The 57671-nt window shown below is 69.9% G+C and carries 54 protein-coding genes (1 of these 54 running past the window's edge); 30 read left to right on the forward strand and 24 right to left on the reverse strand.

Annotated features, from left to right (window positions below; all coding sequences use genetic code 11):
• Positions 1-601 carry the final stretch of an amidase gene (locus tag AB0H42_RS03790; protein WP_357049305.1) on the forward strand. Its footprint begins 812 nt before the window's first position, so 601 of the gene's 1413 nt are visible here — the last part of the coding sequence; its start codon lies beyond the left edge, outside the window; it ends in the stop codon at positions 599-601.
• An 8-nt stretch (positions 602-609) separates the two neighbouring features.
• Here AB0H42_RS03790 and treY read toward each other — a convergent pair whose 3' ends face one another.
• Both treY and AB0H42_RS03800 read right to left on the reverse strand, forming a co-directional pair.
• Positions 610-3012, reverse strand: coding sequence for a malto-oligosyltrehalose synthase (gene treY / locus AB0H42_RS03795; RefSeq protein WP_357049308.1), 2403 nt, complete (start codon positions 3010-3012; stop codon positions 610-612).
• Between the two features lie 239 nt (positions 3013-3251).
• Entirely contained in the window at positions 3252-3794 is a 543-nt protein-coding gene (locus tag AB0H42_RS03800; protein ID WP_357049311.1) for a cupin domain-containing protein, read from the reverse strand.
• 29 nt (positions 3795-3823) lie between these two features.
• On the opposite strand from AB0H42_RS03800, the gene AB0H42_RS03805 reads away from it, so the two are divergent.
• Positions 3824-4258 (forward strand): MarR family transcriptional regulator, encoded by a 435-nt coding sequence (locus AB0H42_RS03805; protein WP_357049314.1) that lies wholly within the window; start codon positions 3824-3826, stop codon positions 4256-4258.
• 243 nt (positions 4259-4501) lie between these two features.
• The gene (locus AB0H42_RS03810; protein WP_357049317.1) at positions 4502-5791 is read left to right on the forward strand and encodes an adenosylmethionine--8-amino-7-oxononanoate transaminase; all 1290 of its coding nucleotides are present in this window, start codon (positions 4502-4504) and stop codon (positions 5789-5791) included.
• 66 nt (positions 5792-5857) lie between these two features.
• Here AB0H42_RS03810 and AB0H42_RS03815 read toward each other — a convergent pair whose 3' ends face one another.
• The 6 genes from AB0H42_RS03815 to AB0H42_RS03840 form a co-directional block, all read right to left on the reverse strand.
• A complete protein-coding gene (locus tag AB0H42_RS03815) occupies positions 5858-7999 on the reverse strand; it encodes a DUF2339 domain-containing protein (protein ID WP_357049321.1) in 2142 nt (713 codons plus the stop codon).
• A gap of 94 nt (positions 8000-8093) precedes the next feature.
• The gene (locus AB0H42_RS03820; RefSeq protein ID WP_357049586.1) at positions 8094-8729 is read right to left on the reverse strand and encodes a response regulator transcription factor; all 636 of its coding nucleotides are present in this window, start codon (positions 8727-8729) and stop codon (positions 8094-8096) included.
• Positions 8730-8845: 116 nt separating this feature from the next.
• Positions 8846-10018 carry a DUF5931 domain-containing protein gene (locus AB0H42_RS03825; protein WP_357049324.1) on the reverse strand — a complete coding sequence of 391 codons (1173 nt, stop codon included), beginning with the start codon at positions 10016-10018 and terminating at the stop codon, positions 8846-8848.
• 137 nt (positions 10019-10155) lie between these two features.
• A complete protein-coding gene (gene bioD, locus AB0H42_RS03830) occupies positions 10156-10887 on the reverse strand; it encodes a dethiobiotin synthase (protein ID WP_357049327.1) in 732 nt (243 codons plus the stop codon).
• Complete coding sequence (locus AB0H42_RS03835) at positions 10884-12035, reverse strand: 8-amino-7-oxononanoate synthase (protein ID WP_357049330.1); 1152 nt, start codon at positions 12033-12035, stop codon at positions 10884-10886. Before AB0H42_RS03835 ends, bioD begins: the two co-directional genes overlap by 4 nt.
• A gap of 74 nt (positions 12036-12109) precedes the next feature.
• The gene (locus AB0H42_RS03840) at positions 12110-12694 is read right to left on the reverse strand and encodes a TetR/AcrR family transcriptional regulator C-terminal domain-containing protein (protein ID WP_357049333.1); all 585 of its coding nucleotides are present in this window, start codon (positions 12692-12694) and stop codon (positions 12110-12112) included.
• A gap of 155 nt (positions 12695-12849) precedes the next feature.
• Here AB0H42_RS03840 and bioB point away from each other — a divergent pair, with 155 nt between their 5' ends.
• The 4 genes from bioB (at position 12850) to AB0H42_RS03860 (ending at position 15697) form a co-directional block, all read left to right on the forward strand.
• A complete protein-coding gene (gene bioB, locus AB0H42_RS03845; RefSeq protein ID WP_357049336.1) occupies positions 12850-13887 on the forward strand; it encodes a biotin synthase BioB in 1038 nt (345 codons plus the stop codon).
• A 50-nt stretch (positions 13888-13937) separates the two neighbouring features.
• Positions 13938-14147, forward strand: coding sequence for a hypothetical protein (locus AB0H42_RS03850; protein WP_265808188.1), 210 nt, complete (start codon positions 13938-13940; stop codon positions 14145-14147).
• A gap of 2 nt (positions 14148-14149) precedes the next feature.
• A complete protein-coding gene (locus tag AB0H42_RS03855; RefSeq protein ID WP_357049339.1) occupies positions 14150-14851 on the forward strand; it encodes a DUF2567 domain-containing protein in 702 nt (233 codons plus the stop codon).
• 315 nt (positions 14852-15166) lie between these two features.
• Positions 15167-15697, forward strand: a complete 531-nt coding sequence (locus AB0H42_RS03860; RefSeq protein WP_357049342.1) for a DUF1353 domain-containing protein — start codon at positions 15167-15169, stop codon at positions 15695-15697.
• Between the two features lie 76 nt (positions 15698-15773).
• On the opposite strand, the gene AB0H42_RS03865 is transcribed toward AB0H42_RS03860, so the two are convergent.
• Positions 15774-16520: an NUDIX domain-containing protein gene (locus AB0H42_RS03865; protein ID WP_357049345.1), complete on the reverse strand. Its 747-nt coding sequence runs from the start codon at positions 16518-16520 to the stop codon at positions 15774-15776.
• Positions 16521-16605: 85 nt separating this feature from the next.
• On the opposite strand from AB0H42_RS03865, the gene nadA reads away from it, so the two are divergent.
• The 8 genes from nadA (at position 16606) to AB0H42_RS03905 (ending at position 25577) form a co-directional block, all read left to right on the forward strand.
• Positions 16606-17652 carry a quinolinate synthase NadA gene (gene nadA / locus AB0H42_RS03870; RefSeq protein ID WP_245713205.1) on the forward strand — a complete coding sequence of 349 codons (1047 nt, stop codon included), beginning with the start codon at positions 16606-16608 and terminating at the stop codon, positions 17650-17652.
• Positions 17653-17697: 45 nt separating this feature from the next.
• On the forward strand, positions 17698-19317 hold the full coding sequence (locus AB0H42_RS03875) for an L-aspartate oxidase (protein WP_357049348.1): 1620 nt from the start codon (positions 17698-17700) through the stop codon (positions 19315-19317).
• A gap of 118 nt (positions 19318-19435) precedes the next feature.
• Entirely contained in the window at positions 19436-20296 is an 861-nt protein-coding gene (gene nadC, locus AB0H42_RS03880) for a carboxylating nicotinate-nucleotide diphosphorylase (protein ID WP_357049351.1), read from the forward strand.
• A gap of 1248 nt (positions 20297-21544) precedes the next feature.
• Entirely contained in the window at positions 21545-22504 is a 960-nt protein-coding gene (locus AB0H42_RS03885; RefSeq protein WP_357049354.1) for a hypothetical protein, read from the forward strand.
• Positions 22505-22526: 22 nt separating this feature from the next.
• Positions 22527-23444: an inositol monophosphatase family protein gene (locus AB0H42_RS03890; RefSeq protein ID WP_357049356.1), complete on the forward strand. Its 918-nt coding sequence runs from the start codon at positions 22527-22529 to the stop codon at positions 23442-23444.
• A 310-nt stretch (positions 23445-23754) separates the two neighbouring features.
• Entirely contained in the window at positions 23755-24009 is a 255-nt protein-coding gene (locus AB0H42_RS03895) for a hypothetical protein (RefSeq protein WP_357049359.1), read from the forward strand.
• A gap of 151 nt (positions 24010-24160) precedes the next feature.
• Positions 24161-25024 carry an arylamine N-acetyltransferase gene (locus AB0H42_RS03900; protein WP_357049362.1) on the forward strand — a complete coding sequence of 288 codons (864 nt, stop codon included), beginning with the start codon at positions 24161-24163 and terminating at the stop codon, positions 25022-25024.
• An 82-nt stretch (positions 25025-25106) separates the two neighbouring features.
• Entirely contained in the window at positions 25107-25577 is a 471-nt protein-coding gene (locus tag AB0H42_RS03905; protein ID WP_265806946.1) for a MarR family transcriptional regulator, read from the forward strand.
• Positions 25578-25629: 52 nt separating this feature from the next.
• Here the strand turns inward: AB0H42_RS03905 and AB0H42_RS03910 are convergent, their stop codons facing one another.
• Genes AB0H42_RS03910 through AB0H42_RS03920 form a run of 3 tightly spaced genes read right to left on the reverse strand, consistent with a single transcriptional unit; the run spans position 25630 to position 29124 of the window.
• Positions 25630-26877 carry an MFS transporter gene (locus AB0H42_RS03910; RefSeq protein ID WP_357049365.1) on the reverse strand — a complete coding sequence of 416 codons (1248 nt, stop codon included), beginning with the start codon at positions 26875-26877 and terminating at the stop codon, positions 25630-25632.
• Positions 26874-27962 carry an amidohydrolase family protein gene (locus AB0H42_RS03915; RefSeq protein WP_357049368.1) on the reverse strand — a complete coding sequence of 363 codons (1089 nt, stop codon included), beginning with the start codon at positions 27960-27962 and terminating at the stop codon, positions 26874-26876. Before AB0H42_RS03915 ends, AB0H42_RS03910 begins: the two co-directional genes overlap by 4 nt.
• Positions 27963-27996: 34 nt before the next feature.
• The gene (locus AB0H42_RS03920) at positions 27997-29124 is read right to left on the reverse strand and encodes a hypothetical protein (RefSeq protein ID WP_357049371.1); all 1128 of its coding nucleotides are present in this window, start codon (positions 29122-29124) and stop codon (positions 27997-27999) included.
• 281 nt (positions 29125-29405) lie between these two features.
• On the opposite strand from AB0H42_RS03920, the gene AB0H42_RS03925 reads away from it, so the two are divergent.
• A complete protein-coding gene (locus tag AB0H42_RS03925) occupies positions 29406-32354 on the forward strand; it encodes an AAA family ATPase (protein ID WP_357049374.1) in 2949 nt (982 codons plus the stop codon).
• A 33-nt stretch (positions 32355-32387) separates the two neighbouring features.
• On the opposite strand, the gene AB0H42_RS03930 is transcribed toward AB0H42_RS03925, so the two are convergent.
• Complete coding sequence (locus AB0H42_RS03930; protein ID WP_357049377.1) at positions 32388-33566, reverse strand: winged helix DNA-binding domain-containing protein; 1179 nt, start codon at positions 33564-33566, stop codon at positions 32388-32390.
• Positions 33567-33655: 89 nt separating this feature from the next.
• On the opposite strand from AB0H42_RS03930, the gene AB0H42_RS03935 reads away from it, so the two are divergent.
• The gene (locus tag AB0H42_RS03935) at positions 33656-34630 is read left to right on the forward strand and encodes a prolyl oligopeptidase family serine peptidase (RefSeq protein WP_357049379.1); all 975 of its coding nucleotides are present in this window, start codon (positions 33656-33658) and stop codon (positions 34628-34630) included.
• Positions 34631-34817: 187 nt separating this feature from the next.
• Here the strand turns inward: AB0H42_RS03935 and hisH are convergent, their stop codons facing one another.
• The 7 genes from hisH to AB0H42_RS03970 all read right to left on the reverse strand — a co-directional run bounded on the left by hisH (position 34818) and on the right by AB0H42_RS03970 (position 41536).
• Entirely contained in the window at positions 34818-35450 is a 633-nt protein-coding gene (gene hisH / locus AB0H42_RS03940; protein ID WP_063127448.1) for an imidazole glycerol phosphate synthase subunit HisH, read from the reverse strand.
• 67 nt (positions 35451-35517) lie between these two features.
• Positions 35518-36150 carry an imidazoleglycerol-phosphate dehydratase HisB gene (hisB, locus tag AB0H42_RS03945; protein ID WP_357049382.1) on the reverse strand — a complete coding sequence of 211 codons (633 nt, stop codon included), beginning with the start codon at positions 36148-36150 and terminating at the stop codon, positions 35518-35520.
• Between the two features lie 2 nt (positions 36151-36152).
• Positions 36153-37328 carry a histidinol-phosphate transaminase gene (locus AB0H42_RS03950; RefSeq protein WP_357049385.1) on the reverse strand — a complete coding sequence of 392 codons (1176 nt, stop codon included), beginning with the start codon at positions 37326-37328 and terminating at the stop codon, positions 36153-36155.
• Positions 37325-38662: a histidinol dehydrogenase gene (gene hisD, locus AB0H42_RS03955; RefSeq protein ID WP_357049388.1), complete on the reverse strand. Its 1338-nt coding sequence runs from the start codon at positions 38660-38662 to the stop codon at positions 37325-37327. Before hisD ends, AB0H42_RS03950 begins: the two co-directional genes overlap by 4 nt.
• A gap of 97 nt (positions 38663-38759) precedes the next feature.
• Complete coding sequence (locus AB0H42_RS03960; protein WP_357049390.1) at positions 38760-39206, reverse strand: hypothetical protein; 447 nt, start codon at positions 39204-39206, stop codon at positions 38760-38762.
• Positions 39207-39309: 103 nt separating this feature from the next.
• Positions 39310-39909 (reverse strand): maleylpyruvate isomerase family mycothiol-dependent enzyme, encoded by a 600-nt coding sequence (locus AB0H42_RS03965; RefSeq protein ID WP_357049393.1) that lies wholly within the window; start codon positions 39907-39909, stop codon positions 39310-39312.
• A gap of 52 nt (positions 39910-39961) precedes the next feature.
• Positions 39962-41536: a serine/threonine-protein kinase gene (locus AB0H42_RS03970; protein WP_357049396.1), complete on the reverse strand. Its 1575-nt coding sequence runs from the start codon at positions 41534-41536 to the stop codon at positions 39962-39964.
• A 277-nt stretch (positions 41537-41813) separates the two neighbouring features.
• Between AB0H42_RS03970 and priA the strand changes: the two genes are divergently transcribed.
• The 4 genes from priA (at position 41814) to hisI (ending at position 44633) form a co-directional block, all read left to right on the forward strand.
• Positions 41814-42545, forward strand: coding sequence for a bifunctional 1-(5-phosphoribosyl)-5-((5-phosphoribosylamino)methylideneamino)imidazole-4-carboxamide isomerase/phosphoribosylanthranilate isomerase PriA (gene priA, locus AB0H42_RS03975; RefSeq protein WP_063127443.1), 732 nt, complete (start codon positions 41814-41816; stop codon positions 42543-42545).
• 25 nt (positions 42546-42570) lie between these two features.
• A complete protein-coding gene (locus AB0H42_RS03980; RefSeq protein WP_357049399.1) occupies positions 42571-43440 on the forward strand; it encodes an inositol monophosphatase family protein in 870 nt (289 codons plus the stop codon).
• A 72-nt stretch (positions 43441-43512) separates the two neighbouring features.
• Entirely contained in the window at positions 43513-44283 is a 771-nt protein-coding gene (gene hisF, locus AB0H42_RS03985) for an imidazole glycerol phosphate synthase subunit HisF (protein ID WP_030523761.1), read from the forward strand.
• Positions 44283-44633, forward strand: a complete 351-nt coding sequence (gene hisI, locus AB0H42_RS03990; RefSeq protein ID WP_357049402.1) for a phosphoribosyl-AMP cyclohydrolase — start codon at positions 44283-44285, stop codon at positions 44631-44633. The genes hisF and hisI overlap by 1 nt, the downstream gene beginning before the upstream one ends.
• Positions 44634-44642: 9 nt before the next feature.
• On the opposite strand, the gene AB0H42_RS03995 is transcribed toward hisI, so the two are convergent.
• Both AB0H42_RS03995 and AB0H42_RS04000 read right to left on the reverse strand, forming a co-directional pair.
• Entirely contained in the window at positions 44643-45134 is a 492-nt protein-coding gene (locus tag AB0H42_RS03995) for a MarR family transcriptional regulator (protein WP_357049405.1), read from the reverse strand.
• A gap of 144 nt (positions 45135-45278) precedes the next feature.
• Complete coding sequence (locus tag AB0H42_RS04000) at positions 45279-45743, reverse strand: peroxiredoxin (RefSeq protein ID WP_357049408.1); 465 nt, start codon at positions 45741-45743, stop codon at positions 45279-45281.
• 78 nt (positions 45744-45821) lie between these two features.
• On the opposite strand from AB0H42_RS04000, the gene AB0H42_RS04005 reads away from it, so the two are divergent.
• The 9 genes from AB0H42_RS04005 to AB0H42_RS04045 all read left to right on the forward strand — a co-directional run bounded on the left by AB0H42_RS04005 (position 45822) and on the right by AB0H42_RS04045 (position 55980).
• Positions 45822-47420 (forward strand): anthranilate synthase component I, encoded by a 1599-nt coding sequence (locus AB0H42_RS04005; protein ID WP_357049411.1) that lies wholly within the window; start codon positions 45822-45824, stop codon positions 47418-47420.
• A complete protein-coding gene (locus AB0H42_RS04010) occupies positions 47417-48334 on the forward strand; it encodes a TIGR02234 family membrane protein (RefSeq protein ID WP_357049414.1) in 918 nt (305 codons plus the stop codon). The genes AB0H42_RS04005 and AB0H42_RS04010 overlap by 4 nt, the downstream gene beginning before the upstream one ends.
• A gap of 143 nt (positions 48335-48477) precedes the next feature.
• Complete coding sequence (gene trpC, locus AB0H42_RS04015) at positions 48478-49296, forward strand: indole-3-glycerol phosphate synthase TrpC (protein WP_030523755.1); 819 nt, start codon at positions 48478-48480, stop codon at positions 49294-49296.
• The gene (gene trpB, locus AB0H42_RS04020) at positions 49296-50588 is read left to right on the forward strand and encodes a tryptophan synthase subunit beta (protein ID WP_357049417.1); all 1293 of its coding nucleotides are present in this window, start codon (positions 49296-49298) and stop codon (positions 50586-50588) included. Before trpC ends, trpB begins: the two co-directional genes overlap by 1 nt.
• On the forward strand, positions 50585-51385 hold the full coding sequence (gene trpA, locus AB0H42_RS04025) for a tryptophan synthase subunit alpha (protein WP_357049420.1): 801 nt from the start codon (positions 50585-50587) through the stop codon (positions 51383-51385). The genes trpB and trpA overlap by 4 nt, the downstream gene beginning before the upstream one ends.
• 150 nt (positions 51386-51535) lie before the next feature.
• Positions 51536-52747, forward strand: coding sequence for a prolipoprotein diacylglyceryl transferase (gene lgt / locus AB0H42_RS04030; protein ID WP_357049590.1), 1212 nt, complete (start codon positions 51536-51538; stop codon positions 52745-52747).
• A gap of 103 nt (positions 52748-52850) precedes the next feature.
• Positions 52851-53354, forward strand: a complete 504-nt coding sequence (locus AB0H42_RS04035) for a TM2 domain-containing protein (protein WP_030523751.1) — start codon at positions 52851-52853, stop codon at positions 53352-53354.
• Positions 53355-53642: 288 nt separating this feature from the next.
• Entirely contained in the window at positions 53643-55061 is a 1419-nt protein-coding gene (gene pyk / locus AB0H42_RS04040) for a pyruvate kinase (RefSeq protein WP_357049423.1), read from the forward strand.
• A gap of 25 nt (positions 55062-55086) precedes the next feature.
• A complete protein-coding gene (locus AB0H42_RS04045; RefSeq protein ID WP_036515158.1) occupies positions 55087-55980 on the forward strand; it encodes an acyl-CoA thioesterase II in 894 nt (297 codons plus the stop codon).
• 19 nt (positions 55981-55999) lie between these two features.
• On the opposite strand, the gene AB0H42_RS04050 is transcribed toward AB0H42_RS04045, so the two are convergent.
• Positions 56000-56407 carry a hypothetical protein gene (locus AB0H42_RS04050; RefSeq protein WP_357049426.1) on the reverse strand — a complete coding sequence of 136 codons (408 nt, stop codon included), beginning with the start codon at positions 56405-56407 and terminating at the stop codon, positions 56000-56002.
• Between the two features lie 248 nt (positions 56408-56655).
• On the reverse strand, positions 56656-57285 hold the full coding sequence (locus AB0H42_RS04055) for a low molecular weight phosphatase family protein (protein ID WP_357049429.1): 630 nt from the start codon (positions 57283-57285) through the stop codon (positions 56656-56658).
• Positions 57286-57671 lie beyond the last annotated feature (386 nt).

Genomic DNA, 57671 nt, shown 5'->3' on the forward strand with positions numbered 1-57671 from the left:
CCTGGCCGCCGTGACCGCGACCGCCGGGATCCTGGAGAGCGCGGGGCATACGATCGAGCCGATGCCCTCGCCGGTCTCGGCGGAGCTGGTCGCCGATTTCCTGCAGTACTGGGGATTTCTGGCGCAGATGTCGGGCGTCACCGGAAAGCTGAGTCACGGCCGCTCCTTCGACGCCGCCCGGCTGGAGACCTTCACCAAGGGGCTGGCCGCCGCCTTCCGCCGGCGGCTGTTCGCCACCCCGGGTGCGTTGTACCGGCTGAACCGGGCCCGCGCCGACTACGACGCGGTACTCACCCGCTACGACGCCGTCCTCTCGCCGGTACTCACCCACACCACACCCGAGATCGGATACCTGAATCCGGGCGTGCCGTTCGCCGAATCGATCGAGCGGGTCACGAATTTCGTCGGCTATACACCGATCAACAATGTCACCGGGTCGCCGTCCCTCGCGGTTCCGGCCGGTCTCACCGCGGCCGGGCTGCCGGTCGGGGTCATGCTCAGCGGGCCCTACGGTGGCGAACGTACGCTGCTGGAACTGGGTTTCCTGCTGGAAGCGCAGGCGCCGTTCCCACGGATCGCCGCCGCGGACACCGGGTCCTGACGGCGCGGTCAGCGGACCAGCAGCGCGACCGGAAGGCGGGCGAACAGTTTCTCCGTGCGGGCGCGGTTCTGGAACGTATGCCCGGTGAGACGGTCGGTCCAGGATCCGCCCGAGAGTTCGATATAGGTATCGCCCCAGCCGGTTTCCCCGATCGCGACACTGTGCCGGGTGACGGCGACGATGATCTCCGGGTCGGCGCCGACCCGGCCCCGGGCATAGGCGACGAGTTTGTCGGCGTGCTCACCGTGCCCGAACACCGGCGTGTAGGTGCCGCCGACGAAGCATTCCGGGCGTTCCCGCCGCAACCACAGCGCGTAGGCGACCAGCCACATCTTGGCGGCGCCCGTGATATCCAGCGGCGGCGTCGTGGTGAGGGTGTGCAGCATCCCGCCCCGCGACCCGAAGTCGACCGGGCGGCGATTGTCGGGGTCGACCAGCGAGTCATCCCAGACCTCACACCCCTGGTAGATGTCGGGGATGCCCGGCGCGCACAGCTGCAGCAGTTTCTGTGCCAGTGAATCCGACCAGGCGTGCGGGGCCAGATCGTGGGCGAGATCGGTGAGCTGGCGGCCGACCGGCCCGTCGATCACCTGGTCGAGCCAGGCGTGCACCGCGTTCTCGAACTCGGCATCGGGTTCCTCCCAGGAAGTGTGCTCCCCGGACTCGCGCATCGCCTTCTCGGCGAACCGGTGTACCCGGTCGCGCAGACCCGGCACCGAAGGTGCCGGACGCCCGTCGGCGGGCCACATTCCGAACATGTTCTGCAGCAGGAACAGTGCGGTGGCGCCGTCGGGCGGGGGCAGCTTCTCGAGCCATAGGGTGACCGCACGGGCCCACATCCGGGGGACCTGGGAAAGTACCCCGATCCGGGCCCGCACATCTTCGCCGCGTTTGGTGTCGTGGGTGGACAGGGTGGTCATCGACGCGGGCCAGCGGCGCGCGCGCGAGGCGTTGGCGAGATGGAATTCGTTGACGGTGCGGCCGAAACGCGCCGGGTTACCACCGATCTCCTGGAGCGACACCAGGCGCACCGCGCGGTAGAAGAGAATGTCCTCCACGGCTTTCGCGCCGATCGCGGTGCTCACCTGATGGAACCGGGTCCACGCGGTACGGCCGGCGATCAGCGCGCTCACCAGGACCGCCAGCGGTACCCGCAGTTCCGCGTTGCGTTTCTCCACCTCGGCGACCACCGCGCTGATCATCCCGACGAGCGGGGTGTAGTCGGCCCGGGCGACCGGCAGGAACGACAGCACCTCGATGGTGGCATTGGTGAGGGCCATGGTGTCGAAATCGTCGGCGCCCGCGTCGGCTTTGATCGCGGCGACCAGGCGGCGCAGTTCCGGCGCCAGGATGCTCTCCGCGACCGCGCGCTTGATGCGATGTTCCTTCTCGCCGACCCACACCCGATCACTGCCGTGCCCGGTGATGTGGCGGGACAGCTCGGTGAGGATCTGTTCCCCGGCCGGTTCCAGCAGCACCCCGCCGAAATCGGCGATGCCGTCGTAGCCGGTGGTCCCGTCGATCGGCAGGGTGGGGTCGAGGGGCTCCCGGTTGGCGAGGGTCTTCTCCACCAGCAGCAGCCGGGTGGGGCCGATCAGCTGCCGTAGGCGTTGCAGGTATCCGGCCGGGTCGGCGAGGCCGTCGGGATGGTCGACCCGGACACCGTCGATCAGATCGTGTTCGCACCAGGCCGCGAGTTCGCGATGGGTGGCCTCGAACACCACCGGATCCTCCTGGCGCAGCGCCGCCAGCCCGCTGATCGACAGGAACCGGCGATATCCGCAGATCCCGGATTTCCAGCTCACCAGCCGGTAGTGCTGTTTGTCGTGGATGCGCAGTGCATTGTCGCCGTCGGTGCCGGGCGCGATGGGGAAACGGAGTTCGTGCAGGGCGAGCAGCGGTTCGGGGCCGGATCGGTCGACGGTGAGGGCGGCCGGGTCGTTCGCGCCGCGCAGGACCGGTAGGGCCAGCCGGCCGCCCACACCGTTGCCCGGACTCCAGTCGATATCGAAGAACGACGCGAACTGGGATGTGCGACCGTATTGCAGCACATGCCACCACCACAGGTTCTGCTGCGGATCGGCGACCCCCACATGGTTGGGCACCAGGTCCATGATCAGGCCCATCCCGCGGTTGTGCACCTCGTCGGCGAGTGCCTTGAGTCCGAGCGGGCCGCCCAGCGCGGCGGAGACGGTGGTGGGGTCGGTGACGTCGTAGCCGTGGGTGGAGCCGCGCGCGGCCGTCATCACCGGGGAGATGTAGATATGCGAGACACCCAGTTGCTGGAGGTATTCCGCGATGGCCGCGGCCTGGGCGAAGGTGAGTCCGTCCGGGCGCAGCTGAAGCCGGTAGGTGCTGCGGACCGGAGTGGCGCGCGGATTGCGGCGGAAGCTCGGCGGGTCTGCGGGCATACGGTTCTCGGTCGGGGTCCTGAGGAGCGCGGCGGGTGGAAAGGCGCCGGAGCCGGCCGGCGCGGGGGTGCTGGGACTGGCCGGAATCAGCGTGGATGCTCGGCGTCGCCCGATGGCCGGGTGCCACGCGGATACACCACCGGCGGTGTCACTTCCTCGATCAGCGAGTCGGACGCGTCCATGGACATGACACTAGCGCCATTTCGGCGCGCGGATGCCAGGGGTCACTGGCTGATTGCTCAGGGCCGGTCGGCCGGGCCCGTCCAGCGGCGTGCGTAGCCGGTTCGCCGGGCGATTGCGGCGAGACTTCCCAGAATCGCGCGCTGCAGCCAGGGTGGGATTCCGGCGAGGTAGCCATCCTGCAGTTCCCAGAGCAGGGCGAGTGCCAGCGGATTGCGTGGGACACCGGAGCGAGTGGTCGCCCCCGCTCGGTCAAGGGCGCTCCACAGCGCGAACATCTCGATATGCCGCAGGGGCGGGCGGATCTCGTGGTCGAGCACCGTATCGGGCGCGACGCTACGGAATTCGTGGACGGTACGGGCCGCGGCGCGCACCGTATCACCGGGGCCGGCCGTGATGTCGCGGCCGTCGACGCGGAACCGGAGCGCGCCGCGCCGTACCGTCCAGCTCTCGCCGATCACGGGGTGCCAGTGCGGGCCCGCCTGCCGGCCGGGGGTGGGCAGTTCGTGGCGCAACCGCAGATAGGGGCCGTGCGTGTCGGTGCCCTCGTCGACCACGGTGACGCGGTGACCGTTGCGGAAGGAGATGACCTGGTCTGGCATTTCTCCATTAGAAAGGTTACCTTTGTAATATGTCAACGACGCCGTCGCTGCTGAAATTGCTCGCGCTGGCCACCCGGGCCGTCGAGGCGGAACTGAACGACGAACTGCGTACGCGGCTGACCGGGGAGTTGAGTCCCGCGCACTATGTGGTGTTCCGGTATCTGGATCCGGCGGGATCGCGGGTGGGGGAATTGGCGGCGGCCGCCGGGATGACCCAGCAGTCCATGGGCGAACTGGTGGGTCGGCTGGAGCGGGCCGGGCTGGTGCGCCGGCAGGTCGATCCGCGGGACCGGCGGGCCCGGCAGGTGGTGTGTACCGAGACCGGGCTCGCGGCACTCGAACTGGCCGGGGAGCGCATCGGGCGGATCGAGGATCGGATACGGGCGGATGTGGGGGAGGCCGGGACGGTGGAGTTGCGGCGGCTGCTGACCCGGGTGGCAGCCGTGCTGGACGGGGCCGGCTGACGATCGGGGGGGCAGGCGGGTGTGCGTAAGTGTCGAGCAGTCCGCACGCCGGTGCTGTTCGACCGCCTGCACGGCGGCCACGTGGAGTAGGTCGTGGGTGAGGCCGCGCCTCCGGCGGCATCGGGTCGCTGCGCGCCGACGTGTGTCCCTGCTGTGCCGCCCGGCCTGTCCGGGTTGGTAACTTGAACGGCGTTCAAGATTTCGTGCGGCCGGCCGCGGTCGCGCTACGAGTGGAGGATCGCCGTGCTCGCCGCCCCCGCAGAACTCACCGCCGCGCAGATCTCCGACCTCGACGCGCGCTATGTGTGGCACCCCTACGGCGGCTTTCCGCCCAGCACCGAACCGCTGGTCGTCACCGGGGCCGTGGGCACCCGGCTGACGCTGGCCGACGGCCGCGAACTGGTGGACGGGATGAGTTCGTGGTGGGCCGCGGTACACGGCTACCGGCACCCGGTCCTCGACGAAGCGCTGGTGGCGCAGTCGCGCCGGATGAGTCATGTGATGTTCGGCGGGCTCACCCACGAACCGGCGGCCCGGCTGTGCGAACTGCTGGTGCGGCACACCCCTGCCGGCCTGGACCGGGTGTTCCTCTGCGATTCCGGTTCGGTCGCGGTGGAGGTCGCGGTGAAAATGTGCCTGCAGTACTGGCGGTCGATGGGGCGCCCGGAAAAGCGCCGGCTGCTGACCTGGCGCGGCGGATATCACGGCGACACCTTCACGCCGATGAGTGTGTGCGATCCAGAGGGCGGGATGCACGCGCTGTGGACCGATGTCCTGGCCGAACAGCTCTTCGTCTCCGCGCCACCCCGGGACTACCGCGACGATTACGTGCGGGAGCTGGAACACGCCGTCGCCCGGCACGCGTCCGAGCTGGCCGCGATCGTGGTGGAACCGGTGGTCCAGGGGGCGGGCGGGATGCGCTGGCACGATCCCCGCTACCTGGCCGACCTGCGCCGGCTGTGTGACGAGCACGGGGTCTTGCTGGTGTTCGACGAAATCGCCACCGGGTTCGGGCGGACCGGCACGCTCTTCGCCGCCGAGCAGGCGCGGGTCGCACCGGATGTCATGTGCGTGGGCAAAGCACTCACCGGCGGATATCTGACCCTCGCCGCCGCGCTGTGCACGAGCGAGATCGCCGAGTCCGTCAGCGCCGCGCACGGGGGACTCATGCACGGCCCGACGTTCATGGGCAATCCGCTGGCCTGTGCCGTCGCGGTCGCGTCGGTGGAACTGCTGCTCGCGCGCGACTGGCAGGCGGAGGTGGCCCGGCTCGGCGCCGGCCTGCGTGCGGGTCTGGCTCCGGCGCGGGAGCTGCCGGGGGTGACCGAGGTGCGGGTACTGGGCGGTATCGGAGTGATCGAGCTGGATCGGCCGGTGGATATGCGGGCGGCCACCGCGGCCGCCGTCGCCGCGGGCGCCTGGATCAGGCCGTTCCGCAACCTGATCTACGCGATGCCGCCCTATATCAGCGACGGCGCCGATATCGCGACCGTCACCGCCGCCATGGTGGCGGCGGCACGTGCGGGTTCCTGAACCGTCCCCGGCCCCGGTGGCGGGGTGCCACCGGAGCCGGGGCCGGGGCGGCGCCCCGGGGCGGGATCAGTGCGGTGCGGCGGACCCGGAATCGTCCCGGCGGGCACCGCTCTCGGCGAATGCCCGGGCGTAGCGGGTACCGGCGATGAGCAACAGCACCCCGACCACCAGGAACGCGGTCACCCGGATCAGCCCGTCGAGGGTGGCCAGATCGAACAGGAACAACTTCGCCAGCGCCGCGGCCGTGACCAGCAGTCCGGAGCCGAGTGCGACCTTGGCGGCCGTCGGCGCCCCCCCGCTCAGCCGGCGCAGGCCGTACAGCAGGGCGGCCAGCGCACCGGCCATCCAGACGATGGTGGCGATACTGTGGCCGACGACGAATCCGTCGGCGATACCGGAGATCACCCCGAGCGAGACGGCCGTGGCGGTCACCAGGTAGAGGGCCGTAACGCTGCCACCGACCCACAGCAGGGTGGCGCGGGAGTCGGTGGATTCGCCGGGATGCCGCGACGCGGTGAACCGGCCCGCGCCCCACAGCGCCACCGCGACCACCGCGAGCCCGGCGATCGCCGAGGCTGCGATCCCGGCCGAGAGTTCACGCACGGCGATCCATTCGGTGGACAGGGTGCCCGGACCGGCGACCACCAGGAAGGACAGCCCGCCGAGGGCGGCGTACCCGCCGCCCAGCGCCGCCGCGACCCGGTTGCGGGTGCGGCCCGCGATCCCCAGGTAGCAGGCGGCGACGAGGAACAGGCCCAGGGCCGACGTCGCCTCGGTGGTCACGCCCCACAGAGTTTCCAGCAGGGCGAACGAACCGGCGACGGCCGCGACGGTGGCGGTATGGCCCGGTACGCGGGCGAATTCGCGCACCTTCGGCAGTAGCGCGGTCGCGGCGAGCGACAGCAGGACGACGGCGTAGCCCGACGAGATCACGGTGGCGGCCGGCCGGTCGAACAGGGCGGACGCGGCGAGCAACGGGGTGGTGGCCAGCGCACAGGTCAGGGTGGCCACGATATCGCCGGAGCGGTGCCGGACCACGACGACGGTCCCCGCCAGGCCCACCGCGGCGACCGCGACAGCGGCCACGAGCACCAGCACCTTCCGGCCGGGATCGTCGGTGCCGATCGCCGCGGCGACGACGGCGATCTGGGTGGCGAGTACGGCCGGAACCGTGCGCACCAGATGCAGGAACGGCCAGTCGTACCGGTACTGCACCGGCACACAGGCCAGTTGCAACACGATCAGGAAGGCGAGCAACGACAGCTCGGTGCTGACGAACGGGGCCAGCACCACAACACCTGAAACGACGAGAACGGCCAGGGCCTGGGAGCGCCACTGCACCGCCAGGCCCACCCCGGCCGCGGCGACACCGAGTGCGACGGCGAAGCCCGGTACCGGGTGCAGCCAGTCGTAGATCGTGGTCGTCGCGATCACGTCCAGATAGGCGCCGGCGAAACCGGTGGCGGCCAGCGCGACCCCGCCGACCCGGCCGCCGGTGCGCCGGTACACCCGCATACCGGCCCCGACCAGGGCCGCCGAGAACGCCGCCCCGGCGACGACGCGGGGGACCGGACCGAAGATTCCGGCCTGGGCGGCCAGCACCAGCAGCATCACGACACCGATGAGGGTCACCGCCACCCCCGCCACCGCGAGCAGCCGGCTGATCACGCCTTCGCGCTGCCACCACGGTGTGCGCGGCGCGACCGGGCCGGCCGGGCCGCGGCCGGGAGGTACAGGTGGTACCGGTGGCCGGTTCCGGTAGATCGGGTACGCGCCGGCATATCTACTGTGCGGTTGCGGTGGTGGGACCGGCCGGTGCGGCTGCGGCGCGGCGGCCGCGGGGACACCCCAGGGGGCGGGCCCGGGAGGTGCCGGCATCGGGCCGCCGGCCGATGCCGCCGCGCTTCCGCCGGCCCGCGCACCGGGCGTCCCTGCCGCGTCCGGTGTGGTGGCAGGCGAAGGGGACCGCGGCACGGCGGGTTCGGCGGTGTCCGGAGTGGCCGGTCCCTGTTCGGCCGCCGGCGCGGACGCACCGGCGACACCGGGCTCCGACCGCCGCGGTGTCGCAGCACGCACCTGCCGGTGCAGCGCCTCCAGATCGCGACCCAGTGTGCCCAGCTGACCGCCGAGCGTGGTGAAATCATCGGCGATCGAGGTGAACTCGCCGGACAGGCGGGCGACCAGCGCCGGATCGATCGAAGTCGTCATACCTCGATGGTCGGCGGCCTCCCTGCCGCGCGGATGAGTAGGACTACTCGGGCCGGCGCCGGGATCTACCCGATGTGCCTGAAACTACTGCGGCTCAGTCGTCGAGCCCCTGCTCGATCACGTAGCGGGTGAGTTCGACCCGGTTGGCGAGTTGTAGTTTGCGCAGGGTGGCCTGCACATGGTTCTCGACCGTGCGATGGCTCAGATCCAACCGGGTCGCGATCTGTCTGGCGGACAGGCCCTTGGCGACCAGTCGCAGTACTTCGGTCTCCCGGTCGGTCAGCGCGGGCCGGTGCGGGGCGCCGGGATCCGCCGGGGCGGTGGCCATCCGGCGGTACTCCCCGAGGACCAGGCCGGCCAGCCCGGGGGTGAACACCGCCTGCCCGGCGGCCGTCGCGCGGACCGCGGCGACCAGTTCGGCGGCCGACGCGCTCTTCACCAGATAGCCGGAGGCCCCGGCCTTCACCGCGTCCAGCACATCGTCGCGTTCGCCCGACGCCGAGAGCACCAGGACCCGGCTCTCCGGGGACACCCGCAGCACCTCGGCGGTGGCCAGCGCCCCGTTGCCGTCGGGCAGCTGCATATCCATCAGCACCACCTGGGGCCGGGTCGCGGCGGCCCGGCGGGTGGCGGCCGCGGCGTCCTCGGCGGTGGCGGCCACCCGGAAACCGGCCTCGGTGAGATCGCGGGACACCCCCTCGCGCCAGATCGGATGGTCGTCGACCACCATCACCGAAATCGTCTCCGCCGCCTGTCCGCTCACGCCGCCGCTCCTTCCGCGTTCGCGCCGTCCTCATCCTGCCAGAGCCACGGGGCTCGCCGGGGTGCCGAACACGCGGGACAGGTTCACCCGCGGGGAATACGGAACTCCCATTCGGTGCCCTCGCCGACGGTGGCCGCGGTGAGCAGTTCGGCGGTGCCGCCCAGCGCCGCGATCCGGCCGGTGATCGATCGCGACACCCCCATCCGGCCCTCGTGCTCGGCCTCGGTGAGCCGGCCGGGAGCGATACCGACACCGTCGTCGCGCACACTCACGATCAACTCCGTGCCGGTGTCCTCCAGCAGCACGAACGCCCGGGCCGCGGGGCCCGCGTGCAACTCCACATTGGCGAGGGCGGCCGCGACGGCGGCGGCGATCTCGTCGGCGGTCCAGCGGCCGAGCCGCACCGGATCGCCGGGGGTCGAGACCACCACGTCCGGCGCGGCGTGCGCGGTGAGCAGGGGACGCAGGTCGACGGTCGCCGCGTCACCGCCGGACGCGGTGCCCTGTTCGGAGATGAGCCGCCGCAGCGCGATCTCCTGTTCCCCGGCGCGCTGGGCCAGCTCGGTGGCCGGGCCGCCGATCGCGGTGCCGCGCCGGGTGATGTAGGAGAGGATCTGCAGGACACCGTCGTGCACCTGCCGCGCCAGCCGTTCCCGCTCCTCGGCGGCCGCGGTGAGTCGCACCGCCCGCTGCAGCTGCTCCTGGGCGCGCCGCGCCGTATTCGCGGCCAGACCCAGCGCCAGCCCCACCGAAACCAGCACCGGGGCGGTGGCATCGGCCCAGACGTCCTGGCCCCATTGCTGTCGCATGGTGATGATGGTGGCCGCGACGACCAGGCCCGAGACGACTCCCGCGACGGGGCCGCGCAGGATGGCGACCGAGATCACCGCGTTCGCCGACCACATGGTGGTAGGGAGGGGCTGATGTCCGTGGTACCAGTCGTAGTCGGCGACCAGCGGTGTCGCCGCGATCAGGCCGAGGACCACGAGATGGTCGCCGACCACCACCAGCGTGCGGGTGCGTGCGGTTTCGGGGGTGTGCCACTGGGCGAGCAGCAGGGCCGAAACTCCCGACCAGAGCACCATGAGCGCGATGAGAACCCAGCTCAGCCGCTGGTTCTCGTAGTACCGCACGGAGGCGATCTGCTGGCCCACCGCATACAGCAGCGTGACCAGCCGGAATGCCTGCACCGCCCGCCACAGCGGCGCGGTCGCGGCATCGGCGGGATCGGGTTCGCCGGTCCGGTGCGGGCGCATACGGTGCCTTCCTCGTACGACTTCCGACAGGGAAGTGGCCGGCCGTTGCCTCTGGGCCGGGGCTTGCCCGGCCCCGCGTGGACCGCGGCACGCGCCGCCGTCTCTCAGCGGATTGGGTTGGTGGCCGCACCCGGACCTTAAGGAGCCGAGGCGGCGATCGGTGGACGAACCCCCGGTTCGGTGGCGGCCGGTCCGAGATACCGCTCGGCCCATTGCCGGTCGAACCACCCCGGGGCCGCCGCCCGGAAACGCTCCGGGGGCCACGACCCCGCGCCCGCCGGTACGGCACCGACGAGTTCGACGCCGGTGACCCGCGGCAGGTCCGCGCGGTTGGTCCGGGTCGCGAGATCGGGTCGCGTGGGCCACGAACCCACCACCAGGCCCGCGCATTCCACCCCGGCCTGCCGCAGCGCCCAGGTGGTGAGTTCGCTGTGATTGAGGGTGCCGAGACCGGCGGCGGCGACCACCAGCACTGGGGCCGCCAGTTCCCGGGCGAGATCGAGCAGGGTGAATTCACCCAGCCGGACCAGCAGGCCGCCCGCGCCTTCCACCAGCACCAGGTCGGCGGATCCGAGATCGGCGATGGCGGCGGCGGTTTCGGTCAGGGTGAGCAGCGGAGCGCCGCAGCGGCGGGCGGCCGTGGCGGGGGCCAGCGGTTCGGGGTAGCGGGCCGGTTCGACGGTCCGGGTCACTCCGGCGAGGGCGGTGACGACGGCGAGATCACCGGGTTCGCCGGGGGCGATACCGGTCTGGGCGGGTTTGCAGACGGCGACCTCGCGACCGGCCGCGACCGCGGCCGCGGCCAGCGCGGCGGTGGTCACGGTTTTGCCGACCTCGGTCGAGGTGCCGGTGACGAAGAGCAGGGTCATATCGCCACCACCCCGCCGCGGGCCCGGACGAGGATCGGGGTCAGCACGGCGCCGATGGTGGCGACATCGGCGGCCGACAGGTCGGCGCGGGCGGTGATCCGCAGCCGGGAGGTGCCCTCCGGAACCGACGGGGGCCGGAAACAGCCCACCTCCAGGCCCTGTTCGCGACAGGCCACCGCCGCCTCGTAGGCGACCCGGGGATCGCCCAGCACCACCGGGACGACCGCCGAGTCAGGGGTGGGTACACCGGCGACCCGGGCTATCTCGGCCGCCCGGTCCAGCACGCGGTGGGGTAGTCCCGGGTCCCGGCGCAGGATCCGCAGTGCCGCGCGGGCGGCACCGACGGCCGCCGGCGCCAGGCCGGTGTCGAAGATCATGGTGCGGGCCGTATCTATCAGGTGCGCCCGGACCCGCCCGGCGCCGAGAACCACCCCGCCCTGGGCGGCGAGGGCCTTCGACAGGGTCGCGGTCACCACCACGTCGGGTTCGCCGGCCAGACCGGTCTCGTGGACGAGTCCGCGTCCGCCGGCACCGCGCACACCCAGCCCGTGCGCCTCGTCGACCAGCAGTACCGCGCCGTGCGCGCGGGTCACCCGGTGGAGTTCGGCCAGCGGTGCGAGGTCGCCGTCGGCACTGAACACCGAATCGGTGAGTACGAGGGCGCGTTCCTCGCTGCGAGTGGCCAGCAGCCGGCGTACCGCGCCGATATCGCGATGCGGGGCGATCTCCACCCGGGCGCGGGACAGGCGGCAGGCATCCACGAGGGAGGCGTGGCAGCCGGCATCGGAGACGATCAGCGAACCCCGCCCGGCCAGGGCGGTGACGGCACCCAGGTTGGCGGCGTAGCCGGAGGCGAACACCAGCCCCGCCGCGAATCCGGTGAACTCCGCCAGTTCGGTTTCGAGAAGTTCGTGGTCGGTGGTCGTACCGGTGACCAGCCGTGAACCGGTGGATCCCGCGCCCCACCGGTGCACGGCCGCGACGGCTCCCGCGATCACCTCGGGATGCCGGGCGAGCCCGAGGTAATCGTTGGAAGCCAGATCCAGGCCGGGCGCGCCGGCCGGGCGTGGCCGGAGGCGCCGTCGTAGTCCGGCGGTGGTGCGCGCGGCGGCGTTGTCGTCGAGCCAGGCCAGTGGATCGGAGGTCACGGGGGAACCATACTTGAACGGTGTTCAAGGTTGCGCCGAGTGTCCCTCGGTCGAGAATCGCGCGCCCCGCTGTGTCAGCGGATCTCGGCGCCCAGGCGGTGCCGGATACCGGCGGTGAACAGTTGCAGGCCGAAATCGAAGCGGGCCGTCGGATCCTCGGACGCGGCGAGGGTGCCGGTCTCCGCGGTCAGGGCGCCGGCGGAGTCCATCTGCAGCCGGGATTGTTCGTCGACGGTGTGCCCGAGCACGTAGTACAGCAGCGTGTACGCGGCGAGTTCGGCTTCCGCGCGCGGGATTCCGGCGCGGATGACCGCGGCGGCGAGTCGTTCCCGGCCCTTGCTGGTGGTCAGGCGGGAGGCGTAGGTGGCCGAGACCAGTTCCGCGCCGTCCCGGTAGGTGAGCAGGCAGTCGCGCAGGCGATGGGCCAGTTCGGCGAGTGCCTCCGACCAGTCGCCGGCGCGCACCGGCTGCTCCATCGGGGCGAGGATCCGGTCGGCCACGGCGCCGAGCAGTGCCTGTTTGTTCGGGAAGTGCCAGTACAGCGCGCCGGGCTGCACCCGCAGCGCGCCGGCGAGCCGGCGCATGGTGAGGTCGGCCAGACCGTACTGGTCGAGGATGGCGACGGCGCCGTCCACGACGTCGTCCCGGTGTAACTGCACGGTGCGGACCTCCCGATATCGCTGACTTCTCCTGACGCTACCCCAGCCTGAACGCTGTTCAATCTTTGGCGCTACCCTGTCCTGAACACTGTTCAAGTTCTGGGTTCCGCACCGACCGGAACCAGGAAAAACCTTTCTGACGAAGGGATCCGCCCGTGACACAGGCACCCACCGGGACACCTGATACCGCCGCGACCACCGAGGACGTGCTGACCCTGGCGCGGGACCAGGTCCTGGAACGCGGAATGGGGCTGACCCGGGAGCAGACCCTCGCCGTCCTGCGCCTCGGCGACGACCGCCTCGAGTCCCTGCTCGAACTCGCCCATGAGGTACGGATGAAGTGGTGCGGTCCCGAGGTGGAGGTCGAGGGCATCATCAGTCTCAAGACCGGCGGCTGCCCGGAGGATTGCCATTTCTGCTCCCAGTCGGGCCTGTTCCAATCACCCGTGCGCGCGGCCTGGCTGGATATTCCGAGTCTGGTGGAGGCGGCAAAACAGACCGCCAAGACCGGCGCCACCGAATTCTGCATCGTCGCCGCGGTGCGCGGACCCGACGAGCGGCTGATGGCCCAGGTGGCCGCCGGTGTGGAGGCCATCCGCAACGAGGTCGACATCCAGGTCGCCTGTTCGCTCGGCATGCTCACCCAGGACCAGGTCGACCGGCTGGCCGCGATGGGTGTGCACCGCTACAACCACAACCTGGAGACCGCGCGGTCCTACTTCCCGAACGTGGTCACCACGCACAGCTGGGAAGAACGCTGGAACACACTGCGGATGGTGCGCGCGGCCGGGATGGAGGTCTGCTGCGGCGGCATCCTCGGGATGGGCGAAAGCCTGGAGCAGCGCGCCGAATTCGCCGCCGACCTGGCCGCACTCGAACCCGACGAGGTCCCGCTGAACTTCCTCAACCCGCGGCCGGGCACGCCCTTCGGTGACCGCGAGGTCCTCCCGGCCGCCGACGCGTTGCGTGCCGTCGCGGCGTTCCGGCTCGCCCTGCCCCGGACACTGCTGCGGTTCGCCGGTGGTCGTGAGATCACCCTCGGCGATCTCGGCGCCCGCCAGGGCATCCTCGGCGGTATCAACGCGGTGATCGTGGGCAACTACCTCACCACCCTCGGCCGTCCCGCCGAACAGGACCTGGACCTGCTCGGTGAACTCGAGATGCCGATCAAAGCACTCAACGAAACCTTCTGATCGGCGATGTCGTCCGGGGAAGAACCGAGGCCGTGAGTACTGTCGGCGATATGGACGCGCGCTACAACCCGTTCACGGGCCGGCCGATCGTGCCCGGACTCGACGAACCGATCGCCCGGGCGGTGGAGCTGGGGCTGGAACCGCCGCGGTTCTGTGCGCACTGCGGCCGCCGCATGGTGGTGCAGATCGACCCCGACGGCTGGTGGGCGACCTGCTCCCGGCACGGGCGGATCGATTCCGCCCGCCTGGAAAGGCGGTAGCGATGGCCGGGTGGAACCGGGCCGGAACGCGTCGTGAAATGCGCGCCGCCCTCGTCCTGCTGCTCGCGGTGATACTGGTGAGCGTGCTGGTGGGGGCCCTGTGGGGGCTGCTGGCGCCGACCGAGCGGGTACTGGTGGTCGAGCCGGGCCGCGGCGCCGCGCTGGTCGGGGAGAGCTTGCACCAGTTCGACGCGACGGCGTTGTTCGCCGGTGCCGGGGCGGTCACCGGTTTCCTGTCGGCGGTGGCGGCATGGCGGTGGCGCCGGATGCGCGGTCCCCTCCAGTGCGCCGGGCTGCTGCTGGGCTCGGTGGCCGGCGCCTGGGTCATGGCGTGGTTCGGGAACATGGTTGTCACCTGGGATAATTCGCGGCCCGAAGATCCACCGGTCGGTCAGATCGTCGCCTTGCCCGTGGAGTTGGGCACTCAGCTCGCGCTGGTGCTGCAGCCACTGCTGGCCGGACTGGTGATCCTGCTGCTGGCCGGGTTGAGCCCGGCCGAGGATCTCGGGACCGGTTTCGCCAGTGCCTTCGGCGACTCCCGGCCCCAGCCCTACGCCGATCCGGAGTTCGACGGCGTGGCGTATCGACCCGGCCCGCCCGGCACCGCGCCCTCCGCCGATCCGGCCCGAGCCGGTGCGCGGGCCGGTTTCGGCGGTGCGGCCGGCGACGATCCACCCGCTGCCCCGCCGGGCCCGCAGCGCTGAGCTGCCGGGCGCGGAGTCGAGGCCGCCACGGTCATGCCCAGCAATAAGACCGCTGTGGCGCGCGGCGACACACGCGCGTTCCAGGTCGTCGCCGCGGGAGGTGCTGCACGGTGTGATCCACCGACAGCCCTCCGGAATGGCCCGGCCGGCATACGAGGGATGCGCATTGTGGACCCGGCCGATGGATCGCGACCGCGGCCGGTACGAGTTGTCACTGTGTCCCTGTGGGCGGGACGGCCGTGCGGCCGGTTACCGGGGTTGTCACCGACGGTCGTAGGCTGAGCGAATCCGATGGGACGGCAAGGAGATTGCTTCGTGGGGTTCACCAGCGCGCTCGTGGTCGAGGAGATCGATGGGACGTTCTGGAAGGTCCGGGAACCGCTGGGTTACGCGGGCGCGGACGAACATTTCGAAGTACCCGTCGGATTCCGGACCGATTTCGCTTCGGTGCCGCGGCCGGTGGTGTGGCTGATACCGCGCTACGGCGTGTACACGCGGGCGGCCATCCTGCACGACTATCTGCTCCGCTCGGAGTCGGTGACCAAGGTCGACGCCGACGGGCTGTTCCGGCGGGCGCTGCGCGAATGCGCGGTATCGCTGCCGCGCCGCTGGATGATGTGGGCGGCGGTGCGGTTGGGCAGCCGGTTGCAGGGCGTCTCCCCGGCGGCCCTGGCGGTGTTCACCGTGATCGCGGTGCTCTCGGTCCTGTTCCTGTTGATCCCGACAGTGGCGGTCACGCTGTTCCTGCTGTTGTTCTGGATGGTCGAGGTGATCGTCTGGCCGCTGGACCGCGGGGCCCGGCGCCCGGCGAAGCAGCCCGTACCCCGGCCGGAGCTGCGGACCTGATCCCGGCCGCTCCGCACGAGCGGATCTCCGGTGCGCGCGGTCGGGTCCACTGCCCTCGGTCGCGTCCTGGTCGGTGTCAGGCGCGCGGCCGGAGGGCGGCGAATTCGTCGGTGACGCGCAGTCCGGAATCGGTGAACCGGTAGACCGAGGCAGGGCGTCCGCCGGCCCGTCCCGGGGCGGCGGTGTCCCCGGTGGGGGTGATCACCTTGCGCCGCGTCAGGACCCGCTGCAGGTTCGTCGTATCGACCTCGTAACCCAGTGCGGCGCAATAGATCTCCCGCAGTGTGGACATGGTGAACCGATCCGGCGCCAGGGCGAAGGAGATATTGGTGTAGGACAGTTTCGCGGCCAGCCGCGCGCGGGCGTGTTCGACCACGGTGCCGTGATCGAACGACATCTCCGGTAGCGCGGCCACCCGGTGCCAGGAGGTGTCGTCCGGTAGGCGCGGGTCGGCGGTGAGGGGGACCAGGCCCAGGTAGGCCGAGGCGATCCGGCGCGGGCCGGGGACGCGGTCGGGGGCGCTGAACACCGACAGTTGCTCGAGGTGGTCCACCTCGCGCACGTCCACCTTCTCGGCCAGCTGCCGGCGCGCCGAGGTGTCCAGATCCTCGTCGCGGCGCAGCCGGCCGCCGGGGAGCGACCAGGTGCCGCGCTGCGGGTCCAGTGCGCGCTGCCACAGCAGGACCGCGAGTTCCCGCTGCTGGCGAGGCGCACGGCGGTCCCCGGCGGCTGCGCCGCCGTGACCTGCGGCGTTGTCGGCGGGGAAGCGGCGAACCTGGAACACCGCGGTGAGCGATTCATGGATGGTGCTAAACTGGTCCACGTTTTCGATCATAAGTCGAAAACCTGGTTGAGTGCGAATCGGCAGAGGGGCCGATCGCGCGAAGGAAGGAGCGACCATGGCGACGATGGGAGCAGAATTGGCCCCGGCGCCGGGTACCGCACTGCGGGAGCGGATCAGCGACGGGCCCTCGGGCTACACCGGGGTCGAGGGGACGCCGGAATGGGCGGCCGAGGTGAAACGCCTGGCCCGGCAGCGCAACGCCACCATTCTCGCGCACAACTATCAGCTGCCCGAGATCCAGGACGTGGCCGATCACGTGGGTGACTCGCTGGCGCTGTCCCGGATCGCGGCCGAAGCGCCCGAGGAGACGATCGTCTTCTGCGGTGTGCACTTCATGGCCGAGACCGCGAAGATCCTGAGCCCGGAGAAGACCGTGCTGATCCCCGACGAGCGCGCCGGATGCTCGCTCGCGGATTCGATCACCGCCGACGAACTGCGCGACTGGAAAGCCGAGCACCCGGGCGCGGTGGTGGTGTCGTACGTGAACACCACCGCGGCGGTGAAAGGGCTCACCGATATCTGCTGCACCTCCTCCAACGCGGTCGACGTGGTCGCCTCGATCGATCCCGGCCGCGAGGTGCTCTTCCTGCCCGATCAGTTCCTGGGCGCGCACGTCAAGCGCGAAACCGGTCGCGAGAACATGCACATCTGGATGGGCGAATGCCATGTGCACGCCGGGATCAACGGCGACGAACTCAACGACCAGGCCCGGGCGCATCCCGACGCCGAACTCTTCGTGCATCCCGAATGCGGCTGCGCGACCTCGGCGCTGTACCTGGCCGGTGAGGGCGAATTTCCCGCCGACCGGGTGCATATCCTGTCGACCGGCGGCATGATCGACGCCGCTCGCGCCGCGAAATCGAACCAGGTGCTGGTCGCGACCGAGGTGGGCATGCTGCATCAGCTGCGCAAGGCCGCCCCGGGTATCGATTTCCGGGCCGTGAACGACCGCGCCGCCTGCAAGTACATGAAGATGATCACCCCGGCCGCGCTGCTGCGCTGCCTGGAGGAGAACCGCGACGAGGTGCACGTCGATCCGGAGACCGCGGCGCTGGCCCGGAACTCGGTACAGCGGATGATCGAGATCGGCACCCCGGGCGGCGGGGAATGACGCCGGGCCGGGCGTGACACCGTTCCCACGGACGTGGAGTACGTGATGACCGATCAACTCGATCGCGCGTGGGAGGCCCGCGCCGACCTCGTCGTGATCGGCGGCGGGGTCGCCGGGCTCACCGCCGCCCGCGCGGCCGCCCGGGCCGGGGCTCGGGTGCTGATCCTCAGCAAGGGCGGCCCGGCCGATACCGCCACGCAGTACGCGCAGGGCGGTATCGCCGTCGTCGCGCCGTACGGGGATTCGGTGGACTCCCATGTCGCTGACACCCTCGCCGCCGGCGGCGGGCTTTGCGATCCCGACGCGGTGCGCTCCATCGTCGCCGGCGGCCCGGACGCGGTGGCGGCCCTCACCGACCTCGGCGCGGTCTTCGACCTCGGCCGGGACGGGCAGGTGTCGCGGACCCGGGAGGGCGGGCACAGTACCCGCCGCATCATCCACGCCGGCGGCGACGCCACCGGCGCGGAAGTGCAGCGGGCACTGTCGGCGGCCGGATTGCCGGTGCTGTTCGGGACCACGGTGCTCGAGGTCGTCACCGGCGCGACCGGCGTCCAGGGGGTCCTCGCCGTCTCCGAACGCGGCCGCGGCCGCGTGCACGCGCCCGCGGTGCTGCTCGCGACCGGCGGTCTCGGGCAGCTGTACGCATTGAGCACCAACCCGGCCGGCGCGACGGCCGACGGTGTCGCCCTGGCCCTCTGGGCGGGCGCGGCGGTGGCGGATCTGGAATTCGTGCAGTTCCATCCCACCGTCCTGTACACGCCCGACGGTCTCGGACGGCAGCCGCTGATCAGCGAGGCGGTGCGCGGTGAGGGCGCGCGCCTGGTGGACGCGCGGGGCGATTCGGTGACCGCCGGTGTCCATCCGCGCGGTGATCTGGCGCCCCGGGATGTGGTGTCGCGGGCCATCGCGGCGCGGATGCGGTCGCTCGGCGCCGACCATGTGTACCTCGACGCCCGGGAGATCCCCGAGTTCACCCGGCGTTTTCCGACGATCACCATGTCCTGTCGCGCCGCGGGTATCGATCCCCGCCGCGATCTGATCCCGGTGGCGCCCGCGGCGCACTATCAGTGCGGCGGTGTGGTCACCGATCTGCACGGGCGTACCGGCGTGCCCGGGCTCTACGCGGCCGGAGAGGTCGCGCGCACCGGGTTGCACGGTGCCAACCGACTGGCCTCCAACAGCCTGCTCGAGGGGCTGGTGATGGGCGAGCGGGCCGGGCTCGCGGCGCTGGAGCGGCTGGGCGAACCGGCCGGCGCCACGGCGGGATCTGGGAAGGTCCGGCCGGTGCTGCCGCGGCCGGTACTCCAGCAGACGATGACCGAGCATGCCTCGGTCGTGCGCGACGGTGCCGGGCTGGCCCGGGCGGCCCGGCTGGTCGACATAGCGCGCGGCGACGAGCCGGCCGCGTCGGCGACCGCTGTACCGGCGCCTCGCCCCGAGACGCCCGCGGACGCCGTGGCCCGGGTCGAGGATGCCGCGCTCACCGTGACAGCGCGGGCGCTGTTGCTGGCGGCGCGGGTGCGTTCCGAGAGCCGCGGCTGCCATACCCGCGCGGACCATCCGCGGACGGCACCGGGCCCGGCGCAGCCGATCATGGTGCGCCTCGACGAGGGCGGGGCGCCGCGAGTGGTCACCGAGCCGACGCCGCTGGCGGCGCCGTCGTGAGCGGTCGAGTGGACTCGTCGTTCGCGACCTGTCCGCTACCGGAGCCGGCCGGTCCGGTGTCCGCCGACGAAGCGATCCCGTGCGTCCGCTCGCCCGGATCGAGAACGAGGAGAAGACGATGACATTGGATCCCGGTCTGGATCCCGCGGAAGTCCGCGCTCTCATCCGTACCGCGCTGGACGAGGATCTGCGCTACGGGCCCGATATCACCACCACGGCCACCGTCCCCGCGGACGCGGCGGTGAAGGCCGCGGTGGTGGCCCGGCAGCCGGGCACCGTCGCCGGAATCGATATCGGGCTGCTGGTACTCGACGAGGTGATCGGCGCCGACGGCTACGAAGTCACCGAGCGGGTGCCCGACGGTACCCGGATCGCGCCCGGGCAGACGGTACTGGCGCTGGTGGCCCCGACCTGCGGCCTGCTCACCGCCGAACGCACCATGCTCAACCTGATGTGTCATCTCTCGGGTATCGCCAGCGCCACCGCCGACTGGGTGGACGCGGTCGAGGGCACCGGGTGCCGGATCCGGGACAGCCGTAAGACGCTGCCCGGTCTGCGCGCCCTGCAGAAGTACGCGGTGCGCGCCGGCGGCGGCGTGAACCATCGCATGGGTCTGGGCGACGCCGCGCTGATCAAGGACAATCACGTCGTCGCCGCGGGTTCGGTGGTCGAGGCACTGCGGGCGGTCCGTGCCGCCGCGCCGGAGATCGACTGCGAGGTCGAGGTCGACGATCTCGACCAGCTCGACGCCGTACTCGGCGAGCAGGTGCAACTGGTCCTGCTCGACAATTTCCCGCTCTGGCAGACCCAGGCCGCGGTCCAGCGCCGTAATGCCGTCGCACCGGAGACGAAGCTGGAATCCTCCGGCGGCCTCACCCTCGATATGGCCGCGGATTACGCGCGGACCGGCGTCGATTTCCTGGCGGTCGGCGCCCTGACCCATTCGGTCCGGGTGCTGGACCTGGGCCTCGATATGTAGCGGTATCGATACGATGCGACCTGCTTTCGGAGGGGGCGTCGCCGAGTTACTCAGGTGTCAGTATCGGCGGGTACCACCCTCGGTCCACGATCCGTACGCCCGACCACGGACAGTCGCCGCCTCGGTGCGAAGTGACCCGGTTTTCGGCTACCGAGACCAAACTTCGGCATCCACCAGGGCACTTGATCGCTCGGATCGGACCAGCTGGGTGGCCACCGGCCCGCAACACGATGCGTAACTGCCGCGTAGTGATATACGGTTCGCACCCGCAACGGGGCGCCGCTGCGGCTACCTGAATATCCACCCATGGGCAGGAACCGGGCACGTTCCGAAAATGAAATGCGATTCGTCCAGCGACAACAGGCGCGCCGCGCAGGCAGAAGTCGGTCTCGGGGCATCGCGCGAGTGTCATACCTTCCGAGTACCAGATCGGACCGAGCATCTTTGCGATCACCCACGGGTCGCTGTGGTGTTCACACGCGATGTCACCGGTCATGGTGTGCCCTGTTCGAATGGGTTTCGCGCCAGCGGTCGATCACACGATCAATTTCCGACTGCAGTCGCATAGGTGCGTGGTGGTCTGTTGTCCGACCCTGGTGGCCGGGTTCGAGCGACAGGCAACGGATGGCCGCTGCCACCCGCTCCAGCGTTGCGATCTCCACGAGGCGGTCGTTGCGTGCGTGCGTGCGGGCTTGCGCCGGTGATCCGTTGCCTACGGCCGGCCTTCGAGGGAGGGGCGGCAGTTCACGGCGGTCGGGTGGCACAGTGGAACGATCGCTGTTCGATCGGACCGAATTCGGAGGATGGAACGTGTTGTGCTGATGAGCGGAATCTTTCATCAGTTCTCGCCTCTGTCGTCGCCTATCGATGTCCCGACAACGCTCGCATCCGTGCCCGTTCTCGACACCTGCGTCGCGGTGGGTCGTCCGCCGGATTACTGGGTTGCTCTGATCAGCGGGTTCATCGAAAAACGAAGACCTTGCCCATCACGATGGGTAAGGTCGTTCCATCAAAACCGTTCTCGTTCTCCGGCTCTGGAGGGTGCGCGCTGTGGGAGTTTCCTCGATGCCGACACATCGGGTTGCCGGACCGGGTCCAGTACTCAGTCCGCAGGCACGTGGGCGGGTAATGGCGGCTCTTGGTAGAAAACTGTGGTCGGACCTGAGGTCGGTGGCCGGCGCGGCGACTGAGCTGATGTCCAGGTACCCGGATGTGCCCAGCCTGCAGGCATATCGTTACGCTGCGGGTTTGTCCCAGGACCAGGCCGCCGAACGGTACAACGCGGTGACCGGCAATCAGACAAGTCTGGGCGGCACGTCCATCAACGCGTGGGAGACGTGGGCTCGTGGGCGGGGCCGTGGTTCGCCGCCCTCCATGTCGAGCCTGCTCATTCTGTGTACCGCGTACGGTCGCGGCCCTCTCGGTGCGGCCGGGGAACGTATCACGCCGACAGAGTTGGTCGCCGAAGCCTATGAACGTCTGCCGATCGAAGATCAGTTGTCTCTCAGAGAATTCACTGCCATCGCTGGGCCCTTGCCCGCGCTCGAACCACGACGAGCTGTCACGGTATCTCCGGCGATCGCCACGACCAGCGGAGCGCGATCGCAGGTCGGTGCAGAGTTCACCCTGTCGGTGCCCACGATCCAATACGGAAATCCCGAGATAATGGCATTCACTCTGCCGAACCCTCGGACTGGTCGACTGCTCGATCTGACCTGGGAGACCTTCGGCTACGGGATAGAACGGCTTGCGTCTCAGATAAAGAATGCCGGACGGCGATTGGATGCCGACCTCTGTTTCGGCGTGAACGAAGCGGGCCTCGTCATGGCATCTTTTCTGGCCTCGAGCAGTTTCTCGCGGTGCAAGATCGGATATCTGCGCTGCACTAAGGTCCGGGATGGAGTCGATCTGGACGATGCTTCCTTCTTTCCGTCCGCCGACGGCGCCACCAGCATCGTGATCTGCGATTTCGAGGTCAAACATGCCGACGTGATTGGATACCTTACCCGTCGGGTACGTGCCCGCTACCCGAAGGCCGATCTATATTTCGCCGTCTTCGGTGCCATGACCAAGAGCCGTGACCTGCGGGTCGAGAGTTTCGACGAATTAACCGGTAGCGCAATCATGCACGCCGCCGACCTGGCAGCAGTATTCATCGCTGCAACAATGAGTCCGCCCGGAATAGAGCCACCATTGGAGTTGCGATGACCAGTCCAGAAGGTGCCAGTACATGAGGGGACGCAGCGCAATCCCGGAGCTGGGAGCGCAATTGCTCGGTCTCGTGCGTCGGATGATGGACGAGATCCGGCCGCAGCTGATCGACGCCGCATTGTCCGGTCATCGGGCGGAGAACGAGAATGTGCGCCACCGTGACAATTTCTTGTCCGATTATGACCTCTGGATGCACCGACGGTACAAAGAACTTCTGGTCGATCATATTTCGTCGTTCGTCTACGCATCCGAAGAAGCCGACCCCGAAATCATCGGCGGCGGGGATCCTGATCTCTGTGTACTCGTCGATCCCCTGGACACCAGCGAACTAGCGGTGCGGGCCTTGCACGGATATACGCATATCCTCGTTTACTCTCGGTCCCTTGCCCGGCCGATCGTTGCAGTAGTCGGGGACATCTTCCATCACGTGCAGGCGTACGTGGCGGCCAGAGATCATGTCGGCGCCGATGTCGCCTTCTTGGTTACTGCCGATGGTGCCGAACACCGCCTGGATCAGCCGTCGCAGGCAAGTCTGCCCGACGCACTGGTCACCAATTATCTGATGCGACCCGTACAGCGGTTCGAGCCGCTCGCTCGGCAGCGCGGCTTCATCGACGCCTTGGGCGGCGACGGGAGAGCGAAAGGCCGCATCGGCGTCGACTTCGGATCGATCGGTCTGTGCCATGTGGCGGCCGGTTTCTCAGACGCCATGATCGAGTTCGCCAAAGGGTTCGCTGTCTGGGACCTTTCTCCGGGCCACTACATATTGCACGCGGCAGGCGGAACCGTGATAGATCTGGCGGGCACGGTGCTCCCACTGGATTACGATCTGGGATCGATAGAGACCATCGATCGGGCTATGGGTCGGCGCCAGAAGTTCATCGCTGCCGGTACCCCGGCTCTAGCTGGTGAGATACGCAGAACCTTGCATTTTTGACGCAGGCCGCGCCGCGCCACCATCGCGTCGGAGACGATGCCGCGATCTCCGGTGGTCTCACCCCTGAACATGGCCGCGAACTACACGTGAACCGGCGTCGCTTGCCCGGCGGTAGGCTCAGCTGGCCCATTCGGTCCCGGTCGACAATCCGATGGCAGCATCCAGGGCCTTGCGCCTACCATCGCGCGATGCGAAAGAACGGGCGCCACCGCGTGCTCATGGTGGGGGAGCAGCAATATTTCTGGAGGACCGCGCACCGGCATGTGCCCGGGTGCGAGAGGAAATCCTCCGGCTCCGGCGGCGCGGGTCGGTGGCAGGCCTGACACTGGTCTTCCGCCCCGGCGGTGAGCGCCATGTGCCCGATGGAGGCGGGTCCGCAGCCGGTGTCATCGTGACCGGTGACCGGTTACTGAACCTGAACAAGCCCGGCGTAGTCCGGGCATTCGTCGACGGAGCCGTGCGGCGCGGCTGGATGACGGACGCGCGCGCAGTCGGCCACCGAGACGGCTGGGATCTCTTCGATGAGGTGTACGCCCGGAATGCCGAGAGCTCGACGATGCCGTGAACACCGCGACCGGGGCCGCGCGAGCGCGCGGAGGTGCCGCGAGCACGTCCGGCCCCGGCGATCCGGCCCGGAGTGCGGGCCTCCGCCGGGATGCGGAACATCCGGCGAGTGCGCGCGGTTGCTCGTTCCGTACCCGGGCGAAAGGGATGACATGGCGAAACCGGCTGACGCCGCCTATCACTGGAACGGCGCAGCACTGGATCTGGACGCGTATCTGGCGCGGATCGGATACACCGGGCCGCGCACTCCGACACTGGCCGTGCTGCGGGAGCTGGTGGCCGCGCACACCACGACGGTGCCGTTCGAGAACCTGGAGGCGGTGCTGGGGCGGCCGGTGCCGCTGGATCTGGACACCTTGCAGGACAAACTGATCCGGCGGCGGCGCGGTGGCTACTGCTACGAGAACGTCACCGTGTTCGCGGCGGCGCTGGAGCGTTTCGGGTTCGGGGTCACCGGCCTGTCCGGCCGCGTCACCATGGGATCGGGTGGGCTGCGCCCGGCCACCCACGCGTTGTTGCGGATCACCGTCTCCGACGACGACCGGGTGTGGCTGGCCGATGTGGGGTTCGGGGCCGGGCCGTCCGAACCCTATCCGCTGGTCGATCATCCGGACGAGTTCACCCTCGGCGGCCGGCGGTTCCGGCTCGAACGCACCCGGGGTGAGCTGGGTGCCGACGAGTGGGTGCTGCATCAGTTCGCGTCGGCCGGCTGGGTGGACCGCTACACCTTCACGCTGGACCCGCAGTACCGGATCGACTACGAGGTCGGCAACCATTTCGTCTCCACGTCGCCGCGCTCGCCGTTCACCCAGCGGCCGTTCGTGCAGCGGTTCCTTCCGGGCGTCCATCACACGCTCGACGGCCGCACGCTGACCACCGAATATCCGGACGGGACAAGTGATTCCAGGGAGCTGGAACTCGCGGAGCTGGCGAAGGTGCTCGGCGAGATGTTCGATATCGATATCTCGGACGGGGATGCCGAGGCGCTGATCGCCGCGTCGTGGGCGACACGCTGACCGGCCCGGGCGGGGCGGCGCGTGGTCCGCGTCGGTGGCCGGTTTGTGGGAGTTGCCAACAATTTCTTGCTAGATTCCGGTGATGAAGATCGCGCACGAGGACGTCCCCGGCAGGCTGCGTTCCCTGCCGACCCGACTGATCAACCAGACCGCGCTGCTCGCCGCTCGCGCCACCGAACAGGCGATGGCCGATACCGGGTCGCGGCGATACCACTACGCCGTGCTCACCACCCTGCGGGAGTCCGGCGCCGCCAGTCAGGCCGAACTCGGGCGTCGCACCGGTATCGACCGCAGCGATATGGTGGCGGTCCTCAACGACCTGGTCGGCCGCGGTTTCGCGGAACGGGACGCCGATCCGGAGGACCGCCGCCGCAATATCGTCACCCTCACCGAGGCGGGCAGCACACACCTGGACGACCTGGACCGCCGGCTGGACCGGGCGCAGGACGAACTGCTCGCCGCCCTCTCGGCGGCCGAGCGACGCACACTCGTCGGTCTGCTCACCCGGATCCTCGACGCGCATACGGAGTCCGCGGCCCGCGACCGGGCGTGACCGGAGCCGGCTCCGATACGGTTCCGGTCACGCCCGGTTCGCCGGTCGCGCGTCAGGGTCCGCTGACAGCCGCGTGCACACCGGGATCCGGCCGGCGGGGCGGCTGCGGTACGGCCGTACCCGCCAGGAGCTGAACCAGGCACAGACCGGCCAGCAGCCAGAGGACCGGCCCCCAGGAACCGCTCCACATGTGCAGGGCGCTCTGCGTCGCGACCCCTGCACCCGCCAGCGCGTAGCCGATTCCGTGGGTCGTCGCCGACAACACCGTCACCGAGCCCTGGTCGGGCGCGCGCAGCGAGATCAGGCTCAGGATGAGCGACAGGGTGCCCAGTCCGATCCCGATCATCGCGGCCCACATCCATGGCGCCGCCTGCGGATACCGATACAGACCGAGTAGGCCCACCGCGGGGGTCACGGTGGCCACGACGAGCGGCAGGGCGCGGCGGGGGCCGGCCGGTGCGCGGCGTACCCACCCGGGGAACAGCGCCGCGGCCGGAAGTCCGGCGGCGGCCGCGATACCGAGCAGCAGTCCCGCGGTGGTGGGGTCGGTGCCCGCCTCGCGGTAGAACGACGGCAGCAGATTCATGACGCCGAACGCGGTGGTCGCCCACGCGGCGAACAACACGATCAGCGACCAGGACAGCCGATCCCGGGGTAGGGGTATCCGCCGGAGCGACGGCGCGGGCGCCGCGGTCGCGGCGGGCGCCGGGGCCCGCCGCAGCGCGCCCAGCCACAGGACCAGGGCGATCGCGCATACCGGCGCCCACAGGGCGAGACCCCACCGCCACGAACCGGCCGCGCTCACCGGGGTGGTCAGGAACGCCCCGGCGGCACTGCCGATACCGATCGCGGGCGCGTACAGAGCCGTCATCCGGGTCGCGCCGGGACCGGAGCGCCCGGCCAGGACCGGCAGCAGAGTCGCGACCACCGCGGTGGCCAGCGCCGTCACCGTCGTCCCGGCGATCAGCAGTCCGGGACCGCCGGCGACGCGCACGACCTGACCGGCCGCCATGATCGCCAGCGCGGCCGCGAAGGCGTGCGCCGGATTCCATGCCGCCGCCAGTCGAGGGGTCAGCAGGCCGCCCACCGCATAGCACCACAGTGGCATGGTGACGATCCAGCCGAGGACCGCCGGGTCGATGCCGGTCGCGGCCGGGACGAATTCGAGTGCCGCGCCGAAAGCGGTGATCGGCGGGCGCAGCGCGAATCCGGCGAGGACCAGCGCGGCGGCGCCGAGCAACCAGGCCCGGCCGGGTGAACCGGAAACGGTATCTTTCCCCAGCGCCGGCGCACCGGTCATCTCGGCACCGGGGCGCCGTTGGGCGCGGCCGGGACCGCCGTGGCCGGAGCCGGCCGAGGCGAGGCCGGCGTCAGCCCGAGCAGTTCGCTGATATTGCGCCAGGCGACCCGTTCCAGCAGGTCGTCGTCGGCAGCGACGCCCAGCTCGTCCACCCGCCACCGTGCCCGCAGCGCGGCCAGCTGCGGACCCATCTCTTCCATCGGGTAGTCCAGCGCCACGGCCACCCGGTCGGCTCCCGCCCCGGATACCGCCGCCCAGAACGCCAACGGGTCGGTCACCCCCGAGGTGGTGACGAACAAGTTGGTGCGCAGGTAGTGCGACGGTGGATGGTCGAGCCGGCGGCCGTGCCGCTGCGCGTTGGCCACCTGCCAGCGGGAGTCCAGCCGAGACGGGGCGGCGAGCAGGCCCTCACCGGCGTGGCCGAGGATCACGGTGAGTTCACGGGTCGCCGGGCGGTCGAAGACGCCGGCGCACAGCAGCCGCAGGAAATGGGCGGCGGTCTCGACACCCCAGCCGAACAGCGGCCCGCGCAACTGTGGATGTCCGGCCGTCCAGGCCGCGGCGTCCGGCGCGTTCGCCGGATGCAGATACAGCGGAACACCGAGCTCGGCGACTGTCTCCAGGAAATCCCGGTACTGCGGTTCGTCCAGGTAGGAGCCGCAGGTGTGGCCGTTGATCAGCACCCCGACCAGGCCCATCTCGCCGATCGCCCGCCGCAATTCGCGCACCGCGGCGGCGGGGTCCTGCAGCGCGACCGTAGCGAAGCCGGCGAACCGGTCCGGTGCCGAGGCCACCACCTCGGCCAGCCAATCGTTGGTGCGGGCCGCGAGGCGGGTGGCCTTCGCCGGGTCCGGCTCGATCTGGATACCGGGCGCGGTCGGCGACAGTACCTGCACGGTCACGCCGTGGGCGTCCATCGCGGCGAGTCGTTCGTGGCCGACGTCGCGCAGCCGGTGTTCGGCCTCGGTCCAGTATGCGGCGTCCAGGTTGTTCCGGGCGCCGTCCAGATATTCGCTCAGGAAACCCGGGAGCACATGCTCCTCGACGGTGACGATCCGCTCGGGACGCCCGATGGGCTGTGGCATGACTTTCCTCTCTCTCGATCCGCGGTCCGCGCGGTCAGCCGACCGCGACATCACCGCGCACCACTGTGGTGCGGTCCACCGCTGCGGCCCTGGCCGCGGACAACAGGGCCCGGCCGAGGAACGCGTCGGTGCCGAAACCGGGTCCGAATCCGGCGCCCAGGAGCGGAGCGCCCCACGCCGGACACAGCGCAGGATCCGCGGCGATCAGCGCGATCGCGTCCAGCACGGCCGACGACATGAGGTTTCCGCGGGTCAGCGACTGCCACGCCGGTGCGACCTGGTGCGCGTCGAGGCCCAGGGCTTGCTGGACATCCCGGATGATGTTGTTGCCGCCCGCGTGCAGGGCACAGACGGCCAGATCCGCACCGGTCCACCCCTGCCGGCTCAGCAGCGCCCGCAGTGCGGGCGCCACGGCCGGGATGGAACGCACCGCGTCGGTGGTGAGCCGGAACCGCGGCCCCTCGTCGGTGACGACCCAGGTGATGGCGTCCGACGTGCCGGGCACCTCGGAGCGGGTGATATCGAGCAGCTCTACGCCCTCCTCGAGCGAGGTGGACACGACAGCGGCCGCCGCGGCATCGGAGAACAGCGCGCTGGAGACGATGCTGCCGACCAGCCCGGCTTCGTCCAGCTCTGTTTCGACATGGAAATGCGGCGACGCGGTATCGGCGGTGACGATCAGGACCGTATCGCCCGGGTGGGCCCGCAGCCAGCTGTGCGCCATCGTGATCGCGTGCGCCCCGCCCCGGCAACCCATCCCCGATACAGGTAGCGCGGCGCAGTCCCGGCGCAGTCCCAAGGCCTGCGTCAGCGCGCTGATCGGAGAGGGCATCGACATGAGCGTGGACGATTCGAAAACGACCAGGTCGATATCGGTGCCGCCGCGGCCCACCGAATCCAGCGCTGCCCGCGCGGCGGGTACCGCGTAGGCGTGGAATGCGTCCCAGGCCGCGGCGTTGCGGGCCGCGAACCCCCGCATCGCCATGATCTCCTCGATGCGCAGGTGCATGGGGTGCACATCGATGGCGAGCCGTCCGGCCATCGTGAGGGCGCGCTCGACCGCGCGGGCCCGCGGGCTGCCGGGCGAGAACACCCGCTCGTTCCGGTCGCGTACCGCGTCGACGAGTTCGGTGTGCGGTATCGCGTGTGGCGGAACGGTCACTACCGGGACCGATACTCGGGGATGCCTGGCGGGCAGGTTCACTGCGTGCGTCCAATCTCTGCTCCGGCGCGTCGCCCCCTGCCACGGATTTCGTGCCGGCGACGCTGCCGGTCCCCAGGATCACCGATAGCGCGAGCCCGCGGACAGTAGGGAGATCCCTACATTCGGGCACCACGATCGAGAATCTCAGCGCGACAGAAGGACTCGGGCTGGCTACCATCCTCGGCCAAGGCCCGGAGAGATCGGCGAACCGGGCCGCTGGGCCCGGAGGTAGTGGATCGGTGATTTCACCGGGACGAGACGGTCTGTCCCTGGTGGGCAGAACCGCGGAACTGCAGGCGATTCAGGCGGCGTTGCTCGCCACCCGGCAGGGCGCCGACGGTGCGATCCTGGTCACCGGTGAACCGGGTATCGGTAAGACCCGGCTGTTACGGGAAGCCGCCGACCGGGCCGCGGCGCTGGGTTTCCAGATAATGCACGGGGGCGGCACCGAACTCGAGCATGCGATCCCCTACGCCGCCGTGATCGACGCCCTCGACGAGCCGCTGAGCGCACTGCGCCGCGCCGATCTCACCGCGCTCGGCCGTGACAGCCTGGCCGAACTCGGCCGGCTGCTGCCCTCGCTGGCCGCATGGGCGACCCCCTTGGCGACCACCCTGCAGGTCGAGCGCCACCGCTGCCATCACGCCATCCGATCGGTACTGCATCGGCTCGCGGTACGGCGGCCGGTGCTGCTGGTGCTCGACGACGTGCAGTGGGCGGACCACGCCTCCGTCGAAGTGGTCGTGCACCTGTTGCGGCACCGGTCGCCCCGGCTGATGCTGCTACTGGCCCATCGCCGCCCGTCGCTTCCCGATATCGCGTCCGCGGCCCTGTACCGCGCCGCCTACAACCGCACCCTCACGGTGCTGGAACTCGAGGCATTGTCGCTGAGTGAGACCGCCGAACTGGTCCACGACGAAGATCTCGACGCCGGCGAACTGACGCAATTGCACGACCAGTGCGGCGGTAATCCCTTCTACCTCCAGGAGCTCGCCCGGGTCTGGCGGCGAACGGCGACCGCGGTGGCCGGCGAGACCGGCGCCGGCCCGGCCGAGATACCCGCCGCCATCCGGGCGGCACTGGCGCAGGAGGTCCGCGCCTTGTCCCCCGACGCCCGTCGGCTGTTACACGCCGCGGCCGTCGCCGGTAGCTCCGTCGAATGGGATCTCGCTATCGACATCAGTGAGCTCACCACAGTGCAGGCTCGTCGCGCGACCAACGACGTGCTGGAAACCGGCATCGTGCACGAGTCGGTGACACCGGGCCGGCTGGTGTTCCGGCATCCGATCGTCCGCCTCGCCGTCTACGAGGCCGCGGGCTACGGATGGCGAACCCGAGCGCATCGCCGCGCGGCGACCGCGCTGGCGCGGCGCGGTGCGAGTCTCTCGATCCGCGCTCACCACTGGGAGCTCTGTGGCACGGTCGGCGATGAACAGGTGATCGGCCTGCTCACCGAGGCGGGCGTGGCGGCGGCTCCCCGGGCACCGGTTGCCGCGGCGCGCTGGTTCCGTGCGGCCCTGCGGCTGCTGAGCGACGACGCACCGGCCGGACATCGGCTCTCGCTGTCCCTGTCACTCGCCGACGCGTTGAACGCGACCGGTCGCCTCGGCGAATGCAGCGAGGTGTTGCGGCACGCGCTGGACCTCATTCCCGCCGAGGCCGTCACCGACCGCGCCGGTGTGCTGACCCGGATCGCGCTGACCGAGCAGGGGCTCGGCAACGCCGCCGAAGGCGGGCGGCTGCTGACCGCGGCATTGGCACTGACCCCACCGGGCGGTCTGGCGGCGGGCGCGCTCCGGCTCGAGTTGGCGAAGAACCATCTGATGATGCGTCACTGGGACGAAGCGGCCCGCGTGGCCCGGGAGGTGCGCCACAGCGCGCAGCACAGCGAGGACCGGCGGTTGTATCTGGCCGCGACCGCTGCCAATGCCTATATGGGCACTCTGCAGTACGGGGACTCGCTCGTGCACGCGTCGGCGCACCTCGACGAGGCCGCCTCGGCACTGGATGCGCTCACCGACACCGAGGTCGCACCCGGCCTGCTGGACGGGCTCACCAATGTGGTGTACGCCGAGGTATCGCTGGAGCGGTTCGCGTCCGCGGCCGCGCACGCGGCGCGCGGTATCCGGCTCTCGCGGGATACCGGGCACGGTAGGCATCTGGTGGAACTGCAGCATCTGCACGCGCTCGCCTTTCTCATGCAGGGCCGGTTGGCGGCCGGGCTCGCGACCGCCGCGAGCGCCGTGGAAAGCGCGCTGCTGCTCGGTAACTCGCCGATGGTGGCATGGACCGAGGCGACACGCTGCTGGCTGCTGATGCTGTTGGGCCGGGCCACCGATTCCCTCGCCTCCGGGGCGCTGGCCACTCGGGTGAACGCGCAGGCGCCGAACGCGCTGTTCGCCTGGCATACTCCGCTGGTGTATGGCGCCGCGCTCATCGAAGCGGGCCGCTACCGCCATGGCCGTCGTGAACTGCTCGCCGTCGCCGGGGGGCACGAGCAGCGGCCGATGTTTCCGACCACGATGCCCTACTTCTACCGTTACCTCGTCGACGGCGAACTCGCACTCGGGCGTGTCGACGCCGCCGAACAGACCACCCGCCAGGTCGAGCGCATCGCCGGTGCGATGCCGATGTTGTCCATGCGCGCCGGTGACGCCAAATACTGCCGGGCCAGGATCCAGCTGACCTGTGGCGACAGCGCTACTGCCCGCGTCACCGCCGAGCAGTCCGTCGCCGCCTACGAGGCCGCCGGGACCCCGGTGGAGGCGGCCCGGGCGAGACTGCTGCTCGGGCACGCCCTGTCCGACTACGATGCCGTCGCCGCCGAGCGGGAGTTCGACAACGCGTTGAGCACCGCCGAGCTCTGCGGGGCCGTCCGGCTGGCCGAACAGGCTCGCCTCGGTTTGCACCGGGTGGGCGGACGCCGGTCGTCGAGGCGCAGCGACCGGCCCCGGGCGACCGCGGACCGGCTCGGCGACCTGACCGAACGACAGACCGAGATCGTGGCCCGCGTGATACTCGGGCGAACCAACCGGCAGATTTCAGAAGAACTCCATGTCAGCGAAAAGACTGTGGAGGCTCATCTCACCCGGCTGTACACCAGGCTCGGAGTCTCTTCCCGGACCGAACTCGCCGCCGTGGCCAGCGATAGCTGGTCTTCCGTCGCCGGCGGCCCACCACCTGTGTGAAGCGTTCGATGCAGCTCGTTTCCTCGGTGGTGTTCAGGCCGTCAGTTCCCGCTCCAAGGGTGTGCGGAAGCGCGGGATCGGGCGCAACTCACCGAACCAGCCGGCGGCACGCTCGGCCTCGGCCGCCACCAGGGCCGTGCCGTCGGCGCCGATATCCTCCAGGAGCCGCGTCACGATCTCGCCGTCCTTGCGCTGAGCCCAGCCACCCACGATCCGGCCGTCATACCAGATGGTCGGCCCGATATTGCCGTTGCGGTCGAACAGCCGGGGCTGATGTTCACCCAGATACCAGGCGCGCGACTGCCAGCCCATCGGAGTGGGATCCAGCGCGGGCAGCAGCGCGGCCCACGGCGGCGGATCGGCCACCGGTTCGAGGTCGTCGGCCAGGAGTACGCCGGTGCCGCCGTCCAAGTCGACTTCCACGGTATCCAGCCCCGCCAACGCCTCGCGTACCTGACCCAGCGTCCACCCGGTCCACCATTTGATATCGCCGATCGGCGCCGGGCCGAACGCGCGCAACCAGGCCCGGATCAAATCGGTACGGGCTTCGTCGATTCCGGGTGCGGCGAGCGGTCCGGACAGCCAGGACTCCGCCGGTGCCCAGGAATACCGGCTGCTCGACCAGGTGCCGTTCGGCCGGGTCCGCACTATCCGGCCCTCGGTGCCGAGCAGCACCAGCACCCAGCTGGTGATACTCGTCGGCCGTGAATACGCCTTCTCCGGTGCCGTATTGATCTGCGTACGCAGATCGGGGACGTCCTTGCTCAGCTGGGCCCCGGTCGCGGTGCCCCGGGCCAGCAGTGCCCGATGTGTGCGATCGGCGACATCGTCGAGCCAGCCCGCCGCGTCGCCCTCGCCGATGCCTGCCTGTTCCAGGTACCGGGCATAGGTCCGGCGCTGTTTGACCGCCAGATCGGTACCGCAGGAGGCATGCAGCACGGGCACCAGGTCGACCGGCGCGACGAACATGGTGCGCCGCATGGCCAGCATGCGCACCAGCGAGCGGTCCTCGTACAGTGCCTGCTCCACCTGCGCGGGGCCGAGGTCGTGACCGCGTGCCGCCACGGACAGGTGCACGGTGGCCGGATCGGTGGCGTGCAGCACCACCAGCGACCGGACGATCTCGGCCGGGCCGGCGCCGCGGTGCGCGCCGGCGAGCCGGTGCCGGACACCGATCCGGGCCCGGCGCTGCGCGGTACTGATCGAATACATGCCCCGGATGCTAGCGGCGAGCTCCGACATCCCGGCAGGTCCCGGCGCGGTTCCTGCGAATGTGTGCCGCGCCGTGGAATATTCGAAGGATGAGCAGACGCGTGATGAGCTTCCTGGCCGGGGTGCTGTTGGCGACGTCGGCCGCGACGCTGCCGGCCGCCGCGCCCGCCGGCGCGACCCAGGCGTGCTCGGTCCAGACCCGGCCGGTCTCGGTACCGGTCGACGGTGAGCAGGCCACCGGCCTGGTCTACCGACCGCACGGCTGTGCGGTCGGGAATGCGCTGATCGTCGCGGCGCACGGGCACAAGGGGTCGTCCGCCCAGTACGCCGAGTACGTCACCGCGATCGCCGCGCGGACCGGGACCCCGGTCCTGTCCATGGATATGAGGGGTAGTGCCCAGTGGCGTACGGGGGAGTGGAACCTGTGGGCCGGATGGCGGGACCTGGTCGCCGCGACCCAGTGGTACAAGGGCGCACATCCCGGCGTCGCACGGACCATCCTGTGGGGCTGGAGCCAGGGTGCGATGACCTCCGGTCTGGCCGCCGCCTACGGCCCGGCCGGGTTGTTCGACTACTGGGTCGATACGTTCGGCCCGTCCGACCTGGCCACGCACTGGGCGGGGCCCGCGTCGGATTACCCCGCGCTGCAGGCGCAGATCCAGCGGGACGCGGGTGGCTGTGTCCCCATAACCTGCCCGCTCGCCTATGCGGAACGGTCGCCGGCGCTACAGGCCGGCCGGATGGGTATCCGGCATGCCTTCCTCATCCACGGCACCGCCGACGAGGTGGTGCCGTTCGCGGCCAGTACCCAGATGCGGGCCGCTCTGATGCTCGCCGGGAAACCCAGCACGCTGTACTCGATCGTGAGCGGGCGCACCCTGAACGGAACGGTCGAACCGGGCCGCCACAATGTCGGCCCGGCCCTGTTCGAGGCGGGTTGTGTGGTGGAGCGGCTCGCGCTGGGGACCGAACCACTCGACGGTAACCGCGACTACGTGGTCGATGTCGCCCGCGGCGTCGTGGCCGCGCCGCCGCCACCACCGAACGCCAAATGCGCTGCGTAGCCCGAGGGCGGAATCACACGATGGAATACCCTCCGTCGATGCTCGCGGCGACCATCGCCGCGCCGGCGGTTCTCGACGACCGGCTCGGCCGTCTGCGCGACAGCCGCGACACCCTGCGGGAGTCGCTGGAGAGGATCGAGACCGGCCGGCCCGGCCGAGCCCGGACCCGGCCGGGCTCAGCCCCGGGTCACAGCGATTTCACCCAGTTGGACAGTAGCTGCGCCCCGGCGTCACCCGACTTCTCCGGGTGGAACTGCGTCGCCGAGAGCGCGCCGTTCTCCACCGCGGCCAGGAACCGGCCGGTGCCGTACTCGCACCAGGTCAGCCCGGGCGCGGCGAGGTGGTCACTGGGCGGCAGCTCCCAGCTGCGGGCGGCGTAGGTGTGCACGAAATAGAAGCGGGTGGTGGGGTCCATACCCGCGAAAAGCACGCTGTCGGCCGGCGCGGTGACGGTGTTCCAGCCCATATGCGGCAGCACCGGTGCGTCCAATTTGTCGACGGTGCCAGGCCATTCCCCGCATCCCTCGGTCTCCACGCCGAACTCGACACCGCGGTCGAACAGGATCTGCATCCCCACACAGATACCCAGTACCGGCCGCCCACCGGCCAGGCGCTGCCCGATGATCCGTTCCCCGCGCACCTCGCGCAGACCGGCCATACAGGCCGCGAAGGCACCGACACCGGGGACCACCAGACCGTCGGCGGCGAGCGCGGCCTCGGGGTCGGCGGTCACCTCCACCCGCGCGCCGGCCCGCACCAGCGCCCGCTCGGCCGAATGCAGATTCCCGGACCCATAATCCAACAAAACCACCGACGTCATAGCACTTCCTTCAGGGGGGGTGCATACGGCCCGCGGAGCCCGGAGCGAAGGCGGAGGGATCGCATCATCAGAGCGCCCCCTTCGTCGAGGGCACACCTCGGACGCGGGGATCGGGTTCCACGGCGGCGCGCAGCGCCCGGGCCACCGCCTTGTACTCGGCCTCGGTCACATGGTGCTGGTCGCGGCCGTAGAGCACCCGGACGTGCAACGCGATCCGGGCATTGAGGGCGATCGATTCGAACACGTGCCGGTTGAGCACCGTGGAATACGGAGCCCCGGGGTCGTTGCGGCCGCGGACCGGTGCGCCGGGGATGACCGCGTGCAGCAGGTGGTCGGGTTCGCCGGTGTGCACACAGTAGGGCCGGCCCGAGACGTCCACGGCGGCGTGCGCCAGGGTCTCGTCCATCGGGATGTAGGCGTCGCCGAACCGGCGGATGCCCTTCTTGTCGCCGAGCGCCTGTCCGAGGGCCTGCCCGAAAACGATCGCGGTGTCCTCGACGGTGTGGTGCGCCTCGATCTCGATATCACCGTCGGCGCGCACGGTCAGATCGAAACTGGCGTGGGTGCCGAGCGCGGTGAGCATATGGTCGTAGAACGGGACCCCGGTGGTGATATCGGTTTTACCGGTGCCGTCCAGGTTCAGTTCCACCACGATGGCGGATTCCTTGGTGGTGCGCTCCACCCGCGCGGTTCGGTTCATACTCACTTCCGTCTCGGTGCTCGGTTGTGCGCTATCGGTTCGGTGGCGGTCAGTTTCGCGCTGACCCGCAAGAATTCGTCGTTCTCCGCGGCCAGCCCGATGGTGGCGCGCAGATAACCGCCGATCCCGACATCGCGGATGAGCACGCCTTCGTCCAGGTAGTGCTGCCAGGCGCGCGCGGCATCCGCGAACTTCCCGAACAGCAGGAAGTTGGCGTCACTGGGGACCACCTCGTACCCCATATCGGTCAGTGCCCGGGCGACCCGGTCACGCTGCGCGGCCAGTTCGGCGACGCTCGCCAGTGTTTCGTCGGCATGGCGCAGCGCGGCCCGCGCCGCGGCCTGGGTGACCACGGACAGGTGATAGGGCAACCGCACCAGCAGCAGCGCGTCGATGACCGCGGGAGCGGCGACCAGATAGCCGAGGCGGCCGCCGGCGAACGCGAACGCCTTGCTCATCGTACGGCTGACCACCAGTTTGGCGGGGTATCGGTCGATCAGGCCGACGGCGCTGGGCGCGGCGGAGAATTCCGCGTAGGCCTCGTCCACGATCACGATTCCGGGAGCGGTGTCGAGGATCCGGGCCAGCTCCGCGGGCGCGATACTGTGCCCGGTGGGATTGTTCGGGCTGGTCACGAAGACCACATCGGGTCGCCGTTCGGCGATGGCGGCGAGGGCGGCGTCGATATCGATCGCGAAATCGGCGCCCCGCTTCGCCTCGACCCATTCGGTATCGATGCCCTCGGAGATGATCGGATGCATGGAATAGGAGGGCACGAAACCCAGGGCCCGCCGGCCGGGTCCGCCGAACGCCTGCAGCAGCTGCTGCAGGATCTCGTTGGACCCGTTGGCCGCCCACACATTGGCCGCGTCCACCGCGACCCCGGTCTGCCGGGTGAGGTAGGCGGCGAGATCGGCGCGCAGGGCCACCGCGTCGCGATCCGGGTAGCGGTGCAGATCGGCGGCCGCGGCCCGGACCGCCTCGGCCACATCGTCGATCAGCGCGCGGCTCGGCGGATGCGGATTCTCGTTGGTGTTGAGCTGCACCGGCACGCTGAGTTGTGGTGCGCCGTAGGGGGATTTGCCGCGCAGGTTCTCCCGCAGCGGGAGCGCGTCGAGACCGATGGCGGATCCGGGAATCGCGGTCGCGGTGGTCGCCGCGGCGTCGGGTGCGGTCACGACAGCGCCTCGAAACGCGCGCGGACGGCCTGCCCGTGGGCGGGCAGGTCCTCGGCATCGGCCAGCGCGACCACATGTCCGGCCACATCTTTCAGGGCCGTCTCGCTGTACTCCACCACGTGGATTCCGCGCAGGAAGGTCTGCACGCTGAGCCCCGACGAATGCCGGGCGCAACCGGCCGTGGGCAGCACGTGATTGGATCCGGCGCAGTAGTCGCCCAGGCTGACCGGGGCGTAGGGGCCGACGAAGATCGCGCCCGCGCTGCGTACCCGGGCGGCCACGGCCGCGGGGTCGGCGGTCTGGATCTCGAGGTGTTCGGCGGCGTAGGCGTTGACCACCCGCAGACCCTGCTCGATATCGTCGACCAGCACGGTGCCCGATTGCGTCCCGGTCAGCGCGGTGGTGACCCGCTCGGCGTGTTTCACCACGGTCAGCTGCGCGGTCAGCGCCGCGTCCACCGCATCGGCCAGTTCGGGGCTGTCGGTGACCAGCACACTGGCGGCGAGCACATCGTGTTCGGCTTGGCTGATCAGGTCGGCGGCCACATGGACCGGATCGGCGGTGGCGTCGGCCAGCACGGCGATCTCGGTGGGACCGGCCTCGGCGTCGATCCCGACCAGGCCCCGGCAGAGCCGTTTGGCGGCGGTCACGTAGATATTGCCGGGACCGGTGATCAGGTCGACCGGCAGCAGCTCGGCGCCGTCGGTATCGGTGCCGCCGTAGGACAGCAGCGCCACCGCCTGCGCCCCGCCGACCGCCCATACTTCCTCGACTCCCAGCAGCCGGGCGGCGGCCAGGATGGTGGGGTGCGGGAGCCCGCCGAACTGCTGTTGCGGCGGCGAGGCCACCACCAGGGACTCCACCCCGGCGGCCTGGGCCGGGACCACGTTCATCACGACGCTGGACGGGTAGACCGCGTTACCGCCGGGTACGTACAGCCCGACCCGCTCCACCGGAACCCAGCGCTCGGTCACCGTCCCGCCCGGCACCACCGCGGTGGTGGTGTCGGTGCGCCGCTGGTCGGCGTGCACCGCGCGGGTGCGGTCGATCGCGACCTCGAGCGCGGCGCGTACCGCAGGATCGAGCTCGTCCAGGGCCGCGGCGAGCCGCTGCGCCGGGACACGGACGGAGTCCGGGGTGACACCGTCGAATTTCGCGCCGAATTCCAGCGCCGCGGCCGCGCCGCGGTCGCGGACGGCCTCCACCACGGGCCGCACCTGATGCAGTACCGAGTCCACATCGACACCACCGCGCGGCAGCGCGGTGCGCAGTTGCGCGGTCGTGGGAGTGCGCCCGCGCAGATCCACGCGGGCGAGCTCGATACGGGATGTCATGGTGGTTTCGGTCCTCGTCTTCGGCCTGGTTACATCAGCACAGGGTGCCGTTCCAGCCTAACGGGCCGCTACCACTGAATATCCGCGTGGTCGGTGATCAAGAGATCCGTGTGTAGATGAAATCGAGCTGGTGCTCCCAGTTACGCGGGTCCAGTTCGGAGTCCGAGCGCTCCCAGGTGGCGCGGAATGTGGTTTCCGTCTCGTCCAGGTTCCCGGTGAACCGCTGGGAATGGCCGGGTGCGTCACGCCACACCCGCCACAGCGGTCCGTCGAAAGAACCCTGGTAGACGCGGTGCTCGCCGAACTGATCGTACTGCAGGATGACGAGGCGCTCCTGGTACAGATCGTCGGCGCCGACGAGCCAGGTCCAGCTGACCCCGGGATCCGGGACCGTGTAGCGGACCGTCAGGAACCGTGCGTCGGGCACCCACGCGATCGATGTATGTCCGATGATATCGGGGTGCAGACTCGTGGTCGTCTTCCACTCACCGACCATCCTGGCCATCGCGGCCAGCGCCGACTCGGTCATCTGCGCGTCTCCCATCGGTGGAGCGAACTCGGATGTTCAGCTGCAGCGGCGACGCAGTTCCGGGACCCCTTCGCCCTCGAGTTCGTCGAGGACCACCGGACGCCCACCATTGCCAACGCTAGCGCCTCGGCCCGCCCCCGTACCGGAGGACCGGACCCCTTGACCCAGTCGAAATCTGTCGCGGCGAACTGCAACCCCTCCGTATACCGCCACGGGCGGGCGAACGGGTCGGGGCGGGCGTACCTCCGCCTTCGCTCCGGCCGTGCGCGTCCACATACCGACCCCTCCGTCCAGACCGCCACCCCTCGCTCACCTCGTCGAGCACGGCGCGCAACCGGTCGGCGGGGATCTCGCGGGCCCGGCCCAGCGGGCGGCGGATGTCCTGCTGGTGGACGAACAGGTCGGCGAGACCGAGCCGGAGCCACCAGCGCGATACCGATCCCGGGGCCGCGGCGAACTCCGCCGGCAGTTGCGCCGGTGTGCGCTGCGCTCCGACCGCGGCCATCGCGTTGTTGACGCCGTCGATGGAGAAGCGATGGCGCACCGTGATCCCGGCGTACTCGGCGAGAGAGATGCTGTCGTAGCGCAGATGGGCCACCAGCTCCCGCACCCGCCGGCCGGTGCACAGGGTCGGCGCATCCCACTCCGCCTCGGACAGGTCCCGCAGCAGGGCGGTCATCTCGGCGCGTTCGTCGGCGAGCATCCCCCGGATATCCATGGCGCAGACCATAGCCCGGCCGGCCTCCGGTGCCCCCGGAGCCGACCGGCGGTCAGCGGGTATCGCTGTCGATCAGCAAACTGCCGCCGGAGCTGATGATCCGCAGGGTCGGCGTACGGGTCTGACCGCCGTAACTGAGGTTGTTCACCCGCATATCCACCGAACCGTCGGGGTTGTTGCCCTTGTACGCCTCGATCCGGCTGAAATTCTGCACGGTCCGGGTCGACCAGTACTGCTGGAACTCCTGCTGGCTGCCGTACACCTGCTGGGCGGCGGGGGTCAGCAGCGACCAGGACCCGGCGGGATCCAGATAGAACTGCTCGATCAACTGTCCGGCCTGCACCCATTCGACCGAACCGGTGCTGGCCGTGGAACCGACCGTGGGACTGCTGGCGGCCGGGGTATCGGGCGAGTTCGAGACGGTGGCGCTGGTCGTGGTGTCCGCCTGTGCCGAACCGCTGTCACCCGAATCGGAGGAGTTGAAGAACAGCACCCCGCCGACGACCGCGGCCCCGGCGATACCGCCGATGACCACCGCGCGTTTGACCCCGCCGTTACCGCCCGATTTCCGCGCGACCGGCTGGGTGCTCGTGGGGGGATGGTTCGCCGGCCGGCGCGGCGGCCGCGCCTCCTCCCCGTTGCGTCCCGCCGACCGCGATTCCGGCCGGCGCCGCGGCCGGGGCTCCTCGGCCGGGGCGCCGTAGCGGCCGGGCGCCGGCGATTCCATCGTGCTGACGGCGGCGCCGCCGTGGCCGTTGCCGCCGTGGCCGTTGCGGTCGAAGGCTTCGCGCGCCGGTACGAAACCGCCGTGCTCGGCCGCCGCGTTCTCGAATCCGGCGAACCGGGACAGTGCTTCCCGGGCCTCGCGCATGGTCGGCCGGTCCTGTGGATCCGAACTGAGCAGATCCAGCACGAAATCGGTGGCGGGACCCGCGTTCTGCGGTTCGCTCACCTGGCCGTTGGCCGCCGCGTAGAGCACTTTGAGCGGATTACCGGACCCGAACGGCGGTTCACCCTCCAGCGCGTGGAAGAGCGTGGCGCCGAGTGCGAAGACGTCCGCGGCCGGGGTCGGATCGGCGCCGCGCGCCACCTCCGGCGCGAGATACGCGGCGGTTCCGCAGATCAGGCCGGTTTCGGTGAGCGTGACATCGCCGGTGGCCCGGGAGATACCGAAATCGGTGATCTTCACGGTGCCGTGATCGTCGAGCAGCACATTGCCCGGTTTCACATCACGGTGCACGAGGCCGGCCTGGTGCGCCGCGATGAGCGCCGAGGCCACCTGTTCGCCGATCCGGGCGACCTGCGGTAGCGGTAGCGGTCCCTGTGCCGACAGCACCTGTGCCAGGCTGCGGGATTTCATGTACTCCATCACCAGGCACGGATCGCCGCCGTGCTCGGTGATGTCGAAGACCACGATGGCATTCGGATGCTGGAACCGGGCCGCGTTGCGGGCCTCCCGGGTCGCTCGCTGCCGGAGCACATCGCGCTCCGCGGGCGGCAGACTGGGTTTGATGTGGATCTGCTTGATCGCCACCGACCGTTGCAGACGCTCGTCGACGGCACGCCAGACCACGCCTGTGCCGCCGCTACCAATCTGCTCGACCAGGCGGTAGTGATCCGCGATCAACTGACCGGTATCGATGGCGCCTACTCCGAACCTTCTCGAAATCGTGACATGCCGCGTCCTTGACCACTCACGCGTTCGGGACGAGTGTAGCGGGCACCTCGACCGCCCCAGTGGGTGATGTCACCTTAGCGGGCGGCCGCCGGGTGCTGCGCGCGGGCCGGAGGGTGTGCCGGGGCGACCGGCGAACACCGCGCTAACCGGACGCCGACAGTTCCGGCCCGGCTGTGCGCGGACTGCGGATGGGTCGTGCCGGGCGCCACCTACTAGGCTGTTCCGAGTGAGTCTTGTGCTGCTGCCCGCTGTCGATGTCGCCAATGGAGAGGCCGTCCGCCTGGTACAGGGCGCGGCGGGCAGCGAAACCAGTTACGGTTCGCCCCGCGACGCGGCTCTGGCGTGGCAGGAGGACGGCGCCGAATGGGTCCATCTGGTCGATCTGGACGCCGCGTTCGGTCGTGGCTCCAATCGTGAACTGCTCGCCCGGGTGGTCGGCGAACTCGATGTCGCCGTCGAACTGTCCGGCGGGATCCGGGACGACGAATCGCTGAAGGCCGCGATGGCCACCGGTTGCGCCCGGGTCAACCTCGGCACCGCCGCCCTCGAGGACCCGCAGTGGTGTGCACGGGCGATCGCGGAGTACGGCGAGCGGGTCGCGGTCGGACTGGATGTGCAGAAGGTCGACGGGGAGTACCGGTTGCGCGGGCGCGGCTGGGTCAGCGACGGCGGCGACCTGTGGGAGGTACTCGAACGTCTGGAACGCGACGGCTGCTCCCGGTACGTCGTCACCGATGTCACCAAGGACGGCACCCTCACCGGACCGAACCTGGACCTGCTGCGCGAGGTGTGCATGGCCACCGACGCGCCGGTGATCGCCTCCGGCGGGGTGTCCGCCCTGGCCGACCTCACCGCGATTGCCGACCTGGTGCCCGACGGTGTGGAGGGAGCGATCGTGGGCAAGGCCTTGTACGCTGGCCGGTTCACCCTCCCCGAGGCGCTGGCCGCCGTCCGTTGAACCGCGACGACCGGGGGCCGAGACGATGACCGGAACAGACAGCGAACTGGCCACTCTGCTGGCCACCGCCGCCGAAATTCTCGACGGGGTGAGCGGCCGTTTCCTCGAGGGCCGGGGCGCGCCCAGTGCGGTGGCCAAGGGGTCGCGGGATTTCGCGACCGAACTGGATCTGGAACTCGAACGCACCATTTCCGCCCGGCTCGTCGACCGGACCGGGATCGAGGTGCACGGCGAGGAGTTCGGTGGGCCCGCGCTCACCAGCGGTACCGCGTGGGTGCTGGATCCCATCGACGGCACCTTCAACTATTCGAACGGCCACCCACTCACCGGCACCCTGCTGGCGCTGGTCCGCGACGGGGAGCCGGTACTGGGCCTGGCGTGGTTCCCGCCGCTGGGCCGCCGGTACGCGGCGGTCGCGGGCGGCCCGCTGCTGCTCGACGGTAAGCCGCAGCCGCCGCTGGCCCCCGCCGTGCTCGACGAGGCGATGATCGGGTTCGGGGCCTTCAATATCGAATCCTCCGGGCGGGTACCGGGGCTGTTCCGGCATCGGGTCCTCGGCACGTTGAGTGCGCTGTCCTCGCGGGTGCGGATGCACGGATCCACCGGTATCGACCTGGCCTTCACGGCCGAGGGCACGCTGGGCGGGGCGATCGTCTTCGGGCACCACCCGTGGGACAACGCGGCCGGTGCGCTCATGGTGCGGTGCGCGGGTGGCGTGGTCACCGACCTCGAGGGCGTGGACTGGACCATCGAATCCGGTTCGGTGCTGGCGGCCGCGCCGGGCGTGCACGCCGAACTGCTGGATATGATCGCCGCGACCCGGGGCAGCGGGTACACCCCCGTCTCCGACCGGGTGGATACGGCCGATCCGCGCGGCGAGGAGGAGAATCCATGATGCGATACTGCGATACCTTCGCCTTCGCTGCGGCCCCCGCGGATCGCATGTACCGACTTCGATGAGGAACCCATGCTTGCTACTCGGGTGATTCCTTGCCTGGACGTCGATTCCGGGCGGGTGGTCAAGGGTGTGAACTTCCAGAACCTGCGGGATGCCGGTGACCCGGTGGAACTGGCGGCGGCCTACGACGCCCAGGGCGCCGACGAACTCACCTTCCTCGACGTCACCGCCTCCAGTGGCGACCGCGGCACCATGCTCGACGTGGTGACCCGCACCGCCGAGCAGATCTTCATCCCGCTCACCGTCGGCGGCGGGGTCCGCACCGTCGAGGATGTGGACCGGCTGCTGCGCGCGGGAGCCGACAAGGTCTCGGTGAACACCGCCGCCATCGCGCGACCCGAGGTGCTGCACGAGATGTCGCAGCGATTCGGGTCGCAGTGCATCGTGCTGTCGGTGGACGCCCGGACCGTGCCCGACGGGGAGCCGGCCACCCCATCGGGATGGGAGGTCACCACGCACGGCGGGCGGCGCGGCACCGGAATCGACGCGGTCGAATGGGCGATCCGCGGCGCCGAACTCGGGGTGGGGGAGATCCTGCTCAATTCGATGGACGCCGACGGCACCAAGGCCGGTTTCGATCTGCGGATGATCGGCGCGGTGCGGGCGGCGGTCTCGATCCCGGTCATCGCCTCGGGTGGCGCGGGTGCGGTGGAGCATTTCGCCCCGGCCGTGCAGGCCGGCGCGGACGCCGTGCTCGCCGCGAGCGTGTTCCATTTCGGCGATCTGACCATCCCGCAGGTGAAGGACGCCATGCGTGCGGCGGACCTGGTGGTGCGGTGATGGATCGGATCCTCGATCCGGCGATCGCCGCCCGGCTCAAGCGCAACGAGGCCGGGCTGGTGGCCGCCGTCGCGCAGGAACGCGGTACCGGCGACGTGCTGATGATGGCCTGGATGGACGACCAGGCGCTGGCGCGCACCCTGGCCACCCGCCGTGCCACCTACTATTCACGGTCCCGGCAGCAGTACTGGGTGAAGGGCGAGACCTCCGGGCACACCCAGTACGTGCACGAGGTGCGGCTGGACTGTGACGGTGACACCGTGCTGCTGATCGTCGACCAGGAGGGCGCGGCCTGCCATACCGGTACCCATACGTGCTTCGACACCGATGTACTGCTGGCCGAAGAGTAGGCCGCCGGGTCAGCGCCGCGAATCCGAGGCGGTGGACTGACCGGACCGCCCCAGTACCGCCCCCAGATGGGTGGTGAGGGTTTCGCCCACATCGGCCAGGGCCGCGGTCTGGTCGGCGTCCAGGCCCTCGAACACCAACCGGCGCACGACGTCCATATAACCGGGCGCTGCCTCCACGACCTTCTGCTGGCCCTCGTCGGTGAGCAGGGCCAGCACACCGCGCCGCCCGGTGGCCGCCGTGCGGGTCGCCCACCCCATGCGCTCGAGCTTGGACACCACATGCGACAACCTGGATAGCGATGAGTTAGCTCTTTGCGCGAGTTCGCTCATCTGCAGCCGCCGGTCCGGCGCCTCCGAGAGCAGGGTGAGCACCCAGAACTCGAAATGAGTGACACCGGATTCTCGCTGCAGATCGGTGTCCAGAGCCCCCGGCAAACGGTTCAACAGTGCGACCACCGCGCGCCAGGCGCGTCCTTCGACCGGGTTCAGCCAATCCGTCACTTGTCCGCCTTCTTTCCACCCCGGCGACGATTGCGGCAGTGGTCGCTCGGCTATGGAGAGTTTGCCACGACTTCGCTCGGTCGTGTGGCATCTCGGAAACGAAGGTGAGTTCATTCACAGGGCCCGGGTGGGCCCCGCGGCGGATCAGGCGACGGTGCGGCCGCGGAGGAACTCCAGCGCCTTGTCGGCGTGCACATTCGCGCGCAGTTCACTGCTGATCACGGTCAGGATCCGGCGGTCGGTACCGATCACGAAGGTATTGCGCTTCACCGGCATCAGCTTGCCCAGCAGGCCGCGTTTCACTCCGTATTCCGCGGCGACCATGCCGTCGGCGTCGGAGAGCAGTGGATATTCCAGCCGCTGCGATCCCGCGAAACCGGCCTGCACGTCCACCGCGTCGGCACTGATCCCGGCGCAACCGGCGCCGAGCGCGGCGAATTCGGCGGTGAGATCGCGGAAGTGGCAGGCCTCGGCGGTGCACACCGGGGTGTTCGCGGCCGGGTAGAAGAACAGGACGAGTGGCCCGTCGGCCAGCAGGGAGTCCAGGGAGCGGGGCGTGCCGCTCTGATCCGGGAGTTCGAACGAGGGCGCGAGCGAGCCGATCTTCATACCGGGACAGTACCTGTGACGGCGGGTCGCACGGGGTGCGTCGTGACGGCTCGGAACAGAACTGGAATGATAGGGCAAATGCACGGCGTGCCCACTCCCGCGACTACTTCCCGCGAACGATTCCTCGAACTCGCCGCCGAACACCGGGTCGTTCCCGTGACCCGGAAGGTGCTTGCGGATTCGGAGACTCCGCTGTCGGCCTACCGCAAACTGGCCGGTGACCGCGCGGGCACTTTCCTGTTCGAATCCGCGGAGAACGGCCGATCGTGGTCGCGCTGGTCGTTCATCGGCGCGGGCAGCCCGTCCGCGCTCACCGTCGTGGACGGCGCCGCCACCTGGCTCGGCGCCACTCCGGCGGGGGCGCCCTCGGGCGGCGATCCGCTCGCGGCGCTGCACGAGACCCTGGAACTCCTGCGCACCGAACGGCTGCCCGGTTTGCCGCCGCTCACCGGCGGCATGGTCGGTTACCTCGGCTACGACGCGGTGCGCCGGATGGAACGGCTGCCCGAGCACGCGCTCGACGATCTGCGGCTGCCGGAGATGGTGCTGTTGCTGGCCACGGACCTGGCCGCGTTCGATCATCACGAGGGCGCGATCACCCTGATCGCCAATGCGGTGAACTGGAACGGCACCTCCGAGAACGTCGACGCGGCCTACGACGACGCGGTCGCCCGGCTGGACCGGATGACCGCCGCCCTCGGCGCGCCCGCACCTTCCACGGTCTCGGTGTTCGATCAGCCCGAACCGCAGTTCCGGCGGGCCCGTACCCCGAACGAGTTCGGTGCCGGCGTGCGCCGCCTGGTCTCCGAGATCGAAGCCGGTGAGGCGTTCCAGGTGGTGCTGTCGCAGCGCTTCGAGATGGACTACGGCGGCGCGCCGATCGATCTGTACCGGATGCTGCGCGCGGCCAACCCGAGCCCCTACATGTTCCTGCTGCATATTCCGGACGGGGACGGCAACACCGCGTTCTCCATCGTCGGGTCCAGCCCGGAGGCGCTGGTGGCGGTGCAGGACGGGGTCGCGACCACGCATCCGATCGCGGGGACCCGGTGGCGCGGCGCCACGGAAGAGGACGATCTGCTGCTCGAGAAGGGCCTGCTGGCCGACGAGAAGGAGAACGCCGAACATCTCATGCTGGTCGACCTCGGCCGTAACGATCTCGGCCGGGTGTGCGTCCCCGGGACGGTGCGCGTCACCGAATACCGGCACGTCGAGCGGTACAGCCATGTGATGCACCTGGTCTCCACGGTCACCGGACGGCTCGCCCCGGGCAAGATCGCCCTGGACGCGGTGCGCGCGTGTTTCCCGGCGGGCACGCTCTCCGGGGCACCCAAGGTCCGCGCCATGCAGTTGATCGAAGAGCTCGAGCCCACCCGGCGCGGCGTGTACGGCGGGGTGGTCGGCTACCTCGATTTCGCCGGCGACGCCGATACCGCGATCGCCATCCGTACCGCGCTGCTCAAGGACGGTATCGCCTACGTGCAGGCCGGCGCCGGTGTGGTGGCCGACTCCGAGGCCGAATACGAGGACACCGAATCCCGTAACAAGGCGATGGCCGTACTGCGCGCGGTGGCCGCTGCCGAAACGGTGCGTGCCTTCGATGAGGGCACCGACGCCGACCCGCGCCGGGACGGGGATCGCGCATCCGCCGCCGCGGTGCCCGGCGGCGGCGTATGACGGCGCCCGGCGATCCGGCCGCCGACTCCGGGTCCGGGTCCGACGACACCCGTGGTGCGGCCCCGGGCGGTGCCGATTCCGGCGCGACCCGGCCGGGGCCCCTCGACTGGGGCGACGAGGAACTGCCCGCCGCCGAGCCGGCCGGACCCGCCCCGGGCAGCCGGTACCCGGTGCCTGCGATCGGATTGCTCGCCGTGGCCGCGGCCGCGCTGTGGGGGTCCTCGCGGTTGACCTGGGTCACCGTCACCTCGGCGGACGGGCTCACCGAGCCGCGTACCGACGAACTGAACGGTGGCGTCTGGTTCGGCGCGCTGACACCGCTGGCGCTGGTGCTGCTGGCCGCGATCGCGGCGGTCCTGGCGACCCGCGGGTGGGTGCGCCGGCTGGTGGGGGTCCTGGTGGCGTTGATCGCCGCAGTGACCGCCGTTCCGGCGCTGGCGCTGCTCACCGGGTCCGGGGCCACCGAGCAGCGGGCGGCGGCGCTGGCCGAACTGCCCGGCCGGGCGCAGGTACAGGAGCTGGTGACAGCACCGGGCGCCGCCGTGCTCGCGCTGGCCGGGGCGGTGGCGGCGTTGGGCGCCGGACTGCTGCTGGCCCGGATGCCGGCCGGTGCGAAACAGCTCTCCGGCAAATACGACGCCCCCGCCACCCGCAAGGCCGCGGCGACGCGCGCGGTCCAGGAAAGTACGGCGGGCGGCCCGCTGCCGGAACGGGTGCTGTGGGATGCCCTCGACGCCGGTGCCGACCCGACCGATCCCGCGGCCACGGAGGCGGCGGCGCCGGGCGACACACCGGACACGCGCGATACCCATTCCGAGGAACCGGAAAACAATCCCGGCGCACCCGGAGACGGCAAGAACCGGCCGGGTACGGCCGGAAAAGCGGATTCGAAGGAATCCGGCGACGCCCCTTAGCAGGTCGGCCGGGGCGGTGTGATCCGCCCCCGGCGTCACGGTGCCGCGCGCTTCCATTTACTCTTGTTCAGCATCGGTGAGACATCGCCTGGGGGAATCCCGCAGGCAATAACTCGCGTCTCCCCAGAAAGGATTCGAGCCAGATGACGGTACTCGACTCGATTCTCGACGGGGTCCGCTCGGATGTAGCCGCTCGGGAAGCGGTGCTGGACTTCCCGGCAGTGAAGGCAGCGGCCGCCGCCGCGGCCCCGCCGCTCGATGCGAAGGCCGCGCTTCTCGAAGACGGTATCGGCGTGATCGCCGAAGTGAAGCGGGCCAGTCCCTCCAAGGGGGCACTCGCCGAGATCATCGATCCGGCCAGTCTCGCCAAGGCCTACGAGGACGGTGGGGCGCGCGTGATCAGCGTGCTCACCGAGGGCCGCCGGTTCCACGGATCGCTCGACGATCTGGACGCGGTCCGGGCCAGCGTGAACATTCCGGTGCTGCGCAAGGATTTCGTTGTCGGTCCCTACCAGATCCACGAGGCCCGGGCGCACGGCGCCGATGTGATCCTGCTGATCGTCGCGGCGCTGGAGCAGGACACCCTGGCCTCGCTCATCGACCGCACCGAATCGCTGGGGATGACCGCGCTGGTCGAGGTGCACACCGAGGAGGAGGCCGATCGGGCGCTCACCGCGGGCGCCACGGTCATCGGTGTCAACGCCCGGAACCTCAAAACTCTCGAGGTCGATCGGGACTGCTTCTCCCGGATCGCCCCGGGCCTGCCCACCGAGGTCATCCGGATCGCCGAATCCGGGGTCCGCGGCACCGCCGATCTGCTCGCCTACGCCGGTGCCGGCGCGGACGCGGTACTGGTCGGTGAGGGGCTGGTCACCAGTGGCGACCCGCGCGCGGCGGTATCCGAACTGGTTACCGCGGGCACGCATCCGTCCTGCCCCAAACCGGCCCGGCGGGGGCGATGATGTCCGCGGGCGGCCCTTCGTCCACCAGTGTTCCGCTGCCGGCCGCCAGCCGGGGAGTGGCCCAGCGCAGCGAGCACGAACCCGATGAGGGCGGCCACTTCGGCGTCTACGGCGGCCGGCATGTGCCCGAGGCGCTGATGGCGGTGATCGAGGAGGTCACCGCCGAATACGACAAGTCGCGGCTGGACCCGGACTTCCTCGCCGAACTGGACCGGCTGCAGCGCGACTACACCGGCCGTCCGTCGCCGGTCTTCGAATGTGTGAACCTGGCCGAGCACGCCGGGGGCGCGCGGATCCTGCTCAAACGGGAGGACCTGAACCACACCGGGTCGCACAAGATCAACAATGTGCTGGGCCAGGCGCTGCTCGCGAAGCGGATGGGTAAGACCCGGATCATCGCCGAAACGGGCGCCGGACAGCACGGTGTCGCCACCGCCACCGCGTGCGCGCTGCTGGGCATGAAATGCATCGTCTACATGGGGGCCGTGGATACCGCGCGGCAGGCGCTCAACGTGGCCCGGATGCGGTTGCTCGGCGCCGAGGTCGTCTCGGTGACCCTGGGCTCGCAGACGCTCAAGGACGCCATCAACGAGGCGCTGCGCGACTGGGTCACCAATGCCGACGACACCTACTACTGCTTCGGCACCGCCGCCGGACCCCACCCCTTCCCGGTGATGGTCCGCGATTTCCAGCGGGTCGTCGGACTGGAGGCCCGCGCCCAGGTGCAGTCCCTGACCGGGCGCCTGCCCGACGCGGTGGCCGCCTGCGTGGGCGGCGGCTCCAACGCCATCGGGATCTTCCACGCCTTCATCGACGACCCGGGCGTCCGGCTGATCGGGTACGAGGCGGCCGGTGACGGTGTGGAGACCGGACGGCACGCCGCCACGTTCGCCGGCGGTTCGCCGGGTGCCTTCCAGGGCGCCTACTCGTACCTGCTGCAGGACGAGGACGGCCAGACCATCGACTCGCATTCCATCTCCGCCGGGCTGGACTATCCCGGGGTCGGCCCGGAGCACGCCTTCCTGAAGGATATCGGCCGCGCCGAGTATCTCCCGGTCACCGATACCGCCGCGATGGACGCCCTGCTGCTGCTGAGCCGCGCCGAGGGCATCATCCCGGCCATCGAATCGGCGCACGCGGTCGCCGGGGCGATCGAACTCGGCCGGGAACTCGGCGAGGGCGCGATCATCCTGGTGAACCTGTCCGGTCGTGGTGACAAGGATATGGATACCGCCGCCCGCTGGTTCGGGCTCTTCGACGATCCGGACACGGGCAAGGAGAACGGTCAGTGAGTTCCGATTCCCGACTCGGCCCCACCTTCGCCGCCTGCCGGGCCGAAAACCGGGCCGCGCTCATCGGATATCTGCCCGCCGGATACCCGGACCTCGACGGATCGCGCCAGGTCGTGCGCGCGATGGTCGAATCCGGCTGCGATATCGTCGAAGTGGGCGTCGCCTACTCCGATCCGGTGATGGACGGGCCCACCATTCAGGCCGCCGCCGATCAGGCGCTGCGCGGCGGGGTCCGGGTGCGCGATGTGTTCTCCGTGGTCGAGGCCGTGACGAGCGCGGGTGCGCAGGCCGTGGTGATGACCTACTGGAACCCGGTGCTCAAGTACGGTGTGGACCGTTTCGCCCGCGACCTGGCCGCGGCCGGCGGTGCCGGGCTGATCACCCCGAACCTGATCCCGGAGGAGGCCGGCGACTGGTTCGCCGCCTCCGACGCCCATCACCTCGACCGGATCTTCCTGGTCGCCCCGTCGTCCACCGAGGAACGTCTGGCGTCCACCCTCGAGGCCAGTTCCGGTTTCGTCTACGCCGCGTCGACCATGGGCGTCACCGGCGCCCGCGATGCCGTCTCGACCATGGCGCCCGCGCTGTGTGCCCGGATCCGTGAGCACAGCGAGATCCCGATCGGTGTGGGCCTGGGCGTGCGCTCCGGCGCGCAGGCCGCCGAGATCGCCGCCTACGCCGACGGGGTGATCGTCGGGTCCGCCCTCGTCTCGGCGGCCGCGCAGGGCCTGGACGCGGTCCGCGCCCTGACCGGCGAGCTGGCCGGCGGGGTTCGCGCGGCGGCTGTCGCGTCCTGATCGGCGTGCTGCCCGTGACACACGGGTGGAGCCCGTACTTGTCTGGATAACCGGCTCGACTACGGTTGCCCCGTGACCGTTATCGCCGCACCGGATACCGTCGCGACCGCCGGAACCCCCGGCGGCGCCGTCCCGCACGCCGCCGATCTACTGGCCTACCTCCCCAGTCCGCCGCAGGGCGTCTGGGAAATCGGGCCGTTCCCGCTGCGGGCGTACGCGATCTGCATCATCATCGGGATCATCGTCGCCATCTGGTGGGGCGAGAAACGCTGGCAGGCCCGCGGTGGCGAAGCCGGCACCGTGCTGGATGTCGCGGTCTTCGCCGTCCCGTTCGGGCTCATCGGCGGACGCCTCTACCATGTCGCCACCGACTGGCAGAAGTACTTCGGCGCCGACGGCAACCCGGTGGACGCGCTGAAGATCTACCAGGGCGGGCTCGGTATCTGGGGCGCGGTCTTCTTCGGCGCCATCGGTGCCTGGATCGCCTGCCGCATCTACAAGATCCCGCTGCCCGCGCTCGGCGACGCCGTCGCCCCGGCGATTCTGCTGGCGCAGGCCATCGGACGACTCGGCAACTACTTCAACCAGGAGCTCTACGGCCGGGAAACCGATCTGCCGTGGGGTCTGGAGATCTATCTCCGGTTCGACGATTCCGGCCGGCTCGACATGATGAACGGTGTCTCCTCCGGCGAGGTGCATTCGATCGTGCATCCCACGTTTCTCTACGAGCTGATCTGGAACGTGCTGGTGGTGGTCGCGCTGGTGCTGATCGACCGGCGTTTCCGGATCGGCCACGGCCGGCTGTTCGCCCTCTACGTGGCCGGTTACTGCTTCGGCCGGTTCTTCGTCGAGCTCATGCGTGACGACGAGGCCACGCAGATCGCGGGTATCCGGATCAACTCGTTCACCTCCGGTCTGGTGTTCCTCGCCGCGGTCGCCTACGTCCTGTTCGCGACCAAGGGTCGCGAAACCCCCGAGCAGCTGAGCCCGGACGCGGCTCCCCGGCCATGGCCGTGGCAGCTGGGCGCATTGCGTGCGGTGGGGGCCGCCGGCGCGGCGGGTTCGGTGGCGACGGCAGCGGGCACCACCGACGAGGCGGCCGAGGACACCGGAAAGGACGAGGTCGAGGACACCGGAATCGATTCCGCCGCATCGTCTTCCGTGCCTGCGCCAGGAAAGGAAGCGGCCGGCGAAGCCGGGGGAACCGATTCGGGCACCGCGGACTCCGATGCGGCGGAGGCGAAGTCGGATTCCGGTTCGGCCGAGGCGGAGTCGGCGGCGACCGTGACCGAGTCATCCGATGATTCCGTGCCGGACAAGGACGGCGAAGCCGCCGAATCCGCTGCCCCGCGAAGCAAATAGGGCTCCGTTCGGCGGTCGGTGCGGGCGTCTGGCAGCATCGTGTCGGAGGGGAGGCGACACCAGGTTGTCTTCCGCTGCCGGGGGTACCGACCAAGGAGGAACGATGACCGATCCGTACCAGCAGGGCGGGCCGCAGTACGGCCCACCCGGAACCGGGCCGGACCTGAGCAAATCGCCCGGTGCGCCGGGCTACCCGTCGCAGCCGCAACCGCAGCCCTACCAGTCCTATCCGTCCCAGCCGCAGCCGTACCCGCCGCAGGGCCAGTACGGGGCACCTCCCGGCTACGGCCAGCCGCCGGCCGGCTACGGGCCCCCGATGGGCCCCGGCGGATACAACCCGATGGACCCCGAGGCGCCCTACGGCCGGGATATGAACGGCGTGCCGTACTCGGACAAGCAGAAACTGACCGCCGGTCTGCTGCAGATCTTCCTGGGCGCGTTCGGTGCGGGACGGTTCTACATCGGCGATACCGGTATCGCGATCGCCCAGATCGCGGTCACCTGGCTCACCTGCGGTTTCGGTGGAATCTGGCCGCTCATCGACGGCATCATGATGCTCACCGGCAGTGTGCAGGACCCGCAGGGACGGCCCCTGCGCGAGAACTGACCCGCCACACACTTTCCGCAGACCCCCGGCGCCGCCGGGGGTCTGTTCCGTTTCCCGGGCGGTCTGCGCGTCGCTGCGCGGTGGGTGCCGGCGGCGCCCGGTTGTGGTCCGCGGACATGCCGATTTCGTATGCCGTAGCGTGGAGTTCACCATTGTGTAGCTATGCAGTGAATTTCGTATGGCAGAGTTAGCTTCGCAGGTCTACCCGTGATTCGCCAGATGCTCTGGTCCGGCGGATCGCCCGGGGGCGGACGGAACGGGACAACTCGGCAGGATTAGGCTCGACACGTGATGCGACGGACGAAGATTGTGTGCACCCTCGGCCCGGCCACTGCCACCGAGGAACGTATTCGAGAGCTCGTCGAGAGTGGTATGGATGTCGCCCGGCTCAATTTCAGCCACGGCGAGCACTCCGACCACGCCGAAAACTACAAGAAGGTGCGGCAGGCCTGCGACGATCTCGGCCGCGCCGTCGGCATACTCGCCGATCTGCAAGGCCCCAAGATCCGACTGGGTCGCTTCGCCGAGGACCGGACGGTCTGGGCGACCGGTGAGACCGTGCGTATCACCGTCGACGATATCGTCGGCAGCCACGACCGCGTCTCCACCACCTACAAACAACTCGCCGCCGACGCCAAATCCGGCGACCGGCTGCTGGTCGACGACGGCAAGGTCGGGCTCGAAGTGATCCGCGTCGAGGGCAACGACGTGGTCTGCGAAGTGACCGAGGGCGGCCCGGTCAGCAACAACAAAGGTGTTTCGCTGCCGGGTATGGACGTGTCGGTGCCCGCGCTCTCCGTCAAGGACATCGAGGATCTGGAATTCGCGCTGAATCTGGGCGTGGACTTCATCGCGCTGTCGTTCGTGCGCTCCCCTTCCGATATCGAACTCGTCCACGATGTGATGGACCGGGTCGGCCGCCGGGTGCCGGTGATCGGCAAATTGGAGAAGCCCGAGGCCATCGACAACCTCGAGGCCGTGGTCCTGGCGTTCGACGCGGTCATGGTGGCCCGCGGCGATCTCGGCGTGGAACTGCCGCTCGAGCAGGTGCCGATCGTGCAGAAGCGAGCGATCCAGATGGCGCGGGAGAACGCCAAGCCGGTCATCGTGGCCACCCAGATGCTCGAATCGATGATCGAGAACTCCCGGCCCACCCGCGCGGAGGCCTCGGATGTGGCGAACGCGGTGCTCGACGGCGCGGACGCGGTCATGCTGTCCGGGGAGACCTCGGTCGGTAAGTACCCGATCGAGACCGTGCGCACCATGGCCCGCATCGTGCACGCGGTGGAGACCGAATCCACCAACGTCCCGCCGCTCACCCACACCCCGCGGACCAAGCGCGGTGTGATCTCCTACGCGGCCCGCGATATCGGGGAACGTCTCAACGCCAAGGCCCTGGTGGCCTTCACCCAGTCCGGTGACACGGTCCGCCGGCTGGCCCGGCTGCACACGCCGCTGCCGCTGCTGGCGTTCACCCCCCTTCCGGAAGTGCGCAGTCAGCTGGCACTGACCTGGGGTACCGAAACCTTCATCGTGCCCACCGTGGACAGCACCGATGCCATGATCAAACAGGTCGATCAGGCGCTGTTGAGCATGAACCGTTACCGCAAGGGCGACCTCGTGGTCATCGTCGCGGGCTCCCCTCCCGGTACCGTCGGTTCCACCAACCTGATCCATGTGCACCGCATCGGCGAGGAGGACCACTGATGACCGAGGATCGCGGAGCCGCCCGGTGAGCGCGCCGGTCGACGAAACGGAGACGGACAACCACACCGATCTCGACACCCTGCTGGAACTGCTGGACCTCGACGAGGTATCCGAGGACGTCTTCCTCGGACACCATCCGGAGAAGGTGTCCAGCCGGACCTTCGGCGGCCAACTCGTCTCCCAGGCGGTGATCGCGGCGGGCCGGACCGCCGGACATCGTCCGATCCACGTGCTGAACGCTCATTTCGTGCGCGGCGGCGATGTGAAGAAGCCGATCGAGTACCACGTGGAGCGGCATCGTGACGGCCGGGCATTCGCCAACCGCACCGTTACCGCCACCCAGGACGGCCAGGAACTGTTCGTCATGCTGGCCTCGTTCCAGGAGTGGGGTAAGGGCCTCGAGCACGCGCACGAGCGGCCCGAGGTGCCGGACCCGGAGACCCTGCCGCGGATCCAGGAGAGTTTCGCCGGGTTCGAGGACAAACTCGAGATGTTCGTGAACGCCCCGCATCCGATCGATATGCGGTACACGAACGATCCGGCCTGGATTCTCAAGGGGACCGGAGAGAAGCTCAATCACAACCGGGTGTGGATGCGCGCCGACGGCACCCTGCCCGACGATCCGCTGATCCATGTCGCGGCGCTGAGCTATTCCTCCGACACCACCGTGCTCGATTCGATCATCACCACGCACGGCCTGTCGTGGGGTCTGGACCGGATCGTGGCCGCCACGGTGAACCATTCCATCTGGTTCCACCGGCCGTTCCGTTTCGACGACTGGGCGCTGTACTCCACCGAGTCCCCGGTCGCCGCGGGATCGCGTGGTCTGGCCACGGGACGGTTCTACTCGCGCGCGGGCGACCTGCTGGCCACGACCGTGCAGGAAGGCGTGATCCGGCACTTCCCGGCCCGCCGCTGAGCAGACGCGACTTGCCGGATCAGAGTCGCTCCGGCAACAGCGGTTCCCAGCCGAGATCGGTGCGCTGTTCGGCACTGAAGGTGAACGGTGCGCCGGGGCCGTGTGTGTCCAATCCCCGGAGCAGTCGGTGTTCGAGGTCGGCGAGATAGCCGTCGGTGAGTTCGGCCGGATCGCCGGCCAGGCTCAGCGCGATCTCGAATGTCGCGTGTCCCTGCGGCTGCGCCCCCGGATTCGCGGTGCGCCAGCGATTGTCGAACTCGCGGTGCCGGGAATCGTCTTCGGCGACGGGCAGGGTGAAACGCCACGCGCAGATATCACCGTCGCCCAGATGCTCGTCCAGTTCCGCGCGGACGGTGTCGACGAGATCGTTCAGGATTTCCGGGGTCACATAAACATGAAGCGAAACATCCGAAATGCGTTTCGGCATGCCTGATTCCTGTCGTGTGTCGAACCTGCAACGGGATCGGATTCTTCGGATCGATGGTCCGGATGGCGAGTGTAGTGCCCAGAACGTGGAAAGTCAGGTTGCACGCCGGTATTCGCGGTCGTCCGGGGCGCCGCCGGGCCGGGACGCGGGTCTGCGGGACCCGGCCTGCCGCTGCGCGGCGGGAAATCGGCGGGTCGTCTCCCGCGGTGGACCGCGCGCCGGTCAGACCGGTGTTCGGGCTCGAGTCCTCATGCGTACCAGCCGGTGTGCTGGGCCGCGACCAGTGGTGAGAGCCGGGGCGTGGCGGCATTCTGCCGCACCACCAGCGGCGGCCGGCCCCAATGCTGATCCCCGGGCGTGGCGATGGGGGCCAGGGCCACCAGCAGCGGCACCAGCGCATCGGCGATCCGGTCACCGACCTCGCAGTACGCCTTGGCCGACAGGCCCACCGGGTCGGCGATGTTCTCCCGCCCGACCCGGGACAGATTGTGCCGGTGGCAATGCAGATCGGCCACGGTCCGGGCACCGGTGACGCGGGCGATACGGTAGGCCTCCAACAGCGTGAAGGTCCGTGAGTTCGAGCCGGCGGCCGTGTCGGCCACCTCGTCGCGAATGTTCTCGGTCATGGTGAGTACGAGATCCGCGCGATCGATATGCTCGGTCCCGAGTTTGCGAGCACGGAAACCACCGGGGTCCCCACCGAGCCCGATGATGGCCTCGGCCGCCCGTGGTTCCACCGGAAACCCCACGAGGGCCCGGGTGCCGGCACTTTCGGCGGTGATACCGGTGAGCCGGTATTCGACCGCGATGGAACGGGTGAGCCGTTCGGCGATCACCGAGCGGCACACGTTTCCATTGCAGACGAACAGGATGTGCATAGCGGCCACGGTAATTTGCGCTGCCTGCGCCGAACACCGGTCTCTGTGCGATTTCACAATGCTCCGGGTGTCAATTCATCTGTGTGTAGCGTGCCGTACACGAATCCGGCCCGATTTTTCCCGGTGGTACGAAAAATGTTTCCGTGAAGACCGCGCCGTTCTCTCCGGTGGGGCCGTGCGGTCCGCGTATGGGGTTCGAATTCCGCTGTGATCCGTCCCGGATGCCCGGATGCCCGGATGCCCGGATGCCCGGATGCCCGGATGCCCGGATGCCCGGATGCCCGGATGCCCGGATGCCCGGATGCCCGGATGCCCGGCAGGTTTCTCCGGTCGGTTCACCCGGTCCGGGTGAGCCGGGGAGCGCGATCTGCGGCGTACGGTTGCCG

It is taken from the genome of Nocardia sp. NPDC050799, assembly GCF_040654015.1.
Classification (GTDB): domain Bacteria; phylum Actinomycetota; class Actinomycetes; order Mycobacteriales; family Mycobacteriaceae; genus Nocardia.

Excerpts from the sequence above, each read along its gene's own strand:
- treY (WP_357049308.1), bottom strand. The coding sequence starts at position 3,012 with ATGCCCGCAGACCCGCCGAGCTTCCGCCGCAATCCGCGCGCCACTCCG.
- AB0H42_RS03980 (WP_357049399.1), top strand. The coding sequence starts at position 42,571 with ATGACCGGAACAGACAGCGAACTGGCCACTCTGCTGGCCACCGCCGCC.
- AB0H42_RS03910 (WP_357049365.1), bottom strand. The coding sequence starts at position 26,877 with ATGACCGGTGCGCCGGCGCTGGGGAAAGATACCGTTTCCGGTTCACCC.
- AB0H42_RS03825 (WP_357049324.1), bottom strand. The coding sequence starts at position 10,018 with ATGCGCCCGCACCGGACCGGCGAACCCGATCCCGCCGATGCCGCGACC.
- hisD (WP_357049388.1), bottom strand. The coding sequence starts at position 38,662 with ATGACATCCCGTATCGAGCTCGCCCGCGTGGATCTGCGCGGGCGCACT.
- AB0H42_RS03900 (WP_357049362.1), top strand. The coding sequence starts at position 24,161 with ATGGCGAAACCGGCTGACGCCGCCTATCACTGGAACGGCGCAGCACTG.
- AB0H42_RS03820 (WP_357049586.1), bottom strand. The coding sequence starts at position 8,729 with ATGGTGGTCGACGACCATCCGATCTGGCGCGAGGGGGTGTCCCGCGAT.
- AB0H42_RS03960 (WP_357049390.1), bottom strand. The coding sequence starts at position 39,206 with ATGGGAGACGCGCAGATGACCGAGTCGGCGCTGGCCGCGATGGCCAGG.
- AB0H42_RS03965 (WP_357049393.1), bottom strand. The coding sequence starts at position 39,909 with ATGGATATCCGGGGGATGCTCGCCGACGAACGCGCCGAGATGACCGCC.
- hisI (WP_357049402.1), top strand. The coding sequence starts at position 44,283 with ATGGATCGGATCCTCGATCCGGCGATCGCCGCCCGGCTCAAGCGCAAC.
- AB0H42_RS04000 (WP_357049408.1), bottom strand. The coding sequence starts at position 45,743 with ATGAAGATCGGCTCGCTCGCGCCCTCGTTCGAACTCCCGGATCAGAGC.
- AB0H42_RS03905 (WP_265806946.1), top strand. The coding sequence starts at position 25,107 with ATGAAGATCGCGCACGAGGACGTCCCCGGCAGGCTGCGTTCCCTGCCG.
- AB0H42_RS03800 (WP_357049311.1), bottom strand. The coding sequence starts at position 3,794 with ATGCCAGACCAGGTCATCTCCTTCCGCAACGGTCACCGCGTCACCGTG.
- nadC (WP_357049351.1), top strand. The coding sequence starts at position 19,436 with ATGACATTGGATCCCGGTCTGGATCCCGCGGAAGTCCGCGCTCTCATC.
- AB0H42_RS04005 (WP_357049411.1), top strand. The coding sequence starts at position 45,822 with ATGCACGGCGTGCCCACTCCCGCGACTACTTCCCGCGAACGATTCCTC.
- AB0H42_RS04035 (WP_030523751.1), top strand. The coding sequence starts at position 52,851 with ATGACCGATCCGTACCAGCAGGGCGGGCCGCAGTACGGCCCACCCGGA.
- AB0H42_RS04055 (WP_357049429.1), bottom strand. The coding sequence starts at position 57,285 with ATGCACATCCTGTTCGTCTGCAATGGAAACGTGTGCCGCTCGGTGATC.
- AB0H42_RS03890 (WP_357049356.1), top strand. The coding sequence starts at position 22,527 with ATGAGGGGACGCAGCGCAATCCCGGAGCTGGGAGCGCAATTGCTCGGT.
- AB0H42_RS03855 (WP_357049339.1), top strand. The coding sequence starts at position 14,150 with ATGGCCGGGTGGAACCGGGCCGGAACGCGTCGTGAAATGCGCGCCGCC.
- AB0H42_RS04050 (WP_357049426.1), bottom strand. The coding sequence starts at position 56,407 with ATGCCGAAACGCATTTCGGATGTTTCGCTTCATGTTTATGTGACCCCG.
- trpB (WP_357049417.1), top strand. The coding sequence starts at position 49,296 with ATGTCCGCGGGCGGCCCTTCGTCCACCAGTGTTCCGCTGCCGGCCGCC.
- hisF (WP_030523761.1), top strand. The coding sequence starts at position 43,513 with ATGCTTGCTACTCGGGTGATTCCTTGCCTGGACGTCGATTCCGGGCGG.
- hisB (WP_357049382.1), bottom strand. The coding sequence starts at position 36,150 with ATGAACCGAACCGCGCGGGTGGAGCGCACCACCAAGGAATCCGCCATC.
- AB0H42_RS03915 (WP_357049368.1), bottom strand. The coding sequence starts at position 27,962 with ATGCCACAGCCCATCGGGCGTCCCGAGCGGATCGTCACCGTCGAGGAG.
- hisH (WP_063127448.1), bottom strand. The coding sequence starts at position 35,450 with ATGACGTCGGTGGTTTTGTTGGATTATGGGTCCGGGAATCTGCATTCG.
- AB0H42_RS04010 (WP_357049414.1), top strand. The coding sequence starts at position 47,417 with ATGACGGCGCCCGGCGATCCGGCCGCCGACTCCGGGTCCGGGTCCGAC.
- bioD (WP_357049327.1), bottom strand. The coding sequence starts at position 10,887 with ATGACCCTGCTCTTCGTCACCGGCACCTCGACCGAGGTCGGCAAAACC.
- AB0H42_RS03850 (WP_265808188.1), top strand. The coding sequence starts at position 13,938 with ATGGACGCGCGCTACAACCCGTTCACGGGCCGGCCGATCGTGCCCGGA.
- AB0H42_RS03935 (WP_357049379.1), top strand. The coding sequence starts at position 33,656 with ATGAGCAGACGCGTGATGAGCTTCCTGGCCGGGGTGCTGTTGGCGACG.
- AB0H42_RS03930 (WP_357049377.1), bottom strand. The coding sequence starts at position 33,566 with ATGTATTCGATCAGTACCGCGCAGCGCCGGGCCCGGATCGGTGTCCGG.
- AB0H42_RS03815 (WP_357049321.1), bottom strand. The coding sequence starts at position 7,999 with ATGACGACTTCGATCGATCCGGCGCTGGTCGCCCGCCTGTCCGGCGAG.
- AB0H42_RS03805 (WP_357049314.1), top strand. The coding sequence starts at position 3,824 with ATGTCAACGACGCCGTCGCTGCTGAAATTGCTCGCGCTGGCCACCCGG.
- nadA (WP_245713205.1), top strand. The coding sequence starts at position 16,606 with ATGGGAGCAGAATTGGCCCCGGCGCCGGGTACCGCACTGCGGGAGCGG.
- AB0H42_RS03875 (WP_357049348.1), top strand. The coding sequence starts at position 17,698 with ATGACCGATCAACTCGATCGCGCGTGGGAGGCCCGCGCCGACCTCGTC.
- trpC (WP_030523755.1), top strand. The coding sequence starts at position 48,478 with ATGACGGTACTCGACTCGATTCTCGACGGGGTCCGCTCGGATGTAGCC.